We start from the raw sequence: 43,058 nt of genomic DNA, 5'->3' as shown, positions 1-43,058 counted from the left end.
TTGTTCCGTGTCAGTGGAGGCGCATTATAGGGAGTTATTTCAGGCTGACAAGGGGAAATTTAAAATAATCTTCCGAGTGCCTATTTTTCCACCAAAACAGCCTAAACAGCCAGTTTTTCGAGCGTCTTAAAGCCATAACGCTGCAGCACGGGCAATAATTGTTCGGCTTCTGCCGTCATTGCCATGCAGAATGCGACATTCTCATCAGTTGATTTCGCGTCTGGCGCTTCATGTTCTAATAACCAGGCCGTACGACGCGCAATCGCGGCACCAGAATCCACCAGCCGCGTCCCCTCGGGCAGGACCTGTAAAAGTTCTTCCCGTAATAGAGGGAAATGGGTGCATCCGAGCACCACCGTGTCAGGTGGTTCCGACATCCGCAGCCAAGGGCGCAGGACACGACGCAGTTCTTCCAGAGAAACGGTTTCACCGTGCAGCTTCGCTTCCGCCAGTTCCACCAGCTCAGCGGAACCCAGCATCGCTATCTGACATTCGTTAGCAAACCGTGCAATCAACTCATGGGTATATGAACGCTTCACCGTTGCACGCGTAGCCAGCAGTCCCACCACACCATTCGCCGTGAGTCGCGCCGCCGGTTTAATGGCAGGCACCACGCCCACAACCGGAAAGGCAAATTTCTCACGTAATGCAGGGAGCGATACCGTGCTTGCTGTATTACACGCGATGACCGCAAGAGAGAGGGGATAGCGCTGCTGGACCGCAGTCACAATCTCAACAACACGTTCGACGATAAACTCCTCGCTCTTCTCTCCATAAGGAAAGGCGACGTTGTCGAAAGCGTATATATAGTGGAGATCCGGCAGAAGACGCCGGATCTCGTCATAGACCGACAACCCACCGACGCCGGAATCAAACACCAGCACGGTGGGACGCGGATCAGAAAGTGTAGCTGCCAGACAAGGTGTATTCCCGTCCTGCAGTTGCGTAGCCATAAACTGTCTCGTAATCTTTATCGAACAGGTTGGCGATTTTACCACGAACTGTCAGCTGTGAGGTGATTGGATATGACACGCCAAGATCCCACAGGCTAACCCCACCCATTTTTACTGGCTGGTAGGTTACGTAGTCAGTGTCATAACGCGTTCCCAGGTAATGATACGTCAGGCCCCAGTCAAAATCATAAACCTGCCAGTCGAGCTGGTACTTCACCTGGTTTTTAGAACGGCGTGCGAGCGGCTTGTCCGTAATCGCATTGCGCGAATCGACATAATCGTAGCTCAGCGTATGTGCCAACGGCCCGGTATCAAAGTTTGCGGTCGCTTCCACACCTTTAATACGAACTTTACCTTCGTTAAAGTATTTCTCGGTATGCGGGTCGTAATCGATCATGTCGTCAATATCATTACGATATCCGGATACACGCCAGTTCACGCCCGCCGTTAAGCCTTCAAACGCCCCTTCCCATTGCTTACTTTGTTCAGGATCCAGGTTCGAATTGCCGTAATAACCATGCAACTGTCCGAGATTAGGCGCTTTGTAAGATGTACCGTAGGAGGCAATAAAGCGATAGCCTTCAATAAACTCCCATCCGGCGCTGGTCTGCCATGTGCCATGACGGCCAAATTCGGAGTTATCATCACTGCGCGCCGCACCTTCAAAGGTAAAGTCGCCCAGTTGCTGCAACCCGGTCAGGTAGAGACCCGTATTACGCTGATCGTAACCGTCCGTGACATACCCGGTGCCAGGCGTCGTGGTTTGCTTTTGCCAGTCAACGCCTGCGCCTACGTTACCGTGACCAAGCACCATACTGTTGGACCACTGAACATTATATTGCTTCATATCATCCAGTGTGGCCGAGGAGTCATAGCGACCATAATCCGGATCATAGTTGTAATCTTTACTATGGCTATAGCTGGAAACCAGTTGTGACTGGATAAGCTCGCCATTAAAGCGCAGCCCGGCATCCCAGCTTTGGCTATAGAGCTGACGGGTATCCACTAACGGCGTCCCAGGATAATAATACGCGTCATAATCTGTTCGGTTATCATAGCCGTAGCCGCGAACAAACCCGCTCCATGTATCGGAAAAGTTATGTTCCAGCGCGCCATACAGCGTCTTACTTAAGAAACCGTCTTTGTCGGGCTGAGCCTGAGAGCCAGTGCTACCGTATGCGACAACATCAAAACCTTTGGTATAGGCATAATCGCCCATTAATGTGACGCGCGTATTTTCGCCAAGCTGTTGTTGGGTTGAGACATCGTAATTCTGATACCCATTGCTCCCTACACCGGTAGTGAGTTCCGTCCCCGGCTTTTCACGCGTGGTAATGATATTCACCACACCACCAATCGCATCAGACCCATAAACCGCCGACCGCGGCCCACGAATGTATTCGATACGTTGCACTAACGAGACTGGGAACTGGCTAAGATCGGCTGCGCCGCTAACCCCTGCCAGGTTCAGACGCACGCCGTCAATCAACACCAGCACATGGCTGGCATTGGTGCCGCGGATAGAAATAGACGAATTTTGTCCCATACCACCGTATTGGGCGATATCCACGCCCGGCAGGCGGCGAAGCACATCATTGACGGAAGTGGATTGCCAGCGATCGATATCCTGACGCGTAACAACGGTGATAGGGGCAAGTACAGCGCTACGAGGCTGCTGAAAACGGTTGGCAGTGACGACGAGAGTATCTGGGCTAGTGTCCTGCGCCCAACCCGAAAATGCTGTGACGGACAGCGCCGTGCACAGCAACGATTTTTTAATCATTGTAAAGCATCCACAATATAAGAAGGATGCCGCAGGTCCCACCGATAGTACGCGATGATGAAAACCAGATGCGACGTTAGCCGGCAGGTCTTCGGGCTTGGAGGCAACTTAAAGAGATGATGACTTCCCACGGCAAGCCGCAGTGTCTGCACCAGGTGCGCTCATCTCCTACCTTCCTTACCGCTGCGCGTCAGCTCCAGATTCACACTGGATTCCCTTTTAACTCACAGGACCGGAAAACGGATGCTACAGTTTGTTACAACCTGGTGTCCAGACCGCGCATCACAATATCGGAAATCATCAATGACTGGACATCTGTTGAGCAATCCCTACAATCCCCGCGTACTTTTATTTTTCAGGACGCATCATGACCCCCGAACACCTTCCGACAGAACAGTACGACGCCCAGTTAGCTGAAAAAGTAGTGCGTCTGCAGAGCTTAATGACGCCATTTTATGCACAGGCTCCGGAAGTGTTTCGCTCGCCGGTCAGCCACTACCGTATGCGCGCGGAATTTCGTCTGTGGCATGACGGGGATGATCTGTACCACATCATGTTCGACAGCCAGACCAAAAGCCGTATCCGCGTCGACAGTTTCCCGGCGGCCAGCGAGCTTATCAACACGCTGATGACGGCAATGATCGACGGCGTTCGCAACAACCACGTCCTGCGCCACAAACTGTTCCAGATTGATTACCTCACTACCCTGAGCGATCAGGCGGTGATATCGATGCTGTACCATAAAAAACTGGATGATGAATGGCGTCAGGAAGCTGAAGCGCTGCGGGATGCGTTACGGGCGCAAAACCTGAACGTGCATCTGATTGGCCGGGCAACCAAAACCAAAATCGAGCTGGACCAGGATTACATTGACGAACGCTTGCCGGTTGCGGGTAAAGAGATTATCTACCGCCAGGTTGAGAACAGCTTCACCCAGCCGAATGCCGCCATGAATATTCAGATGCTGGAATGGGCGATTGATGTCACCAGGGGATCAAAAGGCGACCTGCTTGAGCTGTACTGCGGCAATGGCAATTTCTCGTTAGCCCTCGCACAAAACTTCAACCGCGTGCTGGCCACTGAAATCGCTAAACCGTCCGTGGCTGCTGCGCAATACAACATTGCGGCTAACCATATTGATAACGTACAAATTATCCGCATGGCGGCCGAAGAGTTTACTCAGGCGATGAACGGGGTTCGTGAGTTCAACCGTTTGCAGGGAATCGATCTGAAGAGTTACCAGTGTGAAACCATTTTCGTTGACCCACCGCGCAGCGGTCTGGACAGCGAAACAGAGAAAATGGTGCAGGCGTACCCGCGAATTCTGTACATCTCCTGTAACCCGGAGACATTGTGTAAGAACCTGGAAACGTTAAGCCAGACGCACAATGTTTCACGCCTGGCTCTGTTCGATCAGTTCCCGTATACGCACCATATGGAGTGCGGAGTATTACTGACCGCCAAGTAAATGATGTCCTGGCCGGGGGCGCTTCGCTTGCCCGGCCTACAAATATTACTCCACGATTTCCTGTCTACGGTTACGCACTTTAAAGCCGATCCAGAACACCAGAATCACCGACAGAACCGCCGGGAAGAAGTTAGAGCCAATATCCGGATATTCAGCGCGTACCACAGTGCTGTACAACAGAACGCCGAGAATAAAACAGGCGGCGGCCAGGCCCGGTAACCCCACAGGCATGGTACGGTTTTGATAGCGTTGATGCAGACAATAAACCGTCAGCACCAGCGAAATAATTGGGAATACTGAGAATGGCACAATGGAGCTAAACAGCGCCGCAAATGTGCCATTGATCGATAAGCCAGCAACCAGCGCCAGCAGCAGCGTACCTTTATCTTGACCTGACTGTTTCATTGCTCGTCCTTCTCGTTACTCGGAGTGATGCGTCATCTTCTCTTGTTCACGGCGGTACCAATAAAATGCGCCCTTCGCGATCATGCGCAGTTGCAATACCAGCCGTTCTTCCAGCTGTCGACGCTGCTCGGCGCCAACATCCAGTGCTTCTGCCCCGGCGCTGAACACAATGGTGACCATGGCTTCGGCCTGCGCTTCAGTAAACGCACGAGGCATATGGTTTTCGAGTTCGAGATAGTCCGCAAGTTCCGCAATGAAGTGCTGAATTTCACGAGCGACCGCTGCGCGAAACGCCGCGGAGGTTCCCGAACGCTCGCGCAATAATAAACGGAAGGCGTTGGGATTGTTGCCGATGAACTCCATAAATGTTGAGACCGAGGTGCGGATCACACTCCCGCCCTTCGCGATACGCTGACGCGCCTGACGCATCAACTGACGCAGCATCAAACCACTCTCATCCACCATCGTCAGGCCGAGTTCATCCACATCGCGGAAATGGCGATAAAACGAGGTTGGCGCAATGCCCGCTTCACGAGCGACTTCGCGTAAACTGAGGCTGGCAAAACTACGCTCAGCGCTGAGTTGACTAAATGCGGCTTCTACCAGCGAACGCCGGGTTTTTTCTTTTTGTTGCGCTCTAACGCCCATCACGATGTCTGAATCCTTCCACATACCTTGCTGGCACTATACCAGAGATTCGGCGGTTGGCATGGCTTTGTGAATGATTGTTTACGCGCAGTTTGTGCTTCGAGTTCGCAAAAAAGCACAACGATAATTGGGTTATCCCGACAACGATGTTACTATTCTGTTGCTTTTATGTATAAGAACAGGTAAGCCTGACCATGTCACATTCCTACGATTACGATGCAATAGTAATAGGTTCCGGTCCCGGCGGCGAAGGCGCTGCAATGGGTCTGGTTAAGCAAGGAGCGCGCGTCGCGGTGATTGAGCGCTATCATAACGTCGGCGGAGGCTGTACCCACTGGGGGACCATCCCGTCGAAAGCCCTCCGCCACGCCGTCAGCCGTATTATTGAATTCAATCAGAACCCACTTTACAGCGACCACTCCCGACTCCTTCGTTCTTCTTTCGCCGATATTCTCAACCACGCTGATAACGTTATTAATCAGCAAACGCGTATGCGGCAAGGATTTTACGAGCGCAACCACTGTGAAATTTTGCAGGGAAATGCCCGTTTTGTTGATGAACACACACTCGCCCTTGAATGCCACGACGGCACGGTGGAAACGCTGACCGCGGATAAGTTCATCATCGCCTGTGGTTCACGCCCCTATCATCCGGTGGATGTCGACTTTTCCCATCCCCGGGTTTATGACAGCGACTCTATCCTGAGCCTGCACCATGAACCCCGCCATGTTTTGATTTATGGTGCGGGAGTAATTGGCTGCGAATATGCGTCGATCTTCCGTGGAATGGACGTCAAAGTCGATTTAATCAACACCCGCGATCGTCTGCTTGCGTTCCTCGATCAAGAGATGTCCGACTCGCTCTCTTACCACTTCTGGAACAGCGGTGTGGTCATTCGCCACAACGAAGAGTACGAGAAGATTGAAGGTTGCGATGACGGCGTCATCATGCATCTGAAATCCGGTAAGAAACTGAAAGCCGACTGCCTGTTGTACGCCAATGGCCGTACCGGTAATACCGATTCGCTGGCGCTGGAAAATATTGGGCTGAAAACCGACAGCCGCGGACAGTTGAAGGTCAACAGCATGTACCAGACGGCGCTGCCGCACGTGTATGCCGTAGGAGATGTGATCGGCTATCCGAGTCTGGCATCGGCGGCCTACGATCAGGGACGCATTGCCGCCCAGGCATTGGTAAAAGGCGAAGCTACCGCGCATCTGATCGAAGATATCCCGACCGGAATTTATACCATTCCGGAAATCAGCTCCGTCGGGAAAACCGAGCAACAGCTCACGGCCATGAAAGTTCCATACGAGGTTGGCCGCGCCCAGTTTAAACATCTGGCACGTGCGCAAATCGTGGGTATGAGTGTCGGAACGCTGAAGATCCTGTTCCATCGCGAAACGAAAGAGATTCTGGGGATCCACTGCTTTGGGGAACGCGCGGCCGAAATTATTCACATCGGTCAGGCGATAATGGAGCAAAAAGGTGGTGGTAACACCATCGAATACTTCGTTAACACCACCTTTAACTACCCAACCATGGCGGAAGCCTATCGGGTAGCAGCGCTAAATGGCTTAAACCGCCTGTTTTAACGCACTGTCGAAATGGCCATCCATTGACCCACGGATGGCCTCTGCCAGCTGTTCATAACGGCTGCGCAGCGGCGAACCTGGACGATACACCAGGCCAATCGTACGGCGCGGTTCAGGCTTGATGCAGGGCAGATAGACAACGCCATCACGCTTACGCTCCGGCGGCACGGCCAGCGCGGGCAGTAAGGTAATACCGCTGCCTGCCGCCACCATGTTACGCAGCGTTTCCAGACTGGTCGCCCGGAAATGGGTATCCTCATCGGCACCCGCTTCAAAGCAGAAGCCCATCGCCTGATCGCGCAGGCAGTGGCCATCCTCTAGCATCAGCAGTTTCTCACCCGCCAGATCGGACATCGGTACACAGTCGCGGTTTGCCCATGGGTGATCTTCATAGATCGCCAGCAGCATAGGCTCATCAAATAATGGTACTTCGATGAACGCCTCACTCTCTTTCACCAGCGCCAGAATGACGCAGTCGAGCTTACCGCTATCCAGTTGCGCCAACAGCTGATGCGTCTGCGCCTCATGGAGATACATTTCCAGTTTTGGGAAGGTCTGGTGCAACATAGGAATAATATGCGGCAGCAGGTATGGCCCCACCGTTGGGATCAAACCAATATGCAGCGGTCCAGACATTGTCTCGCCTTGTTGGCTTGCCATCTCCTTGAGCACTTTGACCTCGCGCAGCACGGTGCGCGCCTGATCCACCAGCAGTAAACCTGCCTGAGTGAACAGCACTTTGCGACTCGTACGCTCCAGCAGCATGACACCAAGCTCATCTTCCAGCTTGCGGATCTGTCCGCTCAGCGTTGGCTGACTAACGTGACAGGAGTCTGCCGCTCGTCGGAAGTGACGATGTTCGGCTAGCGCCACCAGGTATTCAAGATCACGAATATTCATTATTCATCCTCCATCGCCACGATAGTTCGTAGCGATAGGTAGAATAGCAACGAACGATTATCCCTATCAAGCTTTCTGTTTAATAATGCACCACAGAAACGGAACGGTACCCCTTTAACCCTTGAAGCTACTGTCCGTTTTGAGAGTTTCTCTCATACTCGAAATAACTAAAGCCAACGTGAACTTTTGCGGGCCTTGAGTCCGCATTTTTTTTGCGCCCGGCGCGAATACATTCAAAAAAATATATACAAAATATAAATTACATATTTCCATTCGATTATTTAAATGAAAATCATATTAAATTAAAATAATCAAAAACATTTTGTATCATTTATATATTTGACGCCCTGTCAGGTTCATAAATAATAACCGCGCGATATTCAATATATGGCAAATCGCAAGAACACTCGTTTCTTCGCCACTCTAATTATTTAGAGTACATTCACCCATATTTTTCTAATATTTATCGAATGGAATCTTTTATGAAACTCAATACTATTTCGCGATATTTTCTCGCGGCAGGCCTGATGTCATGCGCCGCAAACGCATTCGCCCTGGAAGCCTGGAGCGGTCAGTCAGGTGGAAACACCATTGAAGTTATTTTTGACAGTAAAGTTTATAGTAACCGCTGGTATGTAAATGCCGATAATTGCCCACAGGGCGCGTCCGCTGAAAACTGGGATAATCCGTGGAGTTATTTGCGCGATGCCACAAAAGCGGAAATCGATCAATATGGCAACCCAACCACTTGTGAATCCGGGAGCGCCACGCCTGTTGCCCACGACGCATTCAGCGCAGAAAAAGATTATGCCAAAGATGATATTGTCGCTTATCAGGATGTGACATATGAAGCGTCCAGGCCCATTCCGGCTTATTCCTTCACCCCAGGTGCCGACAACCCGTGGAAACTCTATACGCCAGTACCCGACTGGAGTTCCAGCCAGGTTTATAACAAAGGGGATGAGGTCAAAGTTGACGACCAGTCTTATGAAGCGCTGTACTATACCGTTGGCGAAAATCCTTCTATTGCAGGTAACCAGAACCCGACCGGCACCAATGGCCGTCCGTGGAAACCGTTAGGCCCAACGGTCGAATTCACCCAGGAACAATTTAATAATGCCCCACAGATCAACTCTATTGCGCTTTACGAAGCTGGCAAACTGGCGGTGTACAAAGGGATACCTTATGTCGCTCAGACGAAAGTCAAAGGCGTTATGCCGGATGATAACAACCCGTGGGCGATTTATACCAACTGGGCAGGCACCAAAGAGCGCGTAGGGACGCCGAAAAATCCGTGGCCTGCCCACGTTTATGCACCATACGTCGACTTTAGCCTGAACAGCATTCCGGATCTGGCAAAACTGGCGAAAGAGCAAAATATTACCCACTTCACCATGGCGTTTGTCGTCGCGAAAAGCGGCGAGCAGTGCATCCCAACCTGGGGCACGGCCTATAATCTGCAGGATTACTCACAGTACAGCAAAATAAAAGCGCTGCGTGAAGCCGGTGGCGATGTGATGGTTTCCATTGGCGGAGCGAATAACTCCCCGCTGGCAGCTGCCTGTAAGAATGTTAAAGACCTGCAAAAACTCTACTACGACATTGTTGATAACATGAACCTGAACGTGCTGGATTTTGATATCGAAGGCACATGGGTGGCCGATCAGGATTCCATCGATCGCCGCAACCAGGCAGTAAAAGAGGTTCAGGCTCAGTGGAAAGAGGAAGGTCGCAAAGTCGGTATCTGGTACACCCTGCCAATTCTGCCGACCGGTCTGACGGCTGAAGGTCTGTATGTACTGGAAAATGCGCGCCATGCCGGCGTTGAGCTGGCTGGTATTAACGTGATGACCATGGACTACGGTAACGCCGTCTGCCAGTCAGACGGCACCGAAGGGCAGAACATTCACGGTAAATGCGCCACATCCGCTATCGACAACATGTTCACCCAGTTGAAGAAAATCTGGCCAGAGAAATCTGACAAAGAGATCAACGCCATGATGGGCACCACCCCGATGATCGGTTACAACGATGTACAGGGCGAAGTGTTCTATCTGTCCGATGCGAAACTGGTAATGGAAGATGCGAAAAAACGCAACCTCGGCATGATTGGCGCGTGGTCAATGGCACGCGATCAGCCGGGCGTGGCGAAGCAGGTCAGCCCGGAGCACAGCGGCATGACCGCACAGCAGGCACCGATGTACGCATACAGCCAGGTATTTGCGCCGTTTACTCACGCAGATGAAAAAGAGGTCGTCACCGGTGTTTATAAATCACGGAAAAACAACCTCTGCCTGGATGTCAAAAACGGTCAAATCCGGAATGGCGATCGTTTGTTCACCTATGCCTGCTCCGGCTCCAACAACCAGACCTTTAAATTTGATGCCCGTGAACATCTGGTAATTGGCAATAGCCAGAGCTGCCTGGATATTCAAAACGGTTATAATGTTGAAGGCAGAAATATTATTTCTTACACCTGCCACACCCCGACTGATACCAACAAAAATCAGACATGGACCTGGCAAAACAACAAGTTCGTCTCACAGAAGGAAGGCACGCAACGTTGTATGACGGTGGGTAACGACGGTTATGTCACCTTAAGTACCTGCACCGACAATAACGTCGCCCAGGAATTTGAGATTTATCGTCCGTAAACTGCTATCCAGGATAGAAACATGACAAGGCCATCCCTCGGGATGGCCTCTTTTATTACCGACGTTAAATCAGACGCGCCTTCGCGTAGTCGATCGCCTGCGCCACCTGCTGTGGCGACACGCCGCCTTTCGCCGCACGTTTATCCAGGCACGATTGCAACGAGAGGATCGGATAAACGTCCTCGCCAATCACCTGACTGAACTTTTGTAAGTCAGCAAGCGACAGCGCTTCCAGCGGTTTGCCCTGACGAATCGCCTCGACCACCGTCTCACCCACAATATGGTGTGCTTCGCGGAACGGGACGCCTTTTGCTACCAGATAATCCGCCAACTCGGTGGCGTTAGCATAACCCTGCTGCGCCGCTTCCTGACAACGCGGACGTTTCACCTGAATGCCATCCAGCACCAGCGCAGCCATATGCAGACAGTCCAGCCAGGTGTCGAGCGCATCGAACAGCCCTTCTTTGTCTTCTTGCATATCTTTGTTGTATGCCAACGGGAGACCTTTTAAGGTCATCATCATGCCGGTCAGAGCACCCTGCACGCGACCGCATTTGCCACGGATCAGCTCCAGCGCATCCGGGTTTTTCTTCTGCGGCATCAGAGATGAACCCGAAGTTACACGATCGGACAGCTCGACAAAGCCCGCTTCGCCGGTATTAAAGAAAATCAGGTCTTCAGCAAAACGCGACAGGTGCACCATGCCGATAGAAGCGTTGGAGAGTAACTCCAGCACGTGGTCACGGTCAGAAACACTGTCCAGACTGTTACGCGTCGCCGAGGAAAAGCCCAGCCAACCGGCCAGCTGCTCGCGATCGATTTCATACGCCGTACCCGCCAGCGCGCCGCAGCCCAGTGGACTGACGTCCAGGCGCTTGAGCGAATCCTGCAGACGGCTCTCGTCACGCGCCAACATTTCGACATAGGCCAGACACCAATGAGCAAACGTCACCGGCTGCGCACGTTGCAGGTGGGTGTAACCCGGCATGACGGCGTCCTGGTTATTCTCTGCCGTCACCACCAGCGCACTTTGCAACTGACGGTTGGCCGACAGTAATTCAATAACCGTGTCTTTACACCACAGTTTAAGATCGGTCGCGACCTGGTCATTACGGCTACGTCCGGTATGCAGTTTTTTACCAAGCTGGCCGACTTTATCAATCAGCTTACCTTCCACCCAGCTATGAATATCTTCAGCATCGCTTTGCAGGATCTGCTGCGGATTAACGCGAACCTCTTCCAACAGAGTGTTCAGCGCCTCTTCCAATTGCAGTTGTTCATCGGCAGTCAGTACGCCGACCGTTACCAGCGCTTTAGACCAGGCCACAGAGCCGACAATATCCTGTTCTGCCAGGCGGTAGTCAAAACGCAACGAGTCGTTGAACTGTTTGAACCGCTGATCTGCTGCCTGTGTAAAACGCCCACCCCAAAGTGCCATAACTTGCTTCCTTAATATCTTGAATTTCAACGCCGGATGGCGCTTAGCTTATCCGGCGTACAGGTTCGGTTCACGTAGGCCCGATAAGGCATAACCGCCATCGGGTACAAAATAGTTTACGCTAAAATCCGCGTGCCAATTGGCATGCCGTTAAACAGCGCCGGCAGTTGCTCGGCATGACGCCAGGAGGCAATATCCACAGGGCGACCCAGCGTGCGCGCGGCATCCAGCGCCGCATTGACCTTCACGATCATGCCGTCAGTAATAATACCTTGTTCAATCAGTTGTTCCGCTTTAGCGGCGGTCATTTCGGCAATACGCTGGCCTTTACCATCCAGAATACCGCTTACGTCAGAGAGCAGGATCAGATCCGCACCCAGCGTTGCCGCCAGCGCCGTTGCCGCCTGATCGGCATTAACGTTCATCAGCAGTCCGTCTTCAGTAACACCAATAGAGCTAACTACCGGCAGAAAACCGCCTTCCAGCAGTGTGTTAATCAGCTTAGGCGAACCCGGCTGCGCCAGTCCAACATGACCCAGCGCTTTATCGAGCGGCGTCACTTTTACGCTATCGCCATCACCAAGATACAGACCCACGGATGCGATGTGGTGCTTTTTCGCCCAGGCCAGTAAGGTTTTATTCGCTGTTCCTGCCAGGGCGCCGGTAATAATGTCAATTTGATCGGCTGGCGTGACGCGCAGACCATTTTTCTTTTTCACCGGCAGGTTCAGCTGCTTCATCAGATCGTCAACCACGCAGCCGCCACCGTGCACAATGACCAGCGGTCGCTGATGCGACTCACGATAATTCACCAGTGCGGTAAACAGACGCTCCAGCGCCTCTTCGCTATCCAGTAAAACGCCGCCCAGCTTGATAATTAATGGATTCATCGTTGCACCCTTAAATAAGAGACTGAGTTTCAGCAAAGCCAAAACGAATATTTGCGCACTGCATCGCCTGTGCCGCCGCGCCTTTCAATAAGTTGTCTTCAGTTGCCACCACGATCAGGTGCTCACCCTGTACGGCAAACCCGATATCACAGAACGGTAAGCCAACCACGTTCTTCAGCGCCGGAACGCCTTTGTCATACAGACGCACCAGTGGCTTATCGCCATACGCCTGTTGCAACGTTTGAGCCACTTGCGCATGGGTTACGCCCGCTTGCAAACGGCAGGTGATGGTTTCCAGAATTCCGCGCGGGAAGTTGCCCAGATGCGGGGTGAAGATCACCTCCGCACCAAGGTGAGTAGCGATTTCCGGCTGATGGCGATGGGTAAACACGCCATACGGCTGCAGGCTCACCTCACAAAAGCTGTTGGAAATAGCCGCCTTACGTCCCGCGCCGCTCACGCCGCTGGTGGCGTTAATTACCGGCCACTGGCTGAGATCCAGCAGCCCGGCATCAATCAGTGGTTTCAGCGACAGCTGCGCCGCCGTCGGGTAGCAACCCGGCACGGCAATCAAATTCGCGTCTTTCAGTTGGTCTGCGCTCCACTCCGCCAGTCCATAAACCGCCTGCTCCAGCAGGTCGGGATGCTGATGGGTAAAGCCGTAATATTTTTCATAGAACGCGCCGTCGTTTACGCGAAACGCGCCCGAGAGGTCAAACACCACGCATCCGGCCTGCAAAAACTGCGGGGCCAGGTCATGGCTCACCTCATGTGCCGTTGCGAGGAACACAACGTCCACCCCTGCGCTAAACTCGCTGATATCTGACATTGGCTGTAACGGTAAATCGACAATGCCTTTCAACTGCGGATGCAAATCGGAGATTAATTTTCCTGCATCATTGCTTTGCGCTGAGACGGTCAAAGCGGTTATGGTCATATCAGGATGGCGATTTACATAGGTCACAAGCTCTGCGCCGGCATAGCCACTGGCGCCCACAATCAGCGTATTCAACATCGGGGCTGCTCACCTTCTTAGATTCTGTTGCCAGATATAAGCCTTTATCACCTCACCTTACACTTGGTGGGTTTTATTACGCTCAACGTTAATGTATTTTTATTCACAAATACTGCATGAATATTGATACTATCATGACCCGAGGTGTGTCAACAATGAAAAACAATTTACCGCCATTTATCGAGATATACCGCGCTCTGATTGCCATGCCGTCGATTAGCGCCACCGAAGAAGCGCTCGACCAAAGTAATGCAGGTTTAATCACTCTGCTGGCGGGCTGGTTCAAAGATTTAGGCTTTAATGTGGAGGTCCAGCCGGTTCCCGACACGCGCAATAAATTCAATATGCTGGCAAGCATTGGACAGGGAGCCGGTGGTTTGTTGTTGGCGGGCCATACCGATACCGTCCCCTTTGACGACGGACGCTGGACGCGCGATCCGTTCACCCTGACCGAGCATGACAATAAGCTCTACGGTTTGGGTACGGCAGATATGAAAGGCTTCTTCGCCTTTATCCTCGACGCGCTGCGTGACGTCGACGTCACTCAACTGAAAAAGCCCCTGTACATTCTGGCCACTGCCGATGAAGAGACCAGCATGGCGGGAGCGCGTTATTTCTCTGAAACCACCGCTTTACGCCCGGACTGCGCGATCATTGGCGAACCCACTTCTCTACAACCGGTCCGCGCGCACAAAGGTCATATCTCTAATGCGATTCGCATTTTGGGACAATCGGGTCACTCGAGCGATCCGGCTCGTGGCGTGAATGCCATTGAACTGATGCATGATGCCATCGGTCATATCATGAATCTGCGCGATGACCTGAAAGAGCGCTATCACCATGATGCTTTTACCGTCCCGTATCCGACGTTAAATTTGGGTCACATCCACGGCGGCGACGCCGCCAACCGAATCTGCGCCTGCTGCGAGCTACATATGGATATTCGCCCACTGCCCGGCATGACGCTTAACGATCTCAATGGCTTACTTAACGACGCGCTGGCCCCGGTCAGCGAGCGCTGGCCGGGTCGCCTGACGGTGTCGGAGCTGCATCCGCCAATTCCAGGCTATGAGTGCCCACCGGATTATCAACTGGTACAAGTGGTTGAGAAACTGCTGGGCGCACAGACTGAGGTGGTGAACTACTGCACCGAAGCGCCGTTTATCCAGACGCTTTGCCCGACGCTGGTGTTAGGGCCTGGCTCCATTAATCAGGCGCATCAGCCGGATGAGTATCTGGAAACTCGTTTTATTAAGCCAACCCGCGAATTGATCACCCAGGTTGTGCATCATTTCTGCTGGCATTAACCGCTTATCGCCTCGCTAACCCTTTAGTGGTAAGCGAGGTAATTTATTAACATTTCCATAAGCAAAGCTTATTTGATTCGATGTGAATTAAATAACGTAAATTCCCGTCATTTTTTCGTTTGCTGAACCGATTTCGCAGCAATTGACGTCACGACTTTTACGTGGCTTTATAAAAGACGGCTAACAAACAAAGTCCGAGAGATTTCGTGTCACAGCAAGGCGGCAAGCGAGCTCATACCAGGAGCTTACATAAGTAAGTGACCGGGTGGGCAAGCGCAGCCAACGCCGATGTCGCGCGAAAGATACAGGACGCATAAATTAAAGATGGGGTGTCTGGGTTAATATGAACGAACAATATTCCGCGTTGCGTAGTAATGTCAGTATGCTCGGCAAAGTGCTGGGGGAGACCATCAAGGATGCGCTGGGAGAGAACATTCTTGACCGCGTAGAAACAATCCGTAAGTTGTCCAAATCATCCCGCGCCGGCAATGAAGTCAATCGCCAGGAGCTGCTCACTACGCTGCAAAACCTGTCTAACGACGAGCTGCTGCCGGTTGCCCGCGCGTTTAGCCAGTTTCTGAACCTGGCCAACACCGCCGAGCAGTACCACAGCATTTCGCCAAAAGGCGAAGCAGCCAGCAACCCGGAAGTGATTGCTCGCACTCTGCGTAAACTGAAAGAGCAGCCCAACCTCGATGAAGCCACCATCAAAAAAGCCGTCGAATCTCTCTCCCTGGAGCTGGTTCTCACTGCCCACCCGACCGAGATCACCCGCCGTACGCTGATCCATAAAATGGGTGAAGTGAACGCCTGTCTCAAGCAACTTGATAACAAAGACCTCGTCGATTACGAGCGCCATCAGCTGATGCGCCGTCTGCGCCAGTTGATTGCCCAGTCCTGGCATACGGATGAAATCCGCAAGCTGCGCCCAAGCCCGGTTGATGAAGCCAAATGGGGCTTCGCGGTGGTTGAAAATAGCCTGTGGGAAGGCGTACCAAATTATCTGCGCGAGCTGAACGAACAACTGGAAGAGCATCTGGGCTATAAGCTGCCCGTTGATTTTGTCCCGGTTCGCTTTACCTCCTGGATGGGCGGCGACCGCGATGGCAACCCGAACGTAACGGCGGATATCACCCGTCACGTGCTGCTACTCAGCCGCTGGAAAGCGACCGATCTGTTCCTGAAAGACATTCAGTTTCTGATTTCTGAGCTGTCGATGGTGGATGCCACACCGGAACTGTTGGCGCTGGTGGGTGAAGAAGGCGCAGCAGAACCTTACCGTTATCTGATGAAAACCCTGCGTTCACGTCTGATGGCAACCCAGGCCTGGCTGGAAGCCCGTCTGAAAGGCGAGAAATTACCGAAACCTGCGGGACTTCTCACCCAAAACGAACAGCTCTGGGACCCGCTATATGCGTGCTATCAGTCTCTGCAGGCCTGTGGCATGGGCATTATCGCCAATGGCGAATTGCTCGACACCCTACGCCGCGTGAAATGTTTCGGCGTACCGCTGGTACGTATTGATATTCGTCAGGAAAGCACCCGTCACACTGAAGCCCTTGGCGAACTGACCCGTTATCTGGGCATTGGCGACTACGAAAACTGGTCGGAAGCGGATAAACAGGCTTTCCTGATCCGCGAGCTGAACTCCAAGCGTCCGCTGCTCCCACGTAACTGGGAGCCGAGCAACGACACCCGCGAAGTGCTCGACACCTGCCGGGTCATTGCTGAAGCCCCGTATGGCTCCATTGCCGCCTATGTTATCTCAATGGCGAAAACGCCATCGGATGTACTGGCCGTACATCTGCTACTGAAAGAAGCCGGTATCGGTTTTGCTATGCCGGTTGCCCCGCTGTTTGAAACGCTGGACGACCTCAACAACGCCGATGACGTCATGTCCCAGCTCCTGAACATTGACTGGTACCGTGGCTTTATTCAGGGCAAACAGATGGTCATGATTGGCTACTCTGACTCCGCAAAAGATGCAGGCGTAATGGCGGCCTCCTGGGCGCAATATCAGGCGCAGGACGCGTTGATCAAAACCTGCGAAAAAGCCGGTATCGAACTGACGCTGTTCCACGGTCGCGGTGGCTCCATTGGTCGCGGTGGCGCGCCTGCGCATGCGGCGCTGCTTTCTCAACCACCAGGCAGCCTGAAAGGCGGTCTGCGCGTGACAGAACAAGGGGAGATGATCCGCTTTAAGTACGGCCTGCCGGAAGTGACCATCAGCAGCCTGTCGCTGTATACCGCAGCAATTCTGGAGGCCAACCTGTTACCGCCGCCAGAGCCGAAAGATAACTGGCGTCATATCATGGATGAGCTTTCCGATATTTCCTGTGAGCTCTATCGTGGATATGTACGTGAAAACAAAGACTTCGTCCCTTACTTCCGCTCCGCAACGCCAGAGCAGGAACTGGGTAAATTACCGCTCGGTTCACGCCCGGCAAAACGTCGCCCAACCGGCGGGGTAGAGTCTCTGCGCGCCATTCCGTGGATTTTTGCCTGGACGCAGAACCGCCTGATGCTCCCGGCATGGCTGGGTGCAGGCACCGCACTGCAAAAAGTGGTTGAAGACGGTAAGCAAAGCGAACTCGAAGCAATGTGCCGCGACTGGCCATTCTTCTCCACACGTCTTGGCATGCTGGAAATGGTTTTCGCCAAAGCAGACCTGTGGCTGGCAGAATACTACGATCAGCGCCTGGTCAAAAAAGAGCTGTGGCCGCTGGGTGAAGAGCTGCGTCAGCGCCTGGAAGCCGATATCGATGTCGTGCTGGCGATTGCCAACGACTCACATTTGATGGCCGACCTGCCGTGGATTGCCGAGTCCATTCAGTTAAGAAATATTTATACTGACCCGCTGAATGTCTTACAGGCTGAGCTGTTACACCGCTCACGCCTGGCGGAAGAGCAAGGCAATGCACCGGATCCGCGCGTTGAACAAGCGCTGATGGTGACAATCGCTGGTGTCGCAGCCGGCATGCGTAATACAGGCTAACGTCCCCCCTCGTCGCCTTCGTGCTATTGTACGAAGGCGACAACAAAAACTGCTGTCATAACCGCTTCTTTTTCAATATATTCCCGCCTGAATATATTCACATTGTGAATATATCAACAGCAAAACACGATCCTAAGATCGTGATGCTTAAGTTCCTCTTAATATTAAGTCGCTACTCTTGGCGCTACGATTAAAGACAGGCTCACATTATGCAATCCTTACAACTCCAGTCTAAACCTAAATTTAGCTGGAAAGCCCTGGGTTGGGCGCTCCTCTATTTTTGGTTTTTTTCCACTTTACTCCAGGTCGTTATTTGTTTAACCGGATATAGCGGAACTAATGGATTACGCGACTCCTTGCTATTCAGTTCGCTGTGGTTAATCCCGGTATTTTTATTTCCAAACCGTATCCGTATTATTGCTGCCGTCATTGGCATGGTGCTATGGGCGGCCTCGCTGGCTGCTCTGAGCTATTACGTCATCTACGGACAAGAGTTCTCGCAAAGCGTTCTGTATGTGATGTTTGAAACCAATGCGAACGAAGCCAGCGAATATCTCAGCCAGTATTTCAGCCTAAAAATTGTTCTTATCGCTCTGGCCTATACGGCTATCGCTATTCTGCTGTGGACGCGTCTGCGCCCTGTTCATATTCCATCGCCCTGGCGCTATCTGGTGTCGTTTGCGTTGTTATACGGTTTGATTCTGCATCCGATAGCCGTTAACACTTTCATCAAACACAAGCCGTTTGAAAAAACGGTAAATGGTCTCGCCTCACGTATGGAGCCCGCCGCACCGTGGCAATTCATCTCCGGGTATTATCAGTACCGTCAGCAGTTGACCTCACTCAATAGCCTGCTGAATGAGAACAATGCCCTGCCGCCGCTGGCTAACTTCAAAGATAACTCCGGCGATGCCCCACGTACGCTGGTGCTGGTCATTGGCGAGTCAACGCAGCGTGGTCGCATGAGCCTGTATGGTTACCCGCGCGAAACGACGCCAGAACTGGATGCATTGCATAAATCCGATCCTAACTTCACCGTATTCAATAATGTCGTGACCTCACGTCCGTACACCATTGAAATCCTGCAGCAGGCGCTGACCTTCGCCAACGAGAAGAATCCGGACCTGTACCTGACTCAACCGTCTCTGATGAATATGATGAAACAGGCAGGTTATAAAACCTTCTGGATCACCAATCAGCAGACGATGACGGCTCGCAACACCATGCTGACCGTGTTCTCTAAGCAGACGGATAAGCAGTTCTATATGAATCAGCAGCGTACGCAAAGTGCGCGCGAATATGACAGCAATGTGCTGGCGCCATTTAAAGAAGTACTGGCCGACCCGGCACCGAAAAAGTTCATCATCGTGCACCTGCTGGGTACGCATATTAAGTACAAATTCCGCTATCCGGATGGTCAGGGTAAATTCGATAACAATGTCGACCATGTTCCCCCCGGCCTGGATGATGATGAGCTGGAAGCATACAACGATTACGACAGCGCGAATGTCTACAATGACCATATCATTGCGAGTCTGATCAAAGACTATAAAGCGACAGACCCGAACGGCTTCCTGCTCTACTTCTCCGATCACGGGGAGGAGGTATACGATACGCCACCGCATAAAACGCAGGGTCGTAATGAAGACAACCCGACGCGCCATATGTATACGGTACCGTTCCTGCTGTGGACCTCTGAAAAATGGCAGGCTGCACACCCGCGTGACTTCTCACAGGATGTGAATCGTAAATACAGCAGCTCAGAGCTTATCCACACCTGGTCTGATTTAGCGGGATTCACCTACGACGGTTTTGATCCGACCCGATCCATTACCAGCCCGCAGTTCAAAGAGACGACCCGCTGGATTGGCAATCCGTACAAAAAGAATGCCCTGATTGATTACGATAGCCTGCCGTACGGCGATCAAATCGGTAATCAGTAATACTCGTATCGGCCACTCTTAAAGAGTGGCCTTTTTTTATGATGACGGTTACTGTTTCCCCTGTCTGCTGCCTGCAAGGGATTAACATGTATCACGACGTCAGCCATCTTCTCTCCCGCCTGATTAACGGCCCCACGCCGCTGCGACAGGTTTATTTTGCCAGCACCAGTAGCTCAACGCCGGAGCTGGCGTATCAGGTCGATTTTCCCCGGCTGGAAATTGTGCTGGAAGGTGAGTTCACCGATAACGGAGTTGCTGGCGCATCCGCGACGTTACTGCCTTGCGATGTGCTATTCGTTCCGGCTGGCGGCTGGAACTTTCCGCAGTGGCTCACACCGGTCACCACGCTCAGCATTCTGTTCGGCAAACAGCAACTGGGTTTCAGCATCGTCCAGTGGGACGGCAAGCAGTATCAAAATCTTACCCGCCAGCACGTCGCGCGGCGTGGGCCACGAATTGGCTCTTTCCTGCTGCAAACGCTCAATGAAATGCAGATGCAACCGCAGGAGCAACAAACCGCCAGGCTAATCGTTGCGAGCTTACTGAGCCACTGCCGCGATCTGCTGGGCAGCCAGATCCAGACCGCATCACGCAGTCAGGCGCTTTTCGAAGCCATTCGCGACTATATTGATGAACGCTACGCTTCGCCGCTCACCCGAGAATCCGTCGCGCAGGCGTTTTACATCTCACCCAATTACCTCTCCCACCTGTTTCAAAAAACGGGCGCTATCGGGTTTAACGAATACCTGAATCACACGCGACTGGAACACGCGAAAACGCTGCTGAAGGGTTATGAGCTGAAGATCAAAGAAGTGGCGCACACCTGTGGGTTTGTTGACAGCAACTATTTCTGCCGCCTGTTTCGCAAAAATACCGAACGTTCGCCGTCAGAATATCGTCGGCAATACCACAGCCAACTGACGGAGATAAAAGCTAATCCAAAGTAAGATGTGTGTGCTGTGGTGCAGAAAGCAGCTTTCGCACGGCGCTCATCACCCGCTGCGGCTCACGCAGAAATGCGCTAATGCCCGACTGGACGTATCGGCTCTGCGTAAATCGCTCTGCTCCTGCCAGTTCAATATCGGTAATAAGCAACACCGCATCAGCACGGTTAATATCCTCTTCCGTCAGGCGATTTTCGGTACCCAACGCGCCCTGAGTTTCAATCTTGATGCTCCATTTCTCCTGCTGGCAGAGTTTCTCCAGCCGTTCAGCGGCCATATAAGTATGGGCCACGCCGCTTACGCACGCGGTGACAGCAACCAGATATCGTACAGGTGCGATGGCCATACTATCCTCCTACTGTTACCTGAAATCCGGCGCATTCTGCCATCTTACGTATAAAATCTATCTCTTGCGCCGACGGGACGGGCACTTCTTTCATCGACCAGGGTAATCCGAGCAGGTTGTATTTCGGTTCGCCATATTGATGAAACGTTAGCAGGTGCACCTGCTTTATGCCTAATGATGACAACAGCGTCAACGCCTGCTGCGTGTTCTCTACATTCATCGTAAAGCCCGGAATCAGCGGCAGGCGAGGAATGACATTAACCCCTTCAGCGACCATTAGTCGTAAATTCGCCAGCACGCGCGGCAGGTTCATATTAATGGTCTTACGCGCCAAATGGATATCCATAATTTTGAGGTCAAACAGCACCTCATCGCACTCTCTTGCCAGCGATAACAAACGACTGGCTGGCGCATCGCCAGCCGTTTCAATCGCGCAGCGAACATCCCAGCGCCGCAGACGTTGCAGGAATCGTACAGCAAAGGGCGCTTGCATCAGCACTTCACCACCGGAAAGCGTCCCCCCCCCGCCAGAGGTGCGAAAGAAAATATCATCTTTCATCACTTCACGTTCCAGCTCGTCCAGCGAGATATCACGACCGATACGTTCAAACGCACCGGTGGGACACTCATCAGCATCACGTAGACAGGGTGTACAGTGCAGGCATTTACTCTCCCGCCGTACTGTTTCAATACGTGGGGAGAGAGATTCAGGGTTGGCGCACCACGGGCAGGTATGCGGACAACCTTTAAAAAAGACTACCGTACGAATACCTTGTCCATCATTCAGTGAGTAACGCTGAATATTAAATATACGCGCGACGTCCTCGCCACGTGGGTCAATAACCTCACAGCTGATGCGCGGTGCGGCGAATGATGTCATCCTGGATCTCCTTCGACAGCTCGACAAAGAAGGCGCTGTAACCCGCCACGCGCACCACCAGCCCGGCGAAATCTTGTGGGCGCTGCTGCGCTTCTCGCAATGTGTCGGCATTCACCACGTTAAACTGGATGTGCTGGAGCTTGAGCTGGGTAAATGCCCGCAGAAAATCCGCCAGCTTGCGTAAACCAGCCTCACCTTCCAGTGTGGCTGGCGTAAACTTCACGTTCAGCAAAGTCCCATTGGAAAGCAACGTGTTATCCAGCTTGCTGACCGATTTCAATACCGCCGTCGGCCCTTGCATATCCTGACCCAGCATCGGCGACAGCCCCCCGTCCGCCAACTGTTCCCCGGCGAAGCGACCATCCGGTGTCGCTCCGACGACCGAACCCAGCGGCACGTGCGCAGAGACAGTATATGAACCCGGCGTAAATTGCCCGCCGCGTGGATTCTGGTATTTCTCTACCTCTTTACAGTAATGACGCAGCAGTTCGGCGCTGATGTTATCTACATCATCAATATCGTTGCCGTATTTTTCGAAGCGGTTAATCAGCCTGGCGCGAATTTTCTCGCCTTCCGGGGTAGCAAAGTTGTCTTTTAGCACCGACAAAAGTTCGTCAAAAGTTAAGCGCTGTTGTTCAAATACCAGTCCATTGAGCGCATGCAGCGAATCGCTCAGGTTCGCAATGCCGATCCCCTGTACGCCGGAGAAGTTATAACGCGCGCCGCCGTCGGTAATATCACACCCTTTATCCAGACAATCGCTAATAAACGAGGAGAGCAGCGGCACCGGCGCCCAGTCGCGATGACCGATATCGCAGATATTACTGCCTTCGACCATCAACGTAATGTAGTGGCTGATTTTGGCACGAATATGCTTCAACAGGTCTTCGTACGTCAGCGCGCGATTGCCTTCGTTCTCATGCAGGCAGATTTCCATTACTTTCAGCAGATTAAACATGGCGATGTCGTGCAAACCGTATGTTCTGCCTGGAATAGACAGCTCGACACAGCCGACTACCGCGTAATCTCGCGCATCTTCCAGCGAGACGCCACGGTTAAGAAATGCGGGCACCACCACTTCATCATTAAAGATTTGCGGAATGCCGGTCCCAAGGCGAATGGTCTGTGCCGTTTTCATCAGGAACGGCGTATCGATCAACGCGTTCGTGCGCACACCGAGATTTGGTTGCGGCAGTTGTACGCTCTGATAAGCATCAAGGCAGAGAAACGACAGTACGTTTACCGCACTACGACCATTCTCCGTTAATCCCCCAAGCAGTGCGGTGTAACCTGTTGGGAAGCCAGCGAAATAGCGCGCGCTGCTGGTGGATCGCAGCAGTACAATGTCATTGCATTTCACCCATAGCGATTCGAGGATTTCTTTTAAGAATGCAGGATCTTCCTCCTGCGTCAGCGAGGTCTGATAAAACGGCAGCATATACTGGTCGAAGCGTCCGAGTGAGAGCGAACTGGCGTTGGACTCATATTGCAAAATAATGTTCATGTACCAGAACAGCTGACATGCTTGCCAGAAGGTTTGCGGCTTATGCTGGGCGTTATGCCGGGAGTTTTCTGCAATCGTCAGCAATTCCTGACGTCGCTGCGCATCCGGGCAGCTTTCCGCCATTTGTTCTGCCAGCAGGGCGTAACGCAGAATGTGGCTTTGCGAAGCCTCAAGCAGCAACAGAGCAGCCTGATAAAAGTGGTTATCCGGCTGCTGCAGACAATGCGCCCGCATCTGCGCTACCAGTTCGCCAAGCCCGAGATTCAACAGGCGCGGATAATCAATAATGATATGCCCCTGACCTTTATCCGTCTGGTTAACGCTAAAAATCTGCGTACGGACAGCGGCTTTTACCTCATCGGTCATCTGACCGTTGATGAAATCTTTCATCGACCGCTTTTCCCAGTACGGATACAGCACATCGCGATAGAGATGTTTATCCTCTTCGCTGATGTCAAAACGGTCCTGCGGACGGGTTGGAAACTGCTCCAGCTCGTTGAGCAGCCAGTAAGGATCCATTTCCGGCGACATTATGCCCGCCCGCGGTTTAACGGTACGGTTCCCGGCTATCAGTTCCTCATCACGAATCGATATTTCAACGTGCTCAAGAATATATGCGGTGGCTTTCGCCCGCCGCAGAATAACCGGCTCACCCTCCGTCTGCTGGTGGCTGGCGGTATATAGCAGCGCACGCTCAAGCGAAATTTCGCGGTTATTCTGAAACAGAGCGTTTTTTAAACGTTGGATACGGTTAGTCATGAGGAACTCCTGTAGAAAAACTGATGCCAGATGGCGCTGTGCTTATCTGGCCTACGTATCAATAGGCCGGATAAGTCGAAACCACCCTCCGGCAAACAAACCGTTATGCGGTTTGCGCAAGGTGTGCGCCAATCTTGTTCATGATGGCGTCGGCACGTTTCACTGCCTCGCTGATGTTGACACGAACGATAGTTTTGCCCGCAAAACGCTCTTCAAACTTAATACCAATGTCTTTGGTCAGAATGACCATGTCGGCTTCTGCCACATCCGCCGCGGTCAGTTCGTTTTCCAGACCGATCGACCCCTGAGTCTCAACCTTTACTTCCCACCCCTTGGCTTTAGCGGCGCTTTCCAGCGCTTCGGCGGCCATATAGGTGTGGGCAACGCCAGAAGGACATGCAGTTACTGCGATAATCTTGGTCATGACTCATTCCTCGCTTAATTCATTTCAAAATCTAAATCCAGGTCGTCTTCTTTCTGATCGACCTGAGACACTTTTTTCCGCGCCAGACTTTTCAGTACGTTAACGCACACAGCGGTCACTACAGCCCCCACGGCAACCGCCGCGATATAACCCAATTTTCCTTCCACGACCGGCAGAACAATCAGCCCGCCCCAGCCGGCATAACACTGCGCACCAAACAGCGCGGCGGTTACCGTGCCGCAGGCGGAACCCACCATAATGGATGGGATAACGCGCAGCGGATCGGCGGCAGCAAAAGGAATTGCGCCTTCCGTTACGCCAACGCAGCCCATCACCAGCGCGGCTTTACCGGCTTCACGTTCTTCAGAAGAGAAATTCTTACGACCAATCAGCGTCGCCAAACCTAAGCCCAGCGGCGGCACGCAGATCCCTACCGCGGCGATTGCGACCACGGTATAAACACCCTGCGCCACGCAAATCAGCATGAAAGCGTAGGCAACTTTGTTAATCGGCCCCCCCATATCGAAGGCCAACATCAGTCCCATAATTACCGCCAGCAGCACGATGCTGCCCTGCTGCATACCCTGCAGCCACTCGGTCAGGCTAGTGGTTAACGCGCCAACGGGTTCTCCCAGGCCCCACATCATGATGCCTGCGGTGATAAAGGTGCCGACAATAGGAATAACGAAGATAGGCATTACCGATCGCAACACCTTATGTACGGGGATCTTCTTCAGATAATGGACGACGATACCGCCAATAATCCCGGCAATTAGCGCGCCGAAAAAACCTGCGCCGAAGCTGTTTCCCACCCATGCGCCAATCGCACAAGGGGCGAGAGCAGAACGTTCAGCAATGGAATAACCAATGTAAGCGGCAAGGAATGGCACCATCAACGTCAGCCCTGCGACGCCAATATCAAACAGTTTCTTGAGATTAGGATCGGTCGCCGCATCCGGTACCGCGCCCTTGCCATACAACATGACGGAGACCGCCAGCAAAATTCCACCCGCGACTACGAAGGGGATCATATGCGAAACACCCGTCATCAGGTGCTGACGGGTATTTTTCAGGATTTGTACCAACTCTTTCATAAGTCGCTCCCAGGCTGCCTAAAGCCCATATCCATAAACTTGTTGCGGAAAACAATAGGCAATCCGACGCGGCGCAAACAGTGGATAAAAAGGCCATTTGCTGGACTTTTGTAATGTCAGAGCAAAAATGCGATCCGCCTCATAACTTGTAGTTTCTCGGAATTTATAGAGGACAAACTGACTTGTGAGGGATATCTCACTTTGATGGTTACATTACATTTATCCAGTTTTTGGCAGATTTGTCAGATGGCAGGCTCAGGCGTTGCCCTTTTATCCTGTAGCGAGAAATCGTTATGGGAGATGAGGCTATGGCCCTGATTGTGGAATTTACCTGTGAGCTGCCCAATGGCGTACATGCGCGCCCGGCAAGTCACATAGAAACGCAGTGCAACACCTTTACTTCGCACATTGAGTGGCACAACCTGCGTACCGAACGTAGGGGTAACGCCAAGAGCGCATTGGCGCTGATTGGCACCGATACTCTGGCGGGTGATAGCTGCCAGTTGCTGATTTCCGGTGCTGATGAACAGGCAGCCCACCAGCATTTAACCCAATGGTTACGTAATGAATTTCCACACTGCGATGCACCGCTAGCGGAAGCCAAAAGCAACGAGCTGGAGCCACTTCCTGCATCCCTCACCAATCTAAACCCACAGCTTTTTCGCGCTCGCACCGTCTGCAGCGGCAGTGCGGGAGGCGTTCTGAGTCTGCTCTCTTCGCTGGATCTCAACGCCCTTAACAATCTCCCATCCGTTAAAGATATTGAAACCGAGCAGGCGGCACTGGATAACGGCTTAACGCTGCTGATGAAGAATATTGCGTTTCGGTTACTCGACAGCGACGGCGCAACCAGTGCGATTCTGGAAGCACACCGCTCGCTAGCAAGCGACCTCTCACTGCGTCAGCACCTGCTCGCTGGAGTATCTCGCGGGTTAAGCTGCGCCCAGGCGATTGTCGAAAGTGCCGGACATTTTTGTGATGAATTCGCCCGCTCCAGCAGCAGTTATTTACAGGAACGTGCGCTGGATGTGCGCGATGTCTGCTTCCAGCTTCTGCAGCAAATTTATGGAGAGCAGCGTTTCCCTGCGCCGGGAAAACTAACCCAGCCTACGGTCTGTATGGCGGACGAGCTCACACCGAGCCAGTTCCTCGAACTGGACAAAACATTGCTGAAAGGCTTACTGTTAAAAAGCGGCGGTACCACTTCACACACGGTGATTCTCGCCCGGTCATTCAACATTCCTACGCTGGTTGGCGTGGATATTGAATCCTTAATGCCATGGCTGCAGCAAACGGTTTATATCGATGGTAACGCAGGAGCGGTCATTGTTGCCCCTGATGAATCCGTCGTACGTTACTACCAGCAGGAAGCCCGTATCCAGGATGCCATTCGAGAACAACAACGTATCTGGCTGACCCAAGAGGCGCGCACGGGTGATGGCATCCGCATGGAAGTCGCCGCCAACATCGCCCATTCCGTGGAAGCGCAAGCAGCCTTTGGCAACGGTGCGGAAGCGGTTGGCCTGTTCCGCACGGAAATGCTGTATATGGACCGTACCTGCGCCCCGGATGAGAACGAGCTATACAACATTTTCTGCCAGGTGCTGGAGCCCGCGCAGGGACGCAGCATCATTGTACGCACCATGGATATCGGTGGTGATAAACCCGTTGATTACCTGAATATTCCTGCCGAAGCCAACCCGTTCCTCGGTTATCGCGCGGTGCGTATCTATGAAGAATACGCCGCTTTGTTTACCACACAACTGCGATCGATCCTGCGCGCATCAGCGCACGGTAGCCTGAAAATCATGATCCCAATGATCTCCTCTATGGAAGAGATCCTGTGGGTCAAAGAGAAGCTGGCCGAAGCCAAACAGCAACTGCGTACTGAACACATCCCGTTTGATGAGAAGATCCCGCTCGGTATCATGCTGGAGGTTCCGTCAGTGATGTTCATCATCGATCAATGCTGCGAAGAAATTGATTTCTTTAGTATTGGCAGTAATGACCTGACGCAATACCTGCTGGCGGTCGACCGCGACAACGCCAAAGTTACCCGCCATTACAACAGCCTGAATCCAGCCTTCTTGCGTGCACTGGATTACGCCGTACAGGCGGTACATCGTCAGGGGAAATGGATTGGCCTGTGCGGCGAACTTGGCGCTAAAGGTTCAGTGCTACCGCTGCTTGTGGGACTGGGTCTGGACGAGATCAGCATGAGCGCTCCCTCCATTCCCGCCGCCAAAGCGCGGATGGCGCAACTTGACAGCCGCGCCTGCCGTCAGTTGCTGAATCAAGCAATGGCGTGTCGAACGTCGCTGGAGGTCGAACATCTGCTGGCCCAGTTCCGCATGACCCAACAGGATACCCCTCTGGTTACCGCCGAGTGCATCACGCTGGATAGCGACTGGCGTAGTAAAGAGGAGGTCATCAAAGGGATGACCGACAACCTCCTGCTGGCAGGTCGTTGCCGCTATCCGCGTAAACTGGAAGCCGATCTGTGGGCGCGCGAAGCGGTCTTCTCTACCGGATTAGGTTTTAGCTTCGCCATTCCGCACAGCAAATCAGAACATATTGAGCAGTCCACTATCAGCGTAGCGCGCCTGCAAGCGCCGGTACGTTGGGGTGATGATGATGCGCAATTCATTATTATGCTGACGCTCAACAAACACGCCGCGGGCGACCAGCATATGCGTATTTTCTCGCGTCTGGCACGGCGCATTATGCATGAAGAATTCCGTAACGCGCTGGTTAACGCCGCCTCTGCCGACGCTATCGCCAGCCTGCTGCAACATGAACTTGAACTTTAAAGAGGGTGTTTTTGTATGGAACTTTACCTTGATACCGCCAACGTTGCGGAAGTCGAACGTCTGGCACGCATCTTCCCTATCGCGGGTGTCACCACCAACCCAAGCATTGTGGCAGCAAACAAAGAATCCATCTGGGATGTGCTGCCGCGCCTGCAAAACGCCATTGGCGAAGAGGGCATTCTGTTTGCCCAAACCATGAGCCGCGACGCACAAGGCATGGTGGAGGAAGCCAAACGTCTGAGCAACGCGGTCCCCGGTCTGGTGGTAAAAATCCCGGTGACATCCGAAGGTCTGGCCGCGATCAAGATGCTGAAAAAAGAGGGTATCACCACGCTGGGAACCGCCGTGTACAGTGCCTCTCAGGGGCTGCTGGCAGCGCTGGCGGGGGCGAAATATATCGCGCCTTACGTTAACCGTATTGACGCGCAGGGCGGCGACGGAATTCGCACGGTACAAGAACTGCAAACGTTACTGGAACTGCATGCGCCAAAAAGCATGGTACTGGCAGCCAGCTTTAAAACCCCTCGTCAGGCGCTGGATTGCTTACTGGCAGGATGCGAAGCAATCACCCTGCCATTAGACGTAGCGCAACAAATGCTCAATACCCCTGCGGTAGAGTCAGCAATAGAGAAGTTTGAACATGACTGGAACAATACATTTGGTCACATCAACCTGTGAGGGAAATAAAGTATGGATCGCATTATTCAATCACCTGGTAAGTACATCCAGGGTGCCGATGTTATTACCCGTCTTGGCAACTACCTCAAACCACTGGCAGAGCGCTGGCTGGTCGTTGGGGACAAGTTTGTCTTAGGCTTTGCCCAGGGCGCACTGGAAAAAAGCTTCCAGGATGCCGGACTGGCGCTGGAGATTGCACCGTTTGGCGGCGAGTGTTCACAAAACGAAATCGACCGTCTGCGCGGCGTGGCAGAAAAAGCGCAATGTGGCGCAGTACTTGGTATTGGCGGCGGTAAAACGCTGGATACTGCCAAAGCGCTGGCGCACTTTATGGGTGTGCCTGTCGCCATTGCGCCAACCATCGCCTCTACCGATGCACCGTGCAGCGCGCTGTCCGTTATTTACACCGATGCCGGTGAATTCGATCGCTATTTGCTGCTGCCCAATAACCCGGACAGGGTCATTGTTGATACCAAAATTGTCGCGGGCGCACCGGCGCGTCTGTTAGCCGCGGGCATCGGCGATGCGTTGGCGACCTGGTTCGAAGCGCGCGCCTGTTCACGCAGCGGCGCAACCACCATGGCGGGCGGTCAGTGCACTCAGGCGGCGCTGGCGCTGGCTGAGCTGTGCTTTAATACGCTGATAGAAGAAGGTGAAAAAGCGATGCTGGCCGCCGAGCAGCACGTGGTAACGCCTGCGCTGGAGCGCGTTATTGAAGCCAACACCTATCTGAGCGGCGTCGGTTTTGAAAGCGGCGGTCTGGCGGCGGCGCACGCCATCCATAACGGTCTGACGGCAATCCCGGATGCGCATCACTATTACCACGGCGAGAAAGTGGCTTTCGGCACGCTGACGCAACTGGTCCTGGAAAACGCGCCGGTCGATGAAATTGAAACCGTTGCGGCGCTGTGTCATTCCGTTGGCCTGCCGATTACCCTGGCGCAACTGGACATCAAACAGGATATTCCGGCGAAAATGCGCATTGTGGCTGAAGCTGCCTGTGCCGAAGGCGAAACCATCCACAACATGCCTGGCGGCGCAACGCCGGACCAGGTGTATGCCGCCCTGCTGGTGGCTGACCAGTACGGTCAACGTTACCTGCAAGAGTGGGAATAACCGACCAATAAAAATCCCCGCAATTGCGGGGATTTTTTTGTTCATACTATGCCGGACCCGCACAAGCGATATCCGGCATGGTCTGTTACAGCAGATCGAAACGATCCAGGTTCATCACTTTCACCCATGCGGCAACGAAATCTCTCACGAACTTCTCGTGAGCATCGCTGCAGGCATAAACTTCAGCCACTGCGCGCAGTACAGAGTTAGAACCAAACACCAGATCGGCGCGAGTTGCGGTGTATTTTACTTCGCCGCTCGAACGGTCACGACCTTCAAACAGCTCTTGTGACTCATCAACCGCCTTCCACTCATGACGCATATCCAGCAGATTGACGAAGAAGTCAGTGCTGAGTACGCCAGGGCGATCGGTAAAGACGCCGTGCTGGCTACCATCAAAGTTGGTGCCCAGTACGCGCATACCGCCCACCAGCACGGTCATTTCCGGTGCGGTTAGCGTCAACTGCTGCGCTTTGTCGATCAGCAGCGACTCGGTGGTCGACACGTCAGGACGAGCACGGTAGTTACGGAAACCATCGGCAATCGGCTCAAGCAGTTCAAACATCTCAATATCCGTTTGATCCTGACGCGCATCCACACGACCCGGCGCAAAAGGTACCTTGATGCTGACGCCCGCAGCGCTAGCCGCCTGCTCGATACCGACAACACCGGCCAGCACGATAATATCGGCCAACGAGGCAGTATGGGCAGACTTATAAATACCTTCCAGCACAGGCAGAACGCGTGCCGCAGTGGCATTCACATCCCAGCCACGTTGTGGGTCCAGCGCCAGACGCGCACCGTTAGCGCCGCCACGTTTATCCCCGCCACGGAAAGTCGATGCCGAAGCCCACGCTACCGATACCAGTTCGCCCACTGACAGTCCGGAAGCAGCGATGGTCGCCTTCAGCTTCAGGATATCTTCTTCGCTTGGGTTGAAGAACGCATGCGGCAGCGGGTCTTGCCAAATCAGATCTTCTTTTGGCACTTCCGGTCCAATGTAACGCGATTTTGGCCCCATATCGCGGTGCGTCAGTTTAAACCACGCACGGGCAAACGCTTCGTTGAACGCTTGCGGATCGTTCAGGAAACGGCGAGAGATCTTTTCAAACTCAGGATCGAAACGCAGCGTCAGGTCGGTAACCAGCATCGTCGGCTTGCGTTTTTTCGACGGATCAAACGGATCGGGAATAATTTCTGGCGCGTCAACCGCTTCAAACTGAATCGCGCCTGCCGGACTGCGAGTCTGCACCCACTCATATTTGAACAGGTTCTCGAAGAAATAGTTGCTCCATTGGGTAGGCGTCTGCGTCCACACCACTTCCAGACCGGAAGTAATTGCATCCGCGCCCGCGCCACTACCGTAGCTGCTGGCCCAGCCCAGGCCCTGCGCTTCAATCGGTGCGGATTCTGGATCGGCGCCAACGTGCGATGCCGCTGCTGCGCCGTGGGTTTTGCCCAACGTATGACCGCCGCCAATCAGCGCCACGGTTTCTTCGTCGTTCATCCCCATGTTACCGAAGGTCGCGCGAATAGCCGCTGCCGCAGAAAGCGGTTCGCCGCTATGGTCCGGCCCTTCCGGGTTCACATAAATAAGGCCCATTTCGGTGGCGCCCAGCGGCGCTTTTGCCAGCTCTTCCGGGTGACGGTGAGTCAGCCAGGCTTTTTCATCACCCCAGTTTACGTCGAGATCCGGTTCCCAGACATCTTCACGACCGGCACCAAAGCCAAAGGTACGGAAACCTGAGTTTTCCAGCGCCACGTTACCCGCGAGGATAAACAGGTCGGCCCAGGAAATTTTCTGACCATATTTCTGCTTGATTGGCCACAGCAGACGACGCGCTTTATCAAGGCTGACGTTGTCCGGCCAGGAGTTCAGTGGTGCAAAACGCTGCTGTCCGCGACCCGCTCCACCGCGTCCATCGATAGAGCGATAGGTTCCCGCGCCGTGCCATGCCATGCGGATAAACAATCCGGCATAGGTTCCCCAGTCAGCGGGCCACCACGGTTGAGATTCGGACAGAAGGGCTCTGAGATCCCCTTTCAGGGCAGAATAGTCGAGTTTACTAAACTCTTTGCGGTAGTCGAAGTCCTCACCCAGCGGGTTCGAACGGTTGGAATGTTGGTTTAAAAGATCAACGCGGAGTTGATTTGGCCACCAGTCGCGGTTGTTCGTTCCTGCTCCCGCGCTCTGATCGTGACCGCCTTGATGAAAAGGACACTTACCGGCAGTTGATGCGTTTTGGCTATCGTCGGACATGCTCATCTATATGCTCCCTTTACAGTGTTCTGACTACGATATACACCACCAGAGATAAGATATAGTCGAAATAACCCACAGATTCGATAGCTAATTCCTTTTATATTTTAAGTTGCAGAGATGTAGATCAAAATGATCAACAAAAAGCCCTCCGTAGAGGGCTGGGGCATCTGTTTAGTTAGGTCTTACACCCAGTGTGTGACAAATAGCGTAGCTCATCTCGGCACGATTGAGGGTATAGAAGTGAAAATCCTTCACCCCTTCGCGACTGAGAATTTTCACCATATCCATGGCGATATTCGCGCCTACCAGCTTGCGGGTTTCCGCGTCATCATCAAGACCATCAAACATGGTCGACATCCACGCAGGAATGCGGACGTTGGTCATGTCAGCAAATTTTTTCGCCTGCTTAAAGTTAGATACCGGCAGGATGCCCGGAATAATTTCCACATCGATTCCCGCAGACACGCAGCGATCGCGAAAGCGCAGATAGCTTTCTACATCGAAGAAAAACTGGGTGATCGCGCGGTTTGCACCGGCATCAACCTTACGCTTCAGGTTCAGCAAATCGGCCTGAGCGCTTTTCGCTTCCGGGTGCACTTCCGGGTAAGCCGCAACGGAGATATCGAAGTCTGCAACGTCTTTCAGCAGAGTCACCAGGTCGGAAGCATACATATCCGGTTTACCGCTTCCCGGCGGCAGGTCGCCGCGCAGGGCAACAATATGACGAATACCGTTATGCCAGTAGTCCTGAGCAATGGTACGCAGCTCATCACGGGTCGCATCAATGCATGTCAGGTGCGGGACCGCTTCAAGACCTGTGCGATCCTTAATGCCTTTAATAATGCTATGCGTACGGTCGCGCTCACCAGAGTTTGCACCGTAAGTAACTGAAACAAACTTCGGCTTCAGGCTGCTCAGGCGATCGATGGAGTTCCACAGGGTTTGCTCCATTTCACTGGTGCGCGGCGGGAAAAACTCAAACGAAACGTTAATCTGACCCTGCACTTCTGCCAGGCTCTGATTCAGGGCTTCCCGCTGGTTGGCGTGAAAAAAGCTCATACCTTACCTCATCAATCTTTTGTCGTTATATGTTGTGTTGTGAACTGCTATACGTTTAGACGTCTAGATGTAAAAATGACGGAAAAGCATGCTGGCGTCAACACAAAAATCATCGTTAAAGGTGAGGAATACTCAGCCAACGTGAAAAAAATTCACATCAGCTTGAAATGGTGAGGGATTGCGTCACGACCGTCTGTAGCCACTCTACTTTTGTTACGTTCTCAGGCAGCGTCGCTAACCCCATGCCAAGCCGCAATTCTGTATCAGTAAGCGGAAGGAAGATCACGCCCTGACGCTGGATAGCGGAAAAGGAGGCCGGAACCAGGCTCAGACCGTCACCCTGCGCGATCCGTGCCAGCAGCACGTCATGTTCCATCGGCTCCTCAATAAGGGCAGGAGAGTAACCGGCACGACGAAAAATGTGTCGAGTGTAATCAAAAAAAGCAGGGTTACGTTCACGTTTGAACCAGAACAGCGGTCGGTGGTTCAGCGACGTTAACGAGAGCGAAGGCAGAGCCGCCTCTGGCCAGAGCGTGGGTAAGGCGGCGATCATCGATTCTTGCCAGCCGAGCGGCGTGACGCTAAGACCCGAATTCTCAAGCGGTAGCGCCACCAGCGCTGCATCCAGTTTTCCCCGACGCACCTGACGCGCCAGTTCAGGCGAACCATGGCGGACAATATGTAGCTTCTGTACACGCGTAGCAAGCTGCGACTCAAGCGCCGCAAAAACGCCCTGCTCAAACGCTGTACTTAGCCCTAAGCGCAGAAATTGCTCTCCCGTTTTCGCTATCTGACTCAACGCCGTCCAGGTTTTATCCTGTAACGCCAATAGCGGGCGCACGATTTCAAGTACGCGTTGGCCGTCCTCCGTCAGCGTAAGTCCACGGGTATGACGGACAAAAAGCGTCACCCCCAGGCGCTCTTCAAGCTGGCGAATGTGGCGACTCAGCGGCGGCTGCGACATAAATAAACGCAGCGCCGCTCGACTCATGTTGTTCTCTTCCGCCACCACGGAAAAATAGCGTAGAAGGCGGATATCCAGAGAGTGCAAAGGCGATGTTGTCATACCGAAAAGGTATCACGGAAACGGTATTACCCCAATCATTCCGCACGCTCTATCCTCATGCCATACACTAACTCACGAGGTGATTATCATGGATTCAGAACGCTATTTAACCGGTCAGAGAATGCTGCAACAGGTTGATGGAAAAGGCGGAGATGCGGTAGTCGAAAGTCTGCAGGATATTGCGCCAGACTTCGCCCAATACCTGATTGAATTTCCTTTTGGCGACATCTATTCAAGGCCGGGGCTGGATTTACGCAGTAGAGAAATTGCCACCGTCGCCGCGCTCACCGCCATGGGTAACGCCGCACCGCAGCTTAAGGTACACATCGCCGCCGCGCTGCACGTTGGCTTAACGCAGGAAGAGATTATTGAAGTGATGATGCAGATGGCTGTTTATGCGGGATTCCCGGCAGCACTAAACGGCCTGTTCGCCGCAAAAGAGGTGTTTGCGGCGAACAGTAAGCGCTAACTACAGCAGTTGCGCCAGGCGGTTGATATCAGACTGAATCGCCCCGGCGGTCACATCGCGGCCCGCCCCCGGTCCGCGAATGACCAGCGGGTTATCACGATACCAACGGCTTTCAATGGCGAAGACGTTATCGCACGGCAGCAGTGCCGCCAGCGGGTGCTCAGGGCGTACCGCTTCAACGCCAACGCGTGCCTTACCGTTAGCGTCAAAACGCGCCACATAGCGTAGCACCAGTCCCATTTCACGTGCCGCTTCCAGGCGTTGCACCATCTGCTCGTTCAGCTCATCGCCATTTTCAAAGAAATGGTCAATAGAACCTGCTTCACAGTGCGCAGGCACCAGCGACTCTACGCGCACCTGGTCCGGTTCGATGTCGTAACCCGCTTCACGCGCCAGAATCACCAGCTTGCGCATCACATCTTTGCCGGAAAGATCCACGCGCGGATCAGGTTCAGTCAGACCCTGCTGCCACGCCTGATCCACCAGATCGGTGAACGGGACCGTGCCATCAAATTGCAGGAACAACCACGACAACGTGCCGGAGAAGATCCCGCTGATCGACAGAATAGTATCTCCGCTATCAATCAGATCGCGCACGGTATGGTTGATCGGCAAGCCTGCGCCTACGGTGGCGTTATACAGCCAGTGGCGACCGGTTTTTTCAAAGGCGTCATGAATCTGGCGGTAATTATTACTGCTGCTCGCCCCCGCCAGCTTGTTGGCGCTGATAACATGGAAGCCATGACTGGCGAAATCCAGATACTGCTCCGCCAACTGCTCGCTGGCAGTGACGTCCAGCACCACTAAATCATCATACGGGTGGGCGCGCATCCACAGGAACAATGACTCTTCATCCTGTTCTACCGCCTCGTCATCGAAGAAGGCCAACGCGCGGCTGGCATCCAGCCCTTCGTAATTCAGCAGGCTACGGCGGCTATCAACCACTCCTGCCAGCACGAACTCTAATCCGGTACGCGCCGAGAGCGTGCTCTGCTCGCGGGCAAACAGCTCCAGCCAACGCGACCCAATGTTACCTTTGCCGAACAGCACCAGACCAATGCGTTTTTCCGCGCGGAAGATTGACTGGTGCAGACCCTGAATCAGGCTCTCCGTTGGCCCGGTACGCAAGACGGCGACCAGGCTAATGCCCTCTTCCGACTGCCAGGTGAATTCGACCGGCTGACCTTTCAGCTGTTGCCAAAAGCGATGGCAGTGCAGCGGGTTACGGGTGACGCCCGCCCCAACCATCGCCACCAGCGCCAGCCCCTGGCGCAGACGCAGTTCGCCCGGCAGGCCAGCTTCATCCAGAATTTTCAATGCGCCATCAGCGACTTCGGAGGTATAGCAAAATTGCAGCAACTGGCGGTCAGGATGCACACCCACTGCCAGCGGACGCACCTGGGTGCGTTTTAAAATCTGATCGATTTCTTTATAGGCCAGTTTAAAGTCCTGGCCAGTGGGAACCTGAAACTCAATCAGGCAAACGTCGTCATGGCTGGTCACAATACGTGCCCCGGTACCGGAAGCCAGCACGCGTTCAATACGCGTCGATCCCTGCTCCGGCGTATAGCTACAACGCAACTGGAGATCGATATCGCTGCCGGAAACCGGCTGGAGGGTGCGGGCATGAAGAACCGGAGCCGCCAGACGCGCCAGCTCGCTGGCTTCATCCAGACGCAGCAGCGGCAGCAGACAGGCATCTTTTACTTTACGCGGATCCGCGCTGTAAACCCCGGCCACATCGCTCCAGATGGTTACGCGGGAAACCCCCGCCAACGCGCCAACCTGCGTCGCCGAGTAGTCGGAGCCGTTACGCCCCAGCAGTACCGTCTCACCGGCGTTGCTGCGGCTAATGAAACCGGTAACGACCAGGCGTTTGCCCGGATGCTGCGCCAGCAGTTGCTGCAGCAATGGGTAAGAAAGACCTTCATCCACCTGCGGCTGAGCGCCGCGCTCGGCACGTAAAAAATCGCGCGCATCCAGCCAGGCTGACTCCAGCCCCTGTTGGTTAAGGACGGCAGACATCAAACGCGCCGACCACACCTCGCCATGCCCGACGACTTCAGCATAGACGGCATCATTCACGCCGCTGTCGAGTAACCCAGCCAGACGCTCCAGATCGTGAATAAACGCGCTGATCAGCCCATCCGCCACCTCAGGAGGTAACAAACCGCTGATAAGCTCACTCTGATAGCGACGTAACGCCTGTTGAACCTGATGCGCAGACAGACGATCGGTCTGGCTTAATTTTAGCCAGCTAATCAACTGGTTAGTGGTACTGCCTGCGGCTGAAACAACCATCATGTCATCAGGCTGCGAGTACTCCGCCATAATGCCTGCGACACGCAGATAACATTTCACATCAGCCAGACTACTACCACCAAATTTGTGCAGTTGACGACCCTTCGTCCCTGCCTGCGCAATCACACTCATGTTTACCCCTTGTTTGCAGCCCGGAAGCCATTTTCCAGGTCGGCAATTAAATCTTCGCCATCTTCAATACCAGTGGAGATACGCAACAGCGTTTCCGAAATTCCGGCAGCAGCACGCGCTTCTGGCGCCATTCCCGCGTGTGTCATGGTTGCGGCATGGGAGATCAGACTTTCAACGCCCCCTAACGATTCCGCCAGCGTAAACAATGACAACCCGCCGAGGAAGCGACGCAGCGTTTGCTCATCGCCATCCAGCTCAAAACTCAACATCGCGCCAAACCCTTTTTGCTGACTCGCGGCAATCTCATGGCCCTGATTATCCGGCAATGACGGGTGATACAATTTTTTCACCAGCGGCTGAGTTTGCAGATAATCCACAATCGCCTGAGCATTACGTTGCGCCACCTCCATACGAGGTGACAGAGTACGCAGGCCGCGCAACAGCAGATAACTATCAAACGCGCCGCCGGTCACACCAATATTATTCGCCCACCATGCCAGTTCAGTGACCATTTCCGGATCTTTTGCTATCACCACACCAGCCACTACGTCGGAGTGACCGTTTAAATATTTCGTGCATGAATGCAACACCAGATCGGCGCCTAATGCCAGTGGATTTTGCAGTGCCGGGCTTAAAAAAGTGTTGTCCACCACGCTGACCGCACCAGCCTCGCGCGCCAGCTGGCAGATTTTCGCGATATCCACCACGCGCAACAGCGGGTTGCTTGGGCTTTCTACCAGCACCAGCTTCGGTTTTTCCGCCAGTGCCGCCTGCAACGCCTGCTCATCTCCTTGATCGACAAACAGTACGCGATAACAGCCACGCTTTGCCAGGCTGTCAAACAGACGATAACTCCCGCCGTAGCAGTCGTGCGGTGCGACCAGCAGATCGCCAGGCTTGAGGAATACCGTAGTCACCAGATGAATCGCCGACATGCCGGTATTGGTCAGTACTGCCCCCGCCCCACCTTCCAGTTCCGCCAGCGCACGCTGAACGACATCACGCGTTGGGTTACCGCGGCGCGAATAGTCATGGGCGCGAGGCTCATTAAAACCGGTAAAGTTATAGGTGCTGGAGAGGTGGAGCGGCGGGACAACGCAACCGTACTGTTCGTCGTCATTTAACCCGCTACGCACTGCGATGGTGGCCTGTTTACGCGTCATATTGAGGAGATCCTGGCTGAGTCGGTGAAAAGTCAGACACCAGAGTAATCATAGTTACGATAGCCGTCAATACATCTGGACATCTAAACTTCTTTGCGTATAGATTGAGCAAACCGGAAATAGCCGTTAAAATTATATGCATTAGCGTACATCTGCGTCGGCTTACTTCGTGTCAGGGCCACGCCACTACGATAAACTACGCGCAATTATGGTCCGGGCTCAGGTTCTGGCCTCAATATTAATGACAAAGAGGATTAGGTATCTCATGGCTGAATGGAGCGGCGAATATATCAGCCCATACGCTGAGCACGGTAAGAAGAGTGAGCAAGTCAAAAAAATTACGGTTTCCATTCCTCTGAAGGTGTTAAAAATCCTTACCGATGAACGCACGCGTCGTCAGGTTAACAACCTGCGTCACGCCACCAACAGCGAACTGCTGTGTGAAGCGTTTCTGCATGCTTTTACCGGGCAACCATTACCCAACGATGACGACCTGCGTAAAGAGCGCAGCGATGAAATCCCGGAAGAAGCAAAGGTAATCATGCGTGAACTGGGTATCAACCCGGAAACGTGGGAATACTGATTTTTCAAGACAGATGAGAAAAGGCGGGATTACTCCCGCCGCTTCTCACTACGTTACTTACTGATACCATTAAGCTTATTCAATGTTTCTTCCATTTTGAGCGTCTCTTTACGGTTCAATGGATAGAAATAAATCAGAATGACCGCGGCCAAAAACAGGCATAAAGCCGGTAACAGATTCGCCATCGTATAGATGTTTTCCTGCACAATGCTGGTTTGCACAGCGCCACCCGTTGACGAAGATTGATAACCAATGATGGCCAGCATAAAGCCGCCAATAGCCCCTGCGCACGCCTGGCCAACCTTGCGGGCGAAGAAGTTCACGCCATAGACGGTCCCATCTTCACGATCGCCAGTGACATACTGGTGATAATCACACACATCGGTCATAAACGCCCAAATCATCAGGTTGAATAACCCGGCTCCCAGCGTCGCCAGGAACAGGAAAACCAAATAAACCTTCGCGTCGGTAATGTGGGTGAAGTACATAATCACATACATGGCTACCGCAAAGAGCAGCGCGCCTACGCTGGCTTCTTTCTTACCAAAGCGCTTCGTGAGCCAGGATGCCGAGGGTGCCAGCAAAACCAGAGAGCCAAAGGTGAAGAGCAATGCAACGGACATGGCTTCTTTGTTATGGAAATAGTCATTAAACAGGTAAGTCATGTTGGTACCAGACAACCCCTGATTAATCACAATCAGCAGATCCACAACCACTAAAACAATCAGCGCTTTATTGCGTAGCAACCCCTTCAGCAGCACAGAAACCGGCATGCTCTCTTTTCTTTCAACCCGCACGCGTTCCGTCGTTAACTGACAGGTCAACGTTAAAAAGATAAACCCCAGCACAGAACAACCAATGGCAATCCAGAAGAAATGCTGCCCAGAGATCACCTGGCTTCCGTCCACCAGAGTGGTGTACATCAGGATCGGAATAAAAAAGCCGGTTGTCCCGCCGCCGATGGCGGACCCAACGCTGCGCCAGGTTGACAGCGATACGCGATCTTCCGGATTCGAGCTAATCGCCGCAGACATGGCGCCATACGGAATACTCACTGTCGATAACAGCGAACCGTAAATAAAATAGGAACAGCAGATGTAGATAATTTTCGCCGTATAAGAAAAATCATGCACAAACGGCAGGAACAGGACGACCGCAATGATGCAAAACGGGTACTTCATGCGGCGCACCCAGGGGTTAAATCGCCCATGTACCGTCAGTTTAGAGGTATCACATAAGCGCCCTACGCCAACGTCGACAAACGCATCAAAGAGTTTGGTCACAAAATAGAGTGAACCAACAATAACACCGGAAATACCGAGTACGTTGGTGTAATAAATCATTAAAAAACTATTTACCAGTCCAAGAATAAAACAGGTTCCGAGGTCACCACATAAATAACCGAATTTATCTCTTAATCCGAAAGGCCTGACGGCAATATTTTGATTGCTTCCGATCATTGTTCCATCATTAGACATGATGTTAACTCCTTAGACACATTATTCACGCAAACTATGCGTATACCGATGCTCAGCGTAATAAATCGATACGAAGTGTATTAACGGTCAGAAGTTATAACCGAGACCAACGCGATAGCGGGTCTGACGATCGTCTGTGGTTGTGGTGTTATACCCCGAGGAAACGTTACCTACCTCAACAAATGGAACCCATGAGCCTATTTTATACGCCACACGGAAGTTATATTCGTAATCGTCTTTTCGGTTGTTATATAAATCTTCGCTATCGGAAATTTTATAAATACCGTTCAGCTCAAACATCCAGTCATTGATGTTGTAACCGAGCCATGCTTCCGGACGATAGACCATGCGGTCATCCTTGCCGTCAGTGTTTCTGCGCATGTACTCCTGACGATAGCGGAACGCAGTCCACCAATGGTCATTGATGTTATACTGCACGCGAATATAAGGCTTATAAATCGCGATGTTATCGCCCGTTTCGATCGCAATACCCGGCTGCCAGACAAGGTCCTTCCAGGTGAACTGGTAGCTCGCCGTATACTCGTTGCCATTACTTTCCATATTATTCCACGCATCATTAGATTGCGTATTTTCGGAACGTGAAATGGCCTCGACTGCCACACCAAAACCAGTAGCAAAACGATGCGACATATAAACACGGTCATAATTACGACCATCATCATAATATTCATGTCGATAATCAACATAACCCGCTTGCGCGGCCGCAGAGAATAATGAAATCAGTAATAACGCGGATTTAAATTTCATGACCATCCCTCTTCACACTAAATCTAGGGAAGGTGCGAATAAGCAGGTCATTTCTTCCCAAGCTGACTCGCTGATTAAAATTTCGCGGATCTGGGCCGATTTTTTTCCCGCAAACACATCGAATCAGCCTATTTAGGCTATTTTTTCCACCATTTCTGGCGTTATTTCCGGTTTTTACTGAGATCTCTCCCACTGACGTATCATTTGGTCCACCCGAAACAGGTTGGCCAGGGTGAATAACATCGCCAGTTGGTTATCGTTTTTCAGCAGCCCTTTGTATCTGGCTTTCACGAAGCCGAACTGCCGCTTGATGATGCGAAACGGGTGCTCCACCCTGGCACGGATGCTGGCTTTCATGTATTCGATGTTGATGGCCGTTTTGTTCTTGCGCGGATGCTGCTTCAAGGTTTTTACCTTGCCGGGACGCTCGGCGATCAGCCAGTCCACATCCACCTCGGCCAGCTCCTCGCGCTGTGGCGCTCCTTGGTAGCCGGCATCGGCTGAGACAAATTGCTCCTCTCCATGAAGCAGATTACCCAGCTGATTGAGGTCATGCTCGTTGGCCGCGGTGGTGACTAGGCTGTGGGTCAGGCCACTCTTGGCATCGACACCAATGTGGGCCTTCATGCCAAAGTGCCACTGATTGCCTTTCTTGGTCTGATGCATCTCCGGATCGCGTTGCTGCTCTTTGTTCTTGGTAGAGCTGGGGGCCTCAATGATGGTGGCATCCACCAAAGTGCCTTGGGTCATCATGACGCCTGCTTCGGCCAGCCAGCGATTGATGGTCTTGAACAATTGACGTGCCAGTTGATGCTGCTCGAGCAGGTGGCGGAAATTCATGATGGTGGTGCGATCCGGCAGGGCGCTATCCAGGGATAATCGGGCAAACAGGCGCATGGAGGCGATTTCGTACAGGGCATCTTCCATGGCACCGTCGCTCAGGTTGTACCAATGCTGCATGCAGTGAATACGCAGCATGGTCTCCAGCGGATAGGGCCGTCGGCCATTGCCCGCCTTGGGATAAAACGGCTCGATGACAGCGGTCATATTCTGCCATGGCAGAATCTGCTCCATGCGGGAGAGGAAAATCTCTTTTCGGGTCTGACGGCGCTTAGTGCTGAATTCACTATCGGCGAAGGTGAGTTGATGGCTCATGATGTCCCTCTGGGATGCGCTCCGGATGAATATGATGATCTCATATCAGGAACTTGTTCGCACCTTCCCTAG

Annotated in this window: 33 protein-coding genes and 1 riboswitch; of the genes, 12 read left to right on the top strand and 21 right to left on the bottom strand. The window is 53.0% G+C overall.

Annotated elements, in window-relative coordinates:
* Positions 1-101: 101 nt before the first annotated feature.
* Together murI and btuB are read right to left on the bottom strand one after the other, a co-directional pair.
* Positions 102-953, bottom strand: a complete 852-nt coding sequence (murI, locus tag OGV65_RS08380) for a glutamate racemase (RefSeq protein ID WP_016157938.1) — start codon at positions 951-953, stop codon at positions 102-104.
* Positions 898-2,736, bottom strand: a complete 1,839-nt coding sequence (gene btuB, locus OGV65_RS08375; protein ID WP_286454846.1) for a TonB-dependent vitamin B12 receptor BtuB — start codon at positions 2,734-2,736, stop codon at positions 898-900. Before btuB ends, murI begins: the two co-directional genes overlap by 56 nt.
* A 65-nt stretch (positions 2,737-2,801) precedes the next feature.
* Positions 2,802-2,988, bottom strand: a riboswitch (cobalamin riboswitch).
* A gap of 115 nt (positions 2,989-3,103) precedes the next feature.
* On the opposite strand from btuB, the gene trmA reads away from it, so the two are divergent.
* On the top strand, positions 3,104-4,204 hold the full coding sequence (trmA, locus tag OGV65_RS08370) for a tRNA (uridine(54)-C5)-methyltransferase TrmA (RefSeq protein WP_016155293.1): 1,101 nt from the start codon (positions 3,104-3,106) through the stop codon (positions 4,202-4,204).
* A 45-nt stretch (positions 4,205-4,249) separates the two neighbouring features.
* Here trmA and OGV65_RS08365 read toward each other — a convergent pair whose 3' ends face one another.
* Positions 4,250-4,609 carry a YijD family membrane protein gene (locus OGV65_RS08365; protein WP_016155292.1) on the bottom strand — a complete coding sequence of 120 codons (360 nt, stop codon included), beginning with the start codon at positions 4,607-4,609 and terminating at the stop codon, positions 4,250-4,252.
* Positions 4,610-4,624: 15 nt separating this feature from the next.
* Complete coding sequence (gene fabR / locus OGV65_RS08360; protein WP_003028862.1) at positions 4,625-5,260, bottom strand: HTH-type transcriptional repressor FabR; 636 nt, start codon at positions 5,258-5,260, stop codon at positions 4,625-4,627.
* 191 nt (positions 5,261-5,451) lie between these two features.
* Here fabR and sthA point away from each other — a divergent pair, with 191 nt between their 5' ends.
* Positions 5,452-6,852 (top strand): Si-specific NAD(P)(+) transhydrogenase, encoded by a 1,401-nt coding sequence (gene sthA / locus OGV65_RS08355; RefSeq protein WP_016155291.1) that lies wholly within the window; start codon positions 5,452-5,454, stop codon positions 6,850-6,852.
* Here sthA and oxyR read toward each other — a convergent pair.
* Positions 6,835-7,752, bottom strand: coding sequence for a DNA-binding transcriptional regulator OxyR (gene oxyR, locus OGV65_RS08350; RefSeq protein WP_003028858.1), 918 nt, complete (start codon positions 7,750-7,752; stop codon positions 6,835-6,837). The genes sthA and oxyR overlap by 18 nt on opposite strands.
* Before the next feature lie 482 nt (positions 7,753-8,234).
* Between oxyR and OGV65_RS08345 the strand changes: the two genes are divergently transcribed.
* Positions 8,235-10,406, top strand: a complete 2,172-nt coding sequence (locus OGV65_RS08345) for a ricin-type beta-trefoil lectin domain protein (protein WP_200047217.1) — start codon at positions 8,235-8,237, stop codon at positions 10,404-10,406.
* Positions 10,407-10,470: 64 nt separating this feature from the next.
* Here OGV65_RS08345 and argH read toward each other — a convergent pair whose 3' ends face one another.
* The 3 genes from argH to argC form a co-directional block, all read right to left on the bottom strand.
* Entirely contained in the window at positions 10,471-11,844 is a 1,374-nt protein-coding gene (gene argH / locus OGV65_RS08340) for an argininosuccinate lyase (RefSeq protein ID WP_047497608.1), read from the bottom strand.
* A gap of 116 nt (positions 11,845-11,960) precedes the next feature.
* On the bottom strand, positions 11,961-12,734 hold the full coding sequence (gene argB / locus OGV65_RS08335; protein WP_016155288.1) for an acetylglutamate kinase: 774 nt from the start codon (positions 12,732-12,734) through the stop codon (positions 11,961-11,963).
* 10 nt (positions 12,735-12,744) lie between these two features.
* Complete coding sequence (argC, locus tag OGV65_RS08330; RefSeq protein ID WP_016155287.1) at positions 12,745-13,749, bottom strand: N-acetyl-gamma-glutamyl-phosphate reductase; 1,005 nt, start codon at positions 13,747-13,749, stop codon at positions 12,745-12,747.
* Between the two features lie 155 nt (positions 13,750-13,904).
* On the opposite strand from argC, the gene argE reads away from it, so the two are divergent.
* The 4 genes from argE to OGV65_RS08310 all read left to right on the top strand — a co-directional run bounded on the left by argE (position 13,905) and on the right by OGV65_RS08310 (position 20,941).
* On the top strand, positions 13,905-15,056 hold the full coding sequence (gene argE / locus OGV65_RS08325; RefSeq protein WP_286454845.1) for an acetylornithine deacetylase: 1,152 nt from the start codon (positions 13,905-13,907) through the stop codon (positions 15,054-15,056).
* 343 nt (positions 15,057-15,399) lie between these two features.
* On the top strand, positions 15,400-18,051 hold the full coding sequence (ppc, locus tag OGV65_RS08320; RefSeq protein WP_016157932.1) for a phosphoenolpyruvate carboxylase: 2,652 nt from the start codon (positions 15,400-15,402) through the stop codon (positions 18,049-18,051).
* 209 nt (positions 18,052-18,260) lie between these two features.
* Positions 18,261-19,994 carry a phosphoethanolamine transferase CptA gene (locus OGV65_RS08315; protein ID WP_047497602.1) on the top strand — a complete coding sequence of 578 codons (1,734 nt, stop codon included), beginning with the start codon at positions 18,261-18,263 and terminating at the stop codon, positions 19,992-19,994.
* Positions 19,995-20,080: 86 nt separating this feature from the next.
* Positions 20,081-20,941, top strand: a complete 861-nt coding sequence (locus OGV65_RS08310; protein ID WP_032947284.1) for a helix-turn-helix transcriptional regulator — start codon at positions 20,081-20,083, stop codon at positions 20,939-20,941.
* Here the strand turns inward: OGV65_RS08310 and OGV65_RS08305 are convergent.
* The 5 genes from OGV65_RS08305 to OGV65_RS08285 form a co-directional block, all read right to left on the bottom strand.
* On the bottom strand, positions 20,928-21,284 hold the full coding sequence (locus OGV65_RS08305; RefSeq protein ID WP_016155282.1) for a PTS fructose-like transporter subunit IIB: 357 nt from the start codon (positions 21,282-21,284) through the stop codon (positions 20,928-20,930). The two genes, OGV65_RS08310 and OGV65_RS08305, sit on opposite strands and share 14 nt — an antisense overlap.
* 1 nt (position 21,285) lies before the next feature.
* Positions 21,286-22,164 (bottom strand): [formate-C-acetyltransferase]-activating enzyme, encoded by an 879-nt coding sequence (locus OGV65_RS08300; protein WP_286454843.1) that lies wholly within the window; start codon positions 22,162-22,164, stop codon positions 21,286-21,288.
* Positions 22,130-24,427 carry a formate C-acetyltransferase gene (locus tag OGV65_RS08295; RefSeq protein ID WP_286454842.1) on the bottom strand — a complete coding sequence of 766 codons (2,298 nt, stop codon included), beginning with the start codon at positions 24,425-24,427 and terminating at the stop codon, positions 22,130-22,132. The genes OGV65_RS08300 and OGV65_RS08295 overlap by 35 nt, the downstream gene beginning before the upstream one ends.
* Positions 24,428-24,530: 103 nt before the next feature.
* Positions 24,531-24,851, bottom strand: a complete 321-nt coding sequence (locus OGV65_RS08290) for a PTS fructose-like transporter subunit IIB (RefSeq protein ID WP_286454841.1) — start codon at positions 24,849-24,851, stop codon at positions 24,531-24,533.
* Between the two features lie 14 nt (positions 24,852-24,865).
* A complete protein-coding gene (locus OGV65_RS08285) occupies positions 24,866-25,945 on the bottom strand; it encodes a PTS fructose transporter subunit EIIC (protein WP_003825153.1) in 1,080 nt (359 codons plus the stop codon).
* A 308-nt stretch (positions 25,946-26,253) separates the two neighbouring features.
* Here OGV65_RS08285 and ptsP point away from each other — a divergent pair, with 308 nt between their 5' ends.
* From ptsP to gldA, 3 genes are read left to right on the top strand one after another with little or no spacing between them, the layout of a single operon-like run.
* Positions 26,254-28,755: a phosphoenolpyruvate--protein phosphotransferase gene (gene ptsP, locus OGV65_RS08280; protein ID WP_286454847.1), complete on the top strand. Its 2,502-nt coding sequence runs from the start codon at positions 26,254-26,256 to the stop codon at positions 28,753-28,755.
* Positions 28,756-28,770: 15 nt separating this feature from the next.
* Positions 28,771-29,433: a fructose-6-phosphate aldolase gene (gene fsa, locus OGV65_RS08275; protein WP_141876155.1), complete on the top strand. Its 663-nt coding sequence runs from the start codon at positions 28,771-28,773 to the stop codon at positions 29,431-29,433.
* A gap of 12 nt (positions 29,434-29,445) precedes the next feature.
* The gene (gene gldA, locus OGV65_RS08270; protein WP_016155275.1) at positions 29,446-30,549 is read left to right on the top strand and encodes a bifunctional L-1,2-propanediol dehydrogenase/glycerol dehydrogenase; all 1,104 of its coding nucleotides are present in this window, start codon (positions 29,446-29,448) and stop codon (positions 30,547-30,549) included.
* 85 nt (positions 30,550-30,634) lie between these two features.
* Here the strand turns inward: gldA and katG are convergent, their stop codons facing one another.
* The 3 genes from katG to OGV65_RS08255 all read right to left on the bottom strand — a co-directional run bounded on the left by katG (position 30,635) and on the right by OGV65_RS08255 (position 34,937).
* Positions 30,635-32,815: a catalase/peroxidase HPI gene (gene katG, locus OGV65_RS08265; RefSeq protein WP_016155274.1), complete on the bottom strand. Its 2,181-nt coding sequence runs from the start codon at positions 32,813-32,815 to the stop codon at positions 30,635-30,637.
* A gap of 168 nt (positions 32,816-32,983) precedes the next feature.
* A complete protein-coding gene (gene metF, locus OGV65_RS08260) occupies positions 32,984-33,871 on the bottom strand; it encodes a methylenetetrahydrofolate reductase (RefSeq protein ID WP_016155273.1) in 888 nt (295 codons plus the stop codon).
* A 157-nt stretch (positions 33,872-34,028) separates the two neighbouring features.
* On the bottom strand, positions 34,029-34,937 hold the full coding sequence (locus OGV65_RS08255; protein WP_049282368.1) for a LysR family transcriptional regulator: 909 nt from the start codon (positions 34,935-34,937) through the stop codon (positions 34,029-34,031).
* Between the two features lie 88 nt (positions 34,938-35,025).
* Between OGV65_RS08255 and OGV65_RS08250 the strand changes: the two genes are divergently transcribed.
* A complete protein-coding gene (locus tag OGV65_RS08250; protein ID WP_047497591.1) occupies positions 35,026-35,406 on the top strand; it encodes a carboxymuconolactone decarboxylase family protein in 381 nt (126 codons plus the stop codon).
* Here the strand turns inward: OGV65_RS08250 and metL are convergent, their stop codons facing one another.
* Together metL and metB are read right to left on the bottom strand one after the other, a co-directional pair.
* Positions 35,407-37,839: a bifunctional aspartate kinase/homoserine dehydrogenase II gene (gene metL / locus OGV65_RS08245; RefSeq protein ID WP_286454839.1), complete on the bottom strand. Its 2,433-nt coding sequence runs from the start codon at positions 37,837-37,839 to the stop codon at positions 35,407-35,409. It abuts the gene before it with no gap.
* Positions 37,840-37,841: 2 nt separating this feature from the next.
* Positions 37,842-39,002 (bottom strand): cystathionine gamma-synthase, encoded by a 1,161-nt coding sequence (gene metB, locus OGV65_RS08240; protein WP_286454838.1) that lies wholly within the window; start codon positions 39,000-39,002, stop codon positions 37,842-37,844.
* A 265-nt stretch (positions 39,003-39,267) separates the two neighbouring features.
* On the opposite strand from metB, the gene metJ reads away from it, so the two are divergent.
* Positions 39,268-39,585: a met regulon transcriptional regulator MetJ gene (gene metJ / locus OGV65_RS08235; protein WP_003825168.1), complete on the top strand. Its 318-nt coding sequence runs from the start codon at positions 39,268-39,270 to the stop codon at positions 39,583-39,585.
* Between the two features lie 53 nt (positions 39,586-39,638).
* Here the strand turns inward: metJ and OGV65_RS08230 are convergent, their stop codons facing one another.
* From OGV65_RS08230 to OGV65_RS08220, 3 genes are all read right to left on the bottom strand, one after another.
* Positions 39,639-41,063 (bottom strand): MFS transporter, encoded by a 1,425-nt coding sequence (locus OGV65_RS08230; protein ID WP_047497587.1) that lies wholly within the window; start codon positions 41,061-41,063, stop codon positions 39,639-39,641.
* A gap of 87 nt (positions 41,064-41,150) precedes the next feature.
* Positions 41,151-41,831, bottom strand: coding sequence for an oligogalacturonate-specific porin KdgM family protein (locus OGV65_RS08225; protein WP_286454835.1), 681 nt, complete (start codon positions 41,829-41,831; stop codon positions 41,151-41,153).
* A gap of 174 nt (positions 41,832-42,005) precedes the next feature.
* Entirely contained in the window at positions 42,006-42,986 is a 981-nt protein-coding gene (locus OGV65_RS08220) for an IS5-like element ISKpn26 family transposase (RefSeq protein ID WP_000019445.1), read from the bottom strand.
* Between the last annotated feature and the right edge of the window lie 72 nt (positions 42,987-43,058).

It is taken from the genome of Citrobacter sp. Cb004, from assembly GCF_030337065.1.
GTDB classification, from domain to species: Bacteria; Pseudomonadota; Gammaproteobacteria; order Enterobacterales; family Enterobacteriaceae; genus Citrobacter; species Citrobacter braakii.
The sequence above is the reverse complement of the archived record's forward strand: the minus strand, read 5'-3'. Positions and strand labels throughout refer to the sequence as shown.

Coding starts and splice junctions, on each gene's coding strand:
- OGV65_RS08255 (WP_049282368.1), bottom strand. CDS start 34,937: ATGACAACATCGCCTTTGCACTCTCTGGATATCCGCCTTCTACGCTAT.
- ppc (WP_016157932.1), top strand. CDS start 15,400: ATGAACGAACAATATTCCGCGTTGCGTAGTAATGTCAGTATGCTCGGC.
- katG (WP_016155274.1), bottom strand. CDS start 32,815: ATGAGCATGTCCGACGATAGCCAAAACGCATCAACTGCCGGTAAGTGT.
- btuB (WP_286454846.1), bottom strand. CDS start 2,736: ATGATTAAAAAATCGTTGCTGTGCACGGCGCTGTCCGTCACAGCATTT.
- trmA (WP_016155293.1), top strand. CDS start 3,104: ATGACCCCCGAACACCTTCCGACAGAACAGTACGACGCCCAGTTAGCT.
- metF (WP_016155273.1), bottom strand. CDS start 33,871: ATGAGCTTTTTTCACGCCAACCAGCGGGAAGCCCTGAATCAGAGCCTG.
- metB (WP_286454838.1), bottom strand. CDS start 39,002: ATGACGCGTAAACAGGCCACCATCGCAGTGCGTAGCGGGTTAAATGAC.
- OGV65_RS08295 (WP_286454842.1), bottom strand. CDS start 24,427: ATGACTAACCGTATCCAACGTTTAAAAAACGCTCTGTTTCAGAATAAC.
- OGV65_RS08285 (WP_003825153.1), bottom strand. CDS start 25,945: ATGAAAGAGTTGGTACAAATCCTGAAAAATACCCGTCAGCACCTGATG.
- murI (WP_016157938.1), bottom strand. CDS start 953: ATGGCTACGCAACTGCAGGACGGGAATACACCTTGTCTGGCAGCTACA.
- argB (WP_016155288.1), bottom strand. CDS start 12,734: ATGAATCCATTAATTATCAAGCTGGGCGGCGTTTTACTGGATAGCGAA.
- ptsP (WP_286454847.1), top strand. CDS start 26,254: ATGGCCCTGATTGTGGAATTTACCTGTGAGCTGCCCAATGGCGTACAT.
- argC (WP_016155287.1), bottom strand. CDS start 13,749: ATGTTGAATACGCTGATTGTGGGCGCCAGTGGCTATGCCGGCGCAGAG.
- argH (WP_047497608.1), bottom strand. CDS start 11,844: ATGGCACTTTGGGGTGGGCGTTTTACACAGGCAGCAGATCAGCGGTTC.
- OGV65_RS08315 (WP_047497602.1), top strand. CDS start 18,261: ATGCAATCCTTACAACTCCAGTCTAAACCTAAATTTAGCTGGAAAGCC.
- OGV65_RS08220 (WP_000019445.1), bottom strand. CDS start 42,986: ATGAGCCATCAACTCACCTTCGCCGATAGTGAATTCAGCACTAAGCGC.
- oxyR (WP_003028858.1), bottom strand. CDS start 7,752: ATGAATATTCGTGATCTTGAATACCTGGTGGCGCTAGCCGAACATCGT.
- OGV65_RS08365 (WP_016155292.1), bottom strand. CDS start 4,609: ATGAAACAGTCAGGTCAAGATAAAGGTACGCTGCTGCTGGCGCTGGTT.
- metL (WP_286454839.1), bottom strand. CDS start 37,839: ATGAGTGTGATTGCGCAGGCAGGGACGAAGGGTCGTCAACTGCACAAA.
- OGV65_RS08305 (WP_016155282.1), bottom strand. CDS start 21,284: ATGGCCATCGCACCTGTACGATATCTGGTTGCTGTCACCGCGTGCGTA.
- OGV65_RS08345 (WP_200047217.1), top strand. CDS start 8,235: ATGAAACTCAATACTATTTCGCGATATTTTCTCGCGGCAGGCCTGATG.
- gldA (WP_016155275.1), top strand. CDS start 29,446: ATGGATCGCATTATTCAATCACCTGGTAAGTACATCCAGGGTGCCGAT.
- fsa (WP_141876155.1), top strand. CDS start 28,771: ATGGAACTTTACCTTGATACCGCCAACGTTGCGGAAGTCGAACGTCTG.
- OGV65_RS08250 (WP_047497591.1), top strand. CDS start 35,026: ATGGATTCAGAACGCTATTTAACCGGTCAGAGAATGCTGCAACAGGTT.
- OGV65_RS08225 (WP_286454835.1), bottom strand. CDS start 41,831: ATGAAATTTAAATCCGCGTTATTACTGATTTCATTATTCTCTGCGGCC.
- OGV65_RS08290 (WP_286454841.1), bottom strand. CDS start 24,851: ATGACCAAGATTATCGCAGTAACTGCATGTCCTTCTGGCGTTGCCCAC.
- metJ (WP_003825168.1), top strand. CDS start 39,268: ATGGCTGAATGGAGCGGCGAATATATCAGCCCATACGCTGAGCACGGT.
- OGV65_RS08300 (WP_286454843.1), bottom strand. CDS start 22,164: ATGACATCATTCGCCGCACCGCGCATCAGCTGTGAGGTTATTGACCCA.
- OGV65_RS08230 (WP_047497587.1), bottom strand. CDS start 41,063: ATGTCTAATGATGGAACAATGATCGGAAGCAATCAAAATATTGCCGTC.
- OGV65_RS08310 (WP_032947284.1), top strand. CDS start 20,081: ATGTATCACGACGTCAGCCATCTTCTCTCCCGCCTGATTAACGGCCCC.
- argE (WP_286454845.1), top strand. CDS start 13,905: ATGAAAAACAATTTACCGCCATTTATCGAGATATACCGCGCTCTGATT.
- sthA (WP_016155291.1), top strand. CDS start 5,452: ATGTCACATTCCTACGATTACGATGCAATAGTAATAGGTTCCGGTCCC.